This is a genomic window from Janthinobacterium foliorum (assembly GCF_978021625.1).
Genome location: NZ_CDXDQE010000004.1, coordinates 112,599 through 168,741, shown reverse-complemented (window position 1 = coordinate 168,741; position 56,143 = coordinate 112,599). Strand labels below are relative to the sequence as shown.

The window sequence follows — 56,143 nt, the reverse complement described above, 5'->3', positions numbered from 1 at the left end:
CGAGTGGTATCTGCTGTTCGATGACGCCAGCACGGCGTGGCTGGGCGATTCGTCCGGCCTGTACACCCTGACGCGCGAGCGCAAGACCCAGGATGCCCTGCCCGCCTTTGGCGAACTGGCGCCAGGCCGGCGCTACACGATCTGCGGCGAGCCCTACACGGCGGCCGAGATCCGCAACGCCGAATGCATCGCCGGCCAGGGCGAACTGCCGTTCAAGGTGGGCGCCGGCTGGCGCATCCAGGTGGCGGACTTGCGCAACTACGCCAGCTTCGTCACGCTCGACTACACGGACGGGCCCCAGCCCGTCGTCTACCAGGGCGTGGCCGTCACCCTGGACGGCTTGCAGTGCCAGCTGCTGCGCGATGACGACGCCATCGCCAGGAGCGCCGGCAAATACCGCGGCAAGCTCGATGCGCTCGACTGCCCCTCCTGCGGCAGCGGCATCGAGTACGTGCCTGGCGCCGCGGCGCAGCTGGTGTGCCCCGCCTGCCACGCACAGCTCGACGCCAGCGGCCCGGAAGCGCAGGTGCTGGCCATCGGCAAGCAGGTGCACGAGAACGCCGACATCACGCTGGAGCTGGGCGCCAGCGCGAAGATCAACAATGTCGACTTCACCGTCATCGGCATGATGCGCCGCGCCGATGACGAGGGCAGCGAGTGGAACGAATACCTGCTGTACAACGCGCGCGCCGGCTTCTTCTGGCTGGTGGAAACGGACGATGGCTGGTCGCGCGCCAACGTGCTGCCGAACTGGCCCACCTGGGCCTCGCTGGACGCGGAGCGCTGCACGCTCGATGGCGCCACCTACACCAAACTGTATGGCTACGGTTCGCAAGTCGTGTATGCGGCGGGCGCGTTCAACTGGAAGGTGGCCGTGGGCGACACCACGCAGGTGGTGGAATTCGCGCAGGGACAGACCAAGCTGGCGGCGGAGCTCACCGGCGAGGAAATGACCTGGTCGCGCTCCGTGCCCGTCGCCCATGACCAGATGGCCGCCTGGTTCGGCGCCGCCTTCCATGGCGCCGTCAAGACGACGGATATCCGCCTGAGCCACCGTGGCGTCGCCAAGATCTTCATCGTCATCGTGCTGGTGTTGAATGCGATCCCCATGTTCGTCTCGTTTTCCAGCACCCTGATGTGGAGTCTGCTGGGCTGCCTGGCGCTGTTCCTGCCGGCCGCCTTCCTCGACAAGAATGAAAAGAATCCGCCATGAGTAAGTATGTGATTTATGCCTTGATGGTGACGTTTTCCGTCACGGCCGCCAACTGGGTGCGCATGTTCAAGGTGGCCGGCAGCGGCGGCGGCAGCAGCTGGAGTTCGCGCACGGGCAGCGGCGGCGGCAGCTATGGCGGCGGCTCCAGCGGCGGCAGCCACAAGTAAGCATGCCAGCCACACCGCATCTGCCCCTGGGCACGCATCTGCTGGCTGACCTGTCGGGCATCGCCGCACCACGCCTGCGCGACAGCGCCGCGCTCGAACGGCTGCTGCGCACGGCGGCCAGCACGGCAGGCGCGCAAGTGCTGCACAGCCATTTCCACAGCTTCGGCGCCGGCATGGGCGTCACGGGCGTGGTGCTGCTGGCCGAATCGCACATCTCCATCCATACGTGGCCGGAATGCGGCTTTGCCGCCGTCGACATCTTCATGTGCGGCGCCGCCCGGCCGCAGCTGGCGCTCGATGCCATCCAGGATGCGCTGCAGGCGCCGCATTGCCAGCTGCAATCCGTGCGGCGCGCGCCACCCGAGCATTCCTAGCGTCGCTGGTGGATCGCGTGGCGATCGCTTACACTGTCGTCTCCTACTCCTATCGTGACTTCCATGCGCCGTTCCGCCCTCCTTGCCCTGCCCCTGCTGCTGCTGGTTTCCGCCTGCGATGACTACACGGCGCCCAGCCTGTACCAGGCCACCACGCCCGAGTGCAAGACGTGGACGGAAGGTTCGCGCTTCGAACTGCCGCGCGGGATCAGCGTGTATGCCACGCCGCCCGTCACCCTGAAGGATGGCGGCACGGAACTGGCGCTGATCTTTACCCTGCCCGTGGGCACGCAGGCCAGCTTCACGCGCCTGTCGTTCCTGCTGGAAGAACCGCACCAGCCGCCGTTCGCCGAAGCCAAGGTGCTGACCATCTACCAGCGCGGCATGAACCAGAAAGCGGAGATCGTCGACGTCATCGAGCAGCTGCCCATCATGTTTGCCGCCGTCGGCAACAGCAAGGAAACCCAGTGGCGCCTGCGGCTGCAGCTGCCGCGCCAGCTGCCGCAGCGCTTCGACCTGTCCATGCCCGACATGCTGGTCGCCGGCAAGCGCTATCCGGTGCGCACATTCACCTACCGTTATTTCCCCGAGCGCCAGGCCTACGGCATGTGCAGCTGAACCACGCCATCCATTGACGGCGGCGCATGCCGCTGGCACACTGGCGTTTTCCATCACACCACAGGAGTAGACAACATGCGCCATTCGGATACTGCCGTGCTGTCGGCTGCCTGATCACTGTACTGCCCCCGCCAAGCCACGCTTGGCCCGCTGTTTTGCCATACGCGTGATCGCGTAGCCGACTTCCCTTTCTTTCGTGCCAGTCATGCCGACTGGCGGTGCCTGCACGCGCAGGCGATATGTCCGCACGCGGACGACAGAATACGGAATCACGCTACCATGATCGCATTCGATTTTGCGCAACTACGCCCCATCGGACTGCAGCAGGCCACCGCCAGCGCAGCCGCCCAACTCGACCTCCCTTCTTCCACCGCACAGCTGATGCGCGTGAGCGCCGTGCACCGCGACAGCATTCGCGTGCACGACGGCAGCCAGGAACACCCGGCGCTAATCATGCCGCGCCTGCTGCACGAGCTGCAAACGCAGCACACCACGCTTGCCGTCGGCGACTGGATCGCCGCCGAAGCCGATGCGCGCGGCGCGCTGTGGATAACGGCGCACTTATCCCCGATGACCCAGATCGCCCGGCGCGGCAATGACGGCCGGCGCCAGGTACTCGCGAACAACGTCGATACGGCCCTGCTGGTGATGGGACTGGACGCCGACTTCAATCCGCGCCGGCTGGAGCGCTATCTGGCCATCGTGCTGGCCGCGCGCGTGACGCCCGTGGTGGTGCTGAGCAAGGCCGACGTGGCAGGGGACGTGGCGGGCAAGCTGGCGCAGCTGAAACACCGCCTGCCATCCCACGTGCCCCTGTTTGCCATCGATACGCGCCATGCGTACGACGTGGCCATCCTGGAACCCTGGCTGGACGCGGGCCAGACCCTGGTGCTGCTCGGTTCTTCGGGCGCCGGCAAGTCCAGCCTGACCAATACCCTGTGCGCGGCGGAGCAATCGACGCAGGGCGTGCGCCACGGCGATGGCCGCGGCCGTCATACGACGACGGCCCGTTCGCTGCACCTGTGTCCGGGCGGCGCCTGCATCATCGACACGCCGGGCCTGCGCAGCTGGCAGGCCGACGCCGACGCGCAGGCCCTGGCCGCCACCTTCGACGACATCGCCGCGCTCGCCATGACGTGCCAGTTCCGCGATTGCCGGCACGCCAGCGAACCCGGTTGCGCCGTGCGCGGCGCCGTCGATACGGATCGCCTGCGCAATTATCACAAGCTGCTGCGCGACGCCCGGCGCGGCGAGGCCACGCCGCTCGAACGCATCAGCGCGCGCGCCAGGTGGAAGACGATATTGAAGGCGGGACAGGAAAGGAGCAGGCAGAAGCGCCAGGAATAGGCGTCAAAAAAAGGCATAAAAAAAGGCAGCCCGAAGGCTGCCTTTCTTGTGCGGCGCAAAGAATTAAATCTTGCGCAGCTTCTGGATCGCTGCCAGCTGCGCAATCGCGCTGGCCAGCTCGGCTTGCGCTTGCGCGTAGTCGATGCCCGAATCCTTGTTGTGGATATTTTCTTCCGCCAACTTCTTCGCTTCCAGCGCTTTCGCTTCATCCAGGTCGTGACCGCGGATCGCGGTATCGGCCAGGACGGTCACGGTATCCGGTTGCACTTCCAGCAGGCCGCCGGCGACGAAGACGAACTCTTCTTCAGCCTGGCCGACTACCTTGATGCGGACCGCGCCCGGACGGATGCGGGTAATCAAAGGCGTGTGGCGTGGGTAGATACCCAGCTCGCCCTGTTCACCCGGCAACGCGACGAATTCTGCTTCGCCTGAAAAAATCAGTTCTTCAGCGGAAACCACGTCAACGTGAATTGTGTGTGCCATGTGTGTCCTATCGGGTTGAAGAACCCCGCCGTGTGACGGGCGGGGTTAGGCCCAGACTTAACTTAGTTAAGTTTCTTGGCTTTTTCGATTGCTTCTTCGATCGTGCCGACCATGTAGAACGCTTGTTCCGGCAGGTGATCGAGTTCGCCCGAAGCGATCATTTTGAAGCCCTTGATCGTGTCTTTGAGCGAAACGTATTTACCAGGCGCGCCGGTAAAGACTTCAGCGACGTGGAAAGGCTGCGACAGGAAACGCTGCATCTTACGTGCGCGGGCAACCAGCAGTTTGTCTTCCGGTGCCAGCTCGTCCATACCCAGAATCGCGATAATGTCGCGCAATTCCTTGTAGCGTTGCAGGGTCGTTTGCACGGCACGCGCGGTGTCATAGTGCTCTTGACCGACGATCAACGGATCGAGCTGACGCGAGGTCGAATCCAGCGGGTCCACGGCTGGGTAGATACCCAGGGAAGCGATGTCACGCGACAGCGCAACGGTCGAATCCAAGTGAGCAAACGTGGTAGCAGGCGACGGATCGGTGTAATCATCGGCTGGAACGTAGACGGCCTGGATCGAGGTGATCGAACCGGTCTTGGTCGACGTGATACGCTCTTGCAGACGGCCCATTTCTTCCGCCAGGGTCGGTTGGTAACCCACGGCCGACGGCATACGGCCCAGCAGTGCCGACACTTCGGTACCGGCCAGCGTGAAGCGGTAGATGTTGTCGACGAAGAACAGAACGTCCTTGCCTTCATCACGGAACGATTCAGCGATCGTCAGGCCGGTCAGCGCGACGCGCAGACGGTTACCTGGCGGTTCATTCATCTGACCGTAGACCATCGCTACTTTGGAGTTCTCTGGATTTTCCAGATCGACCACTTTCGCGTCAGCCATCTCGTGGTAGAAGTCGTTACCTTCACGGGTACGCTCACCCACGCCGGCGAACACGGACACGCCGCTGTGCGCCTTGGCGATGTTGTTAATCAGTTCCATCATGTTCACGGTCTTGCCTACGCCAGCGCCGCCGAACAGACCAACTTTACCGCCTTTTGCAAACGGGCACACCAGGTCGATCACCTTGATGCCGGTTTCCAGCAGTTCTTGCGAAGGCGACAGTTCGTCGTATGCAGGAGCGGTGCGGTGGATCGACGCGATCTGCTCGTGCGACACGGGGCCGCATTCGTCGATCGGGTTGCCCAGCACGTCCATGATGCGACCCAGGGTTGCTTTACCGACTGGCACCATGATAGGTTTGCCGGTGTTCTGGATCATCATGCCGCGACGCAGGCCATCGGACGAGCCGAGTGCAATGGTACGGACAATGCCGTCGCCCAACTGCTGTTGTACTTCCAGGGTCAGTTCCGAGCCTGCCATCTTCAAGGCATCAAATACCTTAGGCATCGCGTTGCGGGGAAACTCAACGTCCACCACAGCGCCGATACACTGAACGATTTTGCCATCAGCCATGTTCGTTCCTTCAATATAGTTAAATTCGTTTAAACCGCAGCCGCACCGGCGACGATTTCGGAGAGTTCTTTGGTAATCGCAGCTTGGCGGGTCTTGTTGTAGATCAGCTTCAATTCGCCGATCACACTACCCGCGTTGTCGCTTGCAGCTTTCATCGCGACCATCCGTGCCGATTGCTCGGACGCCAGATTCTCCGCGACTGCCTGGTACACCAGCGCTTCTACATAGCGCTCCAGCAATTCGTCGATGATGCTTTGTGCATCCGGCTCGTAGATGTAATCCCACGAGTGTGCGCTCTTGTCGGCGACCATCTTGTCGGCCGTCAACGGCAGCAACTGTTCGACCACTGGTTCCTGCTTCATCGTGTTGATGAATTTGGTGTAGCACAGGTACACTGCGTCGAGCTTGCCAGCCTGGAACTCTTCGAGCATGACCTTGACAGGTCCGATCAATTTATCCAGGTGGGGCGTATCACCAGTTTGAATGGCAGAAGCGACGATCTTGACGCCGATGCGATTCAAAAAACCCAAACCCTTGTTACCGATGGCAACTGCTTCAACCCGGTTGCCAGCTGCTTCCAGCTCGCGCGACTTCGACGTCACCTGGCGCAGGATGTTGGTATTCATGCCGCCGCACAGACCCTTGTCGGTCGTGACAACGATGAAACCCACTGCCTTCGCTTGCGTACCCTGGGCAGCTGCCAGGAACGGGTGCGTGTATTCCGGATTGGCGGTCGCCAGATTGGCGGCGATATTCCGAATCTTGTCACTGTAGGGACGGGCGGCCCGCATCCGGTCTTGCGCCTTGCGCATTTTGGACGCGGCGACCATTTCCATCGCCTTGGTGATCTTCTTCGTATTCTCTACGCTCTTGATCTTGCCTCGTATCTCTTTGCTTGATGCCATGAGTCCTTACTCCTTCTGCGCGTAGGGCGGCGCCTCACTCAAAGGTGGGCGCCGCCTGGCCGCTTAATATGCGCCGGATTTCTTGAAATCAGCAATGGCCGCCGACAGAGTTGCTTCGCTGTCTTTGTCGAGTTGCTTGGTTTCTTCGATCTTGGCCAGCAGAGCAGCTTGCTTGGTCTTCATGTAAGCGTGGACACCAGCTTCGAACGACAGCACTTGCTTGACTGGCACGTCGTCCATGAAGCCTTTGTTCACCGAGAACAGCGATACGGCCATCAGCGAGATCGACAGTGGCGAGTACTGGGCTTGCTTCAGCAATTCCGTTACGCGGGCACCACGGTCCAGCTGCTTGCGGGTCGATTCATCCAGGTCCGAAGCGAACTGCGCAAACGCGGCCAGTTCACGGTACTGCGCCAAGTCGGTACGGATACCGCCGGACAGGTTTTTGATGACCTTGGTCTGGGCGGCGCCACCGACGCGCGATACGGAAATACCGGCGTTAATGGCAGGACGGATACCGGCGTTGAACAGCGAGGTTTCCAGGAAGATCTGACCGTCGGTAATCGAAATCACGTTGGTTGGAACGAATGCGGACACGTCGCCAGCTTGCGTTTCAATGATCGGCAGGGCCGTCAGGGAACCGGTCTTGCCTTTGACGGCGCCGTCGGTGAACTTCTCGACGTAGTCGGCGTTCACGCGTGCTGCGCGTTCCAGCAGGCGGCTGTGCAGGTAGAACACGTCGCCTGGGTACGCTTCGCGACCTGGTGGACGGCGCAGCAGCAGCGAGATTTGACGGTATGCAACAGCTTGTTTGGACAGATCATCGTAGACGATCAGTGCATCTTCACCGCGGTCACGGAAGTATTCGCCCATGGCGCAACCGGAGTACGGCGAGATGTATTGCATGGCGGCCGATTCCGACGCGGAAGCGGCGACAACGATGGTGTATTCCATCGCGCCGTGCTGTTCCAGCGAGCGCACGATGTTCTTGATCGACGAGGCTTTTTGGCCAATCGCGACGTAGATACACTTCATGCCCTGGCCTTTTTGATTGATGATCGCATCAATCGCCACGGCCGACTTGCCGGTTTGACGGTCGCCGATGATCAGTTCGCGCTGGCCGCGGCCAACTGGAACCATCGCATCGATCGACTTCAGGCCGGTTTGCATCGGTTGCGACACGGATTCACGGGCGATCACGCCCGGGGCGATTTTTTCAATCGCGGCCGTCAGTTTGGTGTCGATGGCGCCTTTGCCGTCGATCGGCTGGCCCAGCGCGTTGACAACGCGGCCGAGCAGCTCAGGACCGACTGGCACTTCCAGAATGCGGCCGGTGCATTTCACCGTGTCGCCTTCGGAGATGTGCTCGTAGGCACCCAGAATGACGGAACCGACGGAGTCGCGTTCCAGATTCATTGCCAGGCCAAACGTGTTGCCTGGGAATTCCAGCATCTCGCCTTGCATCACGTCCGACAAACCGTGGATGCGGCAGATACCGTCGGCAACGGAGATAACCGTGCCTTGATTACGCACTTCAGCGCCGCCGTCAAGACCTTGGATCCGGCTCTTGATCAACTCGCTGATTTCAGATGGGTTGAGTTGCATACTAACTCCTAAAAGTGTTTCTCTCAGCTTGCGCGAGGGGTAAGGGTCTGTCTAAGCTGGCCTGCCGAAGCGCGTGTCTTACGACACCAGTGCAGCGTGCAGTTGCTGCAGCTTGGCGCGCACCGAGGTGTCGAGCACTTGGTCGCCAACAACCACGCGCACGCCGCCGAGCAGCGATGGATCCACTGTGACGGCAGGGTTGAGCTTACGACTGAATTTCTTTTCCAGCGTTGCGACCAGCTCGGCCGTTTGGCCTTCGCTCAGATCGAAAGCGCTCGTGATCTCGGCGTCAGCCGCACCTTCCAGGCCATTTTTCAAGGCATGGAATTGCGCGCCGATTTCCGGCAGCAGGCTGATGCGGCCATTTTCGATCAACATGGTGACGAAGTTTTTCACTTCCTCATTGAGCGGCGATTTCAACAACGACAGGATGGTGGCGGCGACGTCGCTTTCCGAAACTTTCGGATTGCGCGCGTACGCCTGTACCTCGGGGTGGCTACCGATCTGTGCCAGTTCGGACACCAGTTCGGACCACGCCGCGAGGTTGCTTGACTCCTTACCAGCTTGGGCTACGCGGAACAAAGCTTCCGCGTAGGGACGGGCGACGGTTGCGAGTTCTGCCATGATTACAGCTCGACAGCAAGACGCTGCAACATTTCGGCGTGAGCCGTTGGGTTTACTTCACGCTTCAAGATCTGCTCGGCACCCTTGACAGCCAGGTCAGCCACCTGAGCGCGCAATTGTTCGCGTGCTTTCGACAGTTGCTGTTCGGCGTCCGACTGGGCTTGCGCAATGATACGCGCAGCTTCAGCTTGAGCATTTTGCTTGATCTCTTCAGCAACCAGCTGCGCGCGCTTTTCAGCGTCCGCAACGCGTTGCGAAGCTTCTTCACGTGCACTGTTCAATGCCTCTTGCGCACGCTTTTCAGCGACAGCCATCGAAGCTTGACCTTGATCGGCCGCAGCCAATCCATCCGCGATTCGTTTGGCACGCTCATCCAGCGCATTGTTCAACGCTGGAAATACGAACTTCATCGAGAACCAGACCAACACCGCGAAGGTGATCATCTGGCCGATGAGCGACATATTGATGTCCATACCTTTGCTCCTAACTAAAAGTTTCTCCTAGGGTTGGAGCGAATTACTGAGCAACAGCCGTCAGAGCGGACAGGAACGGGTTAGCGAACGTGTACAGCAGAGCAACACCAACGCCGATCATCGAGATAGCATCCAGCAGACCAGCGATAACGAACAGTTTGGTTTGCAGTTGTGGCATCAGTTCTGGTTGACGTGCCGACGCTTCCAGGAATTTGCCACCCAAGATAGCGAAGCCCAGAGCGGTGCCGATTGCGGCCAGGCCGATGATGATTGCTGCTGCCAGAACGGTCATGCTTTGTACTTGTGCGATCAGAGCTTGCATAAAATTCTCCTAAATTTAAAAACGAAAGATACTAAAAAAACAAAATATAAAGTTAATGATTAATGTTTCTCAACCGCGAGGCTCAGATACACAACCGTCAACGCCATAAACACAAAAGCTTGCAAAGTTACAATCAAGATATGGAAAATTGCCCATGGACCACCCAACGCCCACTGTGCCCACCAAGGCAACAACGCGATCAAGATGAAAATCAGTTCGCCGGCATACATATTGCCGAACAGTCGCAGCGACAGGGAGATCAGTTTCGCAACCAACTCAACCATTTGCAGCAGGAAATTGACAGGTGCCAGGGCGATCGTGCCGATCAGGCCGCTCGCATGGAACGGTGCCGTAAACAGTTCCTTGATCCAGCCGCCCAGGCCCTTGGCCTTGATCGAGAAGGCGATCACGCACAGCACGACCGACAGCGACATGGCGAAGGTGTGGTTGACGTCGGCGGTCGGCACGGCACGCAGTTTATGCACGCCAAACCAGCTCAAAATCTTCGGCAACAGGTCAACCGGCAGGAAGTCCATCGCGTTCAGCAACCAGACCCACACAAAAATAGTGATGGCCAGCGGCGCGATGACCTTGCTTTTCGCGTGGAAGGCCCCATTAATAGTGTCATTGACGATTTCCATGACCATTTCGACGAAGTTTTGCAACTTGCCAGGCACGCCGGCAGTGGCACGACGCGAAGCCATGTAGAAAACACCCAGGAAAACAAAGCCCAGAATGGCCGAAATCCAGAACGTGTCCAGATTGATGGTACCTTCGGCATTGCGTAGGTGAGCCAGATGGTGGCTGATGTATTCTGTGGCGTTGGCCGGGGCAGCATGGCCCGCTTCAATAGCGTGTTCTGTGGTCATAATGAATTTAGATTTGTCGTTTCAGAGCACAACAGGCCCCAAAACCAATGATTAAACAGCGAGCAATGAAAACCAGTATGCTAAGGTTGCCACCGCGAAACCCAAGATCAGCCATAACCAGGCGGCCGACTGAAACAACACCAGTGCCAAGATAAAGAGCACCGCTGTGATAAATATTTTCACCACTTCTGCGCGCAAATGCGCCCGGAATGCCTTGTTGGCGTCGCTAGAACCGCGAACCACCAACATGGCATACACCAGGCTACCGATGACTGCGATAGCGCCGCCGTATGCGGCGGACCAGCCTCTCACACTGCCACCGAAAAACAGGGTGACCGTGGCAAAACTGATAGCGATTGCTAGCTGCAAAGCAACTACTTTGTAGACTGGTTTGGCAATATTTTGTTGTAAATCACTCAATTGCCAGGTTCCCAGAAAAATCTACACACGCAAAGACACGGGATTATAGTTGGCTTTGATCTATAGAGTCAAACGTTGCTGCACCGCAGCAGGGCAATTGCTGCGCGAAACTGACGCTTTACCGACTATTCGCCGCCATTTGCACCACTATATGGCAAAGTCGCTTGCCGGGCCGCTTCCAGCCGTGTTATCAAGGAATTATGCACTGCGCCCGGAAAGCGTTGGCAGCTTGTCCACGGCAGTGGGCAGTCGCGTTGTCCGTGCCGTTTCCCGCGACTTTGCCAACTTGCTATTTAACCACGCAAGCGCGTCAACAATCCATCGAGCACGTCAAGATCGGCAAAATCGATCACCAATTGGCCGCGGCCTTTATTGCCCATCTTGAAAACCACCGGCGTGGCCAGGGCGTCGGACAGCTCTTCTTCCAGGCGCGCGATATCGCCCGATTTTTCCTTGTGCCGCGGTTCGACCGGATTGGCCGCTTCCTCGACGGTGCGCGTCACCAGCTTTTCCGTCTCGCGCACGGACAGGCGCTTGGCCACCACCTGGTTCGCCAGGGTGATCTGGCTGGCCGCGTCGACGGCCAGCAGCGCGCGCGCGTGCCCCATGTCGATATCGCCGGCCATCAGCATGGTCTGCACGGGACTGGCCAGGTTCATCAGGCGCAACAGGTTGGAGACAGCGCTGCGCGAGCGTCCCAGCGCAGTGGCCGCTTGCTCATGCGTAAAACTGAAGTCGGCGATCAGGCGGTGGATGCCCTGCGCCTCTTCCAGGGGATTGAGGTCTTCGCGCTGGATGTTCTCGATCAGCGCCATGGCGGCGGCGGCCAGGTCATCCACGTCGCGCACCAGCACCGGCACTTCCGTCAGGCCCGCCAGTTGCGAGGCGCGGAAACGGCGCTCGCCGGCGATGATTTCATATTTGACAAGTCCGCTCAAGGTGTCCTGCCCGATCGGGCGCACCAGGATCGGCTGCATCAGCCCCTGCGCCTTGATCGATGCGGCCAGTTCGTTCAGGGCTCCCTCGTCCATGCGCGTGCGCGGCTGGTATTTGCCGGCTTGCATTTGTGACACGGGCAAGTTCGACGGTTGATGCGTTTCCGGACTGGCGAAGTCGCTGCCGCCGCCCAGGAGGGCATCGAGTCCGCGACCCAGTCCTTTTAATTTTTTCGTAGCCATGCTGTCCTAATAATCTTATCTATATTGCTATTTGCCTTGAAGCCAACGGCAAGTGCTGGGGGCGGACCCGGCGGGTCTGACCCCGGGCTTGTTTACATATGCTTGATGCGCTCGACCATCTCGGCGCCGAAGGCGATGTAGGCCTGGGCCCCTTTCGAGCTGGGGTCGAAGGTCACGCCGGGCAGGCCGTACGATGGCGCTTCGGCCAGGCGCACGTTGCGCGGGATGATGGTATTGAACACCTTGTCGCCGAAGTGCTGCTCCAGCTGCGCCGACACTTGTTGCGATAATGTCATGCGTGGATCGAACATCACGCGCAACAGGCCGATGATCTTCAAATCCGGGTTCAGGTTGGCATGCACCTTCTTGATGGTGTTGACCAGGTCGGACAAGCCTTCCAGGGCGTAGTACTCGCACTGCATCGGGATGATCACGCCATGCGCGGCGCACAGGCCGTTCAGGGTCAGCATCGATAATGCCGGTGGGCAATCCACGAGGATGAAGTCATATTCGGCATCGACTTCGGCCAGCGCATCCTTCAGGCGGCGTTCGCGGTTATCCAGTTCGACCATCTCCACTTCCGCGCCGGCCAGCTCGCGGTTCGACGGCAGGACATCGAAGCGCCCCGCCTCCGAACGCTGGCGTGCCGTTTTGACATCGGACTCGCCCAGCATCACTTCATAGGTCGACGCCTTCAGGCCGGCCTTGTTGATGCCGGCGCCCATGGTCGCATTGCCCTGCGGGTCGAGGTCGACCAGCAGCACGCGCTGGTTCAACTTGGCCAGACCGGCGGAGAGGTTGACGCTTGTTGTGGTTTTACCAACACCACCCTTTTGATTTGCTACACAAAAAATTTTGGCCATGTATCTTCTAGTTGTAAATAGGTGCAAACTTCGTCGTGCGCCCCGGCATCCCGCCGAAACGATTTATACTGTTTATTTCATTTATACGATATAAATCGTTTATACGGTTTATATGATTTATACCGTATAAACCATTTATATGATTTATATCGTTTAATTTCCAGGCGTTTAAACTCTTGCTATAAAGACCAGATGACGCTCTGCATTTAGCCCTGGCACCGCGATTGCGCGTAGCTCCGTAACTCGCCATTCCGCTGGCAGTCGCTCGCGCTCGTCTGGCGGCGCCACGCCCTTCAAGGCGATGAATTGACCGCCCTCTTCCAGCACGTGGCCCGACCAGTTGACGAAGTCGGACAGGTCGGCGAAGGCGCGCGAGGTGATCACGTCGAATTTCTGCTGCACTTCCAGCTGTTCCACCCGTTTCGTGTACACGGTGACGTTGCTCAAACCCAGCTCGGCCTTCACCTGCGTCAGGAATGCCGTCTTCTTATGCACCGTGTCGATCATCGACACCTTCACATCGGGCCGCGCGATGGCCAGAACCATGCCCGGCAAGCCGCCGCCGGCCCCCACGTCGAGCACGTTTTTCGCCTCAGCGAAGGCCGGCACGGCCGCCAGTGAATCGAGCACATGCAGGGTCAGCATCTGCAGGGGATCGCGCACCGACGTCAGGTTGTACACGCTATTCCATTTGGCCAGCAAGGCCAGGTAATCGAGCAGTTTTTCCGTCTGATCCGCGCTCAGCTCAAGCTCCAGCGCGGCAATGCCTTCATTCAAAGTCTGGGCAAGTAGCGCCCGGTCAAACTGCTTCATTCAACAACCTCATCCTTTAAAGTGGTGGTCTGCGCGGCACCGAAGCCGCGCTTTTTCAGGTGGACCAGCAGCAGCGAAATCGCCGCCGGCGTCACGCCGGAAATGCGCGATGCCTGGCCCAGGGTTTGCGGACGCTGCTTGTCGAGTTTTTGCCGCACTTCGACCGACAGCGCACCGATGTCCAGATAATTGAAACCTTCCGGCAAGCCCAGGTTTTCATAGTGTTCATGGCGTTCGATTTCCTTGCTCTGGCGCTCGATGTAGCCTGCGTATTTGAGCTGGATTTCCACCTGTTCGCGCACGGCCGCGTCTTCCACGCCGGGGCCGGCCAGGGCCTGGCCTTCCATGCCCGTCATGCTCATCAGGGTGTCATACGCAACATTCGGACGACGCAGCAAGTCCGCCAGCGAGTATTCGCGCTCGATGGCCTGGCCAACGATGCGTTCCGACTCGGCGGCCGCCAGGATGCGCGGATTGACCCACGTGGAACGCAGGCGCTCCAGTTCCAGCGCCACCGCTTCGCGCTTGGTCTCGAAGGCTTGCCACTGGGCGTCGCCCACGCAGCCCAGGGCGCGGCCGATTTCCGTCAGGCGCATGTCGGCGTTGTCTTCGCGCAGGCTCAAACGGTACTCGGCGCGGCTGGTAAACATGCGGTACGGCTCCTGCACGCCCTGCGTGATCAGATCGTCGACCAGCACGCCCAGGTAGGCCTCGGAGCGGCCCGGTACCCAGGCGTCCTTGTCCTGCGTCAGCAAGGCCGCATTCAGGCCCGCCAGCATGCCTTGCGCGGCCGCTTCCTCGTAGCCCGTGGTGCCGTTGATCTGGCCGGCAAAGAACAGGCCCGCCACGGCCTTCGTTTCCAGCGAGGCTTTCAAGCCGCGCGGGTCGAAATAGTCGTATTCGATGGCATAGCCGGGGCGCAGGATGTGGGCGTTTTCCATGCCCTTCATCGACTGCACCAGGGCGATCTGCACGTCGAACGGCAGGCTGGTGGAGATGCCGTTCGGATAGAATTCGTGCGTCGTCAAGCCTTCCGGCTCAAGGAAGATCTGGTGCGATTCCTTGCCCGAGAAGCGGTGGATCTTGTCTTCGATCGAGGGGCAATAGCGGGGGCCGACGCCTTCGATCACGCCCGTGTACATGGGGCTGCGGTCCAGGCCGGCGCGGATGATGTCGTGCGTCTGCGCGTTCGTGTGCGTGACCCAGCATGGCACCTGGCGCGGGTGCATGGCCGTGTTGCCCATGACGGAAAACACGGGCACGGGATCGAGGTCGCCCGGCTGTTCCTGCATCACGGAAAAGTCGATCGTGCGGCCATCGATGCGCGGCGGCGTGCCCGTTTTCAGGCGGCCCTGCGGCAGTTTCAGCTCTTTCAGGCGGGCCGACAGGGAGATCGCGGGCGGGTCGCCGGCGCGGCCGGCAGAGTAGTTGTTCAGGCCCACGTGGATCTTGCCGTCAAGGAAGGTTCCGGCCGTCAACACCACGGCGCGTGCCAGGAACTTCAGGCCGATCTGCGTCACGGCGCCAACGACGCGGTCGCCTTCGACAATCAAGTCATCGACGGCTTGCTGGAACAGCCACAGGTTCGGCTGGTTTTCCAGGCGCGTGCGGATGGCGGCTTTATACAGGATGCGGTCGGCCTGGGCGCGCGTGGCCCGCACTGCCGGGCCTTTCGAGGAATTCAGGATGCGAAACTGGATGCCGGACTCGTCGGTGGCAATCGCCATCGCGCCGCCCATGGCATCGACTTCCTTGACCAGGTGGCCCTTGCCGATGCCACCGATGGAAGGATTGCACGACATCTGGCCCAGTGTCTCAATATTATGCGTGAGCAAAAGCGTCTTCTGCCCCATGCGGGCGGAAGCGAGGGCCGCCTCGGTACCGGCGTGACCACCACCGACAACGATGACGTCGAATTCTGTAGGAAATAACATGATAAATAGGTAACAGTGCAAGTAAAAATGCGGGAAGAGAGCTCCGATTATAGAGTCTTTTTGCGGGCGCAACCTTCCGCAGGCCATTTTTTGCTTAATTTTTACTCAGCAAGGGCATGGTGGCCACCGTTTCTGTTTCACGTGGAACACGCAACGCGGCATGCAGAGGGCTACGGCAGCGTGAAATGTTTGCTACAATTGCCGCATCGTCCGCATCCGTGGCCACGCCAGTGGCCGTCGGGACGACCATCCAGGAGGACGGCCTCCCCCATCATGGGAACACACCGGGACGGCCCGCTCTGTATAAGGAGCCGCCATGGCCTGGATACTGTTACTCATTGCCGGCATGCTTGAAGTCGTGTGGGCATACTCGATGAAACTCTCCGAGGGTTTCACCCGCCTCACCCCCTCCGTCGTCACCGTGGTCATGATGATCGCCAGTTTCGGCTTGCTGTCGCTGGCCATGCGCACCCTGCCCCTGGGCACGGCGTACACCATCTGGACGGGCATCGGTGCCGTCGGCGCCTTCATCGTCGGCGTCGTCTTTCTGGGCGAACAGCTTAATGCCCTGCGCGTGTGCGCCGCCGTCCTCATCGTCAGTGGCATCGTGCTGATGAAACTGTCGTCCAGCCACTGAGGGGGATCGCCATGTTCCTCGACAACTATTTTCCCGTGCTGCTGTTCATCCTCATCGGCATCCTGGTTGGCATCGTGCCCATGCTGCTGGGGCGCGTGCTGGGTCCGCACAAACCCGACCCGCAGAAACTGTCGCAGTACGAATGCGGCTTCCAAGCGTTTGGCGATGCGCGCATGCAGTTCGACATCCGTTTCTACCTGGTGGCCATCCTCTTCATCCTGTTCGACATCGAGGTCATCTTCCTGATGCCGTGGGCGGCCAACGTCAATGCGCTGGGACTGGTCGGCTTCTGGGCCGTCATGGGTTTCCTGGGCGTACTGGCCATCGGCCTGGTCTATGAATGGAAACGCGGCGCGCTGGAGTGGGAATGAGCAAGCTGCTGTTGCTCAACCTGCTGATGGGTGCCGGACTGGCCTATGCGGCCGTGCGCGAGCATCGGCAAGATGCGCGCACGTTCCGCGTGCTGGCGACCGTCTCCAGCCTGTCGCTGCTCGTGAGCCTGGGGTTGGCAAGCCAGCTGCAAGACTAAACGGTTCCACGTGAAACAGGCGCGGCGCGGGAAAGCGGAGTAAGCTTGGCTTCTGTCCTTGCCGCCAGGAGTCTGCATGCCCGCCTTCCAGTTCCGCACCGTGCCGCATCTGATCGTCGAAGCGGGCGCCGCCGCCCAGCTGGGCGCGCACATCGCCCATCACTTCCCCACCGTCCGCCGCGCCCTGCTCGTCACTGACGCAGGGTTTCTGCGCACGGGACTGGCCGATGCCCCTCTGCACAGCTTGCGCACGGCGGGCATCGACACCCATGTTTTTTCTGACGTGCAAGCCGATCCGCCCGACGCCATCGTGCTGGCCGGCGTGGCGATGGCGCAAATGTTTCACGTGGAACTGGTGATCGGCCTCGGTGGCGGCAGCTCGCTGGACGTGGCCAAGCTGATTGCCGTGCTGGCACCCGGCCACCAGGAACTGGCGCAGCTGTATGGCATCGGCAATGTCCACGGCCAGCGCCTGCCGCTGGTGCAATTGCCGACCACGGCGGGCACGGGCTCGGAAGTCACGCAGATCGCCATCGTCACGACGGGCGCCACCACCAAGATGGGCGTGGTGGCACCGCAGCTGTATGCGGACCTGGTCATCCTCGACGCCAGCCTGACCCTGGGTTTGCCGCCGGCCGTCACGGCTGCCACCGGCATCGACGCCATGGTGCACGCGATCGAGGCGTACACCAGCCGCCTGCAAAAGAATCCGCTGTCGGACATGCTGGCCAGCCAGGCGTTGACGCTGCTGTCCGCCAACCTCGTCACCGCCTGCCACGATGGACAGGACCTGGCCGCGCGCCAGGCCATGCTGCTGGGCGCCATGCTGGCTGGCCAGGCCTTTGCCAACGCACCCGTGGCGGCCGTGCATGCCCTCGCCTATCCCATCGGCGGCCTGTTCCACGTGCCACATGGCTTGTCGAATGCGCTGGTGCTGCCGCACGTGCTGCGGTTCAATGTGTCCCACGCGGCGCCCCTGTACGCGCAACTGGCCGCCATCCTCCGCCCCGGCATCACGGGCAGCGAGGAAGCGCGGGCTAACGCCCTCATCGATGCCATGCAGGACATCGCGGCCGCCACCGGCATCGCCCGCACGCTGCGCGAGGTGGGTATCGCGGCCAGCGACCTGGACCGGCTGGCCGACGAAGCCATGCTGCAAACGCGCTTGCTGGGGAACAATCCACGGCCTGTGACGCGCGACGATGCGCGCGCCATCTATGCGGCGGCACTGTGAGCCAGCAAACGGAATGAGCCAAGCCCACCTGCTACACTGCCGCCATGACGCCTCCCGATATTCCCATCCATCCTGACAGCACGCGCTTTCCGCACGGCGCCTGCGCCGGCTGCCACGACAGCGCACCGCTGGCCTTTGCCTTCGAGTATGCGTATCAGCCCATCGTCGATCTGGCTACGCGCAGCATCTACGCGCATGAGGCACTGGTGCGCGGCCCGCGTGGCGAAAGCGCCGCCAGCGTGCTGGCGCAAGTCAACGACGAGAACCGCTACCGCTTCGACCAAGCGTGCCGGGTCAAGGCCGTGGCCGGTGCCGCCAGGCTGGGCATGCAGGGCTATCTGTCGATCAACTTCCTGCCCAACGCCGTCTATCGTCCCGAAGTGTGCATCCGCAGCACCCTGGAAGCGGCCACGCGGCACAGCTTCCCCACCGATAAAATCATCTTTGAAGTAACGGAAGGCGAACGGGTGCAGGACCGCCCCCACCTGGTGGATATTTTCCGCGCCTACCGCCGCTTCGGCTTCCAGACGGCCATCGACGATTTCGGCGCCGGCTATGCGGGCTTGAACCTGCTGGCCGAATACCAGCCCGACATCGTCAAGATCGACATGGACCTGGTGCGCAATATCGATCATTCTCCGGCGCGCCAGACCATCGTGCGCGCCGTCACCGGCATGTGCAAGGAACTGGGCATCCGCGTGCTGGCCGAAGGCATCGAGACGCGCGCCGAGCGCGACTTCCTTGCCAGCTGCGGCATATCCCTGATGCAGGGCTACTGGTTTTCCCCGCCCGTGTTCCAGGGCCTGGGGCAAATCCCCGAAGCCGCCTGGGCATAAAAAACGGCCACGTGAAACGTGGCCGCGTGTTCCACAGGCCATGCTGCCTAGTTGGGAATGTCCACCACCGTGCCCGTCACATTGATGGCATTGCCAGCAGCCGGCGCCGCCGCGATCGGCGGCACGTTGAGATTCGTGATCAGGGTCGTGGCGTCGGGGCGCGTGAGCGTGCGCACCACCTGCGATGGGGGCAGCGCCTGCTTGGCGTTCAGATGCGCATACATGGCATCGAGCGCCCGGTTCAGGTACACGTGCAGCGGCACGATTAACGTCGGCAAGGCGCTGCTGAAGGAATCGAAGTGATTGGCGTTCGTCACCTCGATATAGCGCAGCTTGCTGTTCGCCCCCTCCACCGATGCATTCAAGCCCACATACGCGCGCGAGGCGTGATTCACGGGAATCAGGGTGTCGCTGCGGCCATGCACAAGGATGGCTGGCTTGCCGTTCAGCTTGGCCGTCGCCTGTACCTCGGCCACGCCAGCGCGCACGCGCGCGCTTTGCGTGGCCAGGGTGCCGCGCAGGACGGCGCCGGTGACGGCATCCTGCCCCGTCGCCAGGCTGCGCAGGCACAGGAAACCATCGAGCGACTGGTCCGCCAGACTGGTCGACGGCGACACCCCCGCCGTGTACGCCTTGGCGCCACCCACGCTGTCTTCATACACGACATTGCCAAGGATGCCGTTTTGCGCGGCAAAGCTGGCCGCCTTTTGCGCCGGCGTAAACGCAATCGGATTGGCGGCCACGTCCGTCTGTGCAAAGGTAAAACCGCAGACCTTGTCCGTCACGGAAAATTTGCCGTAGGCATACGCATACGTGACGGCCACCAAGATGTTGGTGCCCGCGTGCGCCGCCTGCAGGGGATCGGAATCGGGCAGCCAGCCATACGCCTGCAAGCGCCGCTTCGCGTCCGCCTGCTGCGACGCCAGGTCGGCGCCGTTCAACAAGCCTTTGGCAGCCAGCGCCGTGCAGCGTCCCGCATTGCCGGCCACGGAGGCGATGCACGGCTGGTACAGGGCCGCATAGGTGGCGTAGTCGAACAGCGCGCGCCCCGGCGCATTCACCACCACCCCGCCCTGGCGCACGCTGTAGGCTGTCGATGGCGCCGGCTGCGCCTGCGGCTCGCTGGCGGCCACGCCGCTGATCAAGCCCTTCGCATCCTGCTCCGCCGCCAGCAGGGCCGAGCCGGCGCCGTTGGAAATGCTCGAAGCGATCGTGATGGTGTTCTGCGGCGTCAAACGCACGATGTGCGAACTGCCGTCGCGGGCCAGCACGCCATAGCGTTCGTTCAAGACATAATATGCCATCTCGATGGCTTGCAAGGTGACCTTGCCCCAATCCTTCTCCGGATTCTGCTGCGAATGCGCATGCTTGAAAGCGAGACGGTTCGGGTAGGCGGCGGCGAAGGCCAGCCGATCCGCGTCGCCCAGGTCCGGCGCGAAGAGCGCGTTCTTGCCGGCGGCGACCCTGCCTGCCCGCACGCCATTTTGCAGGTTGACGCTGTCGTCCTCGAACACATACAGGCCCGTGCCCGAGCCCTTGTCCGCATACGCCACGGCGCAGCCTTTCTTCAGGCCCCACTCGCCCGAGCTGCCGATGGCGCCGTAGATACCGCGCGAACCGCTCGACGTGCCCGTGACGATGCAGGCGCGGTCCGGGTCGAAGCTGGCCGGCACCTGCACCATCAAGGTGACGTTTTTCCTGCCCGTGCCATCGTCCGCATAGGCGATGTATTCGCTGCCGGCGATCAAGCCCTCGCCCGCGCCCACATTGCCATTGGCATCCACGTTCGGTCCGTACAGGGTGCCGTAGCCGCTGTTGGCGGCAATGTCGAGCACGGCGCGGTAATTGGCGTGGATGGCATTGCGGCGCAGTTCGGCAGGCGTCGGCTGCTCCCCGTTGGCATACGCGGGGGTGGCCCCCGCCAGGCCCGTCTTGCCCAGCCCGGCCGTCAGCAAGTCATTGCTCTTGCCATCGTAGTCGGCGCGCGTGATGGCGCCCAGGTAGGCAGGCAGCTGGTTCAGTTCTTCCGGCGCATGGTTGCTGCCGCAGGCCGTCAATGCCAGCAAGGTGCACAGGCTCGCGCCGGCGCGCGTGATCGTCGTTTGCATGGTGGTTCTCTCCGTTGAGGACACAGTGGACGCACAATGAAAAACGCCGGACGTGCAGTCCGGCGTTGCTACAACATCAGACAGCGGCCTTGGCCGCCCTGCCGCCGAAACGGGCGAGCGCTTCACCGACGATGCCGCGCCGGAACATCAGCACGCAGATGACGAAGATGATGCCGGTGACGATGCCCACCGATTCGCCCAACGTCCCGAACCACTCGACGCCCGTGTGCGCGGCCAGGTAAGTACCAAAATCGCCCAGCTTGTTTTCCAGCGCAATGATCAGCACGGCGCCGATGATGGGACCGGCCAGGGTCCCCATGCCGCCCACCAGAGTCATCAGCACGACCAGGCCCGACATGCCCCAGTACACGTCCGTCAGGGTTTCAAAGCCCAGCACCAGGGTCTTGGTGGCGCCGGCCAGCGCGGCCAGCGACGCCGACAGCACGATGGCCATCAGCTTGTACTTGTTGACGTCGTAGCCGAGCGAGATGGCGCGCGGTTCATTTTCCTTGATGGCCTTGAGCACCTGGCCGAACGGCGAATGGATGGTGCGCACGATCAGGGCAAAGCCTGCGACAAAAATGGCCAGCACGACGTAATACAGCACCGTGTCATTGGCCAGGTCGACCATGCCCAGCAAGGTTCCACGTGGAACACCCTGCAAGCCATCCTCGCCGCCCGTGAACGGCAGCCGCAAGGCGAGGAAGTACACCATCTGCGCCAGCGCCAGGGTGATCATCGTAAAGTAAATGCCCTGGCGGCGAATGGCCAGGCCGCCCATCACCAGGCCCAACAGGGCACCGGTGGCGACGCCGGCCAGCAAGCCCAGTTCCGTCGGCCAGCCCCAGGTGCGCAGCGCGTAGCCGGTGACATAGCCGGCGCCGCCAAAAAACGCCGCATGACCGAAGGACAGCAGGCCCGTATAGCCGATCAGTAAATTGAAGGCGCAGGCAAACAGGGCAAAGCACAGCAACTTCATCAGGAAGACGGGATAGCCGTAAAACGGGGCGGCCAGTGCCAGCAGCAAGGCAATGGCGTAGCCTACATTCTTATTCATCGTGGTAGCTCCAATACATGACTGATGAGGATTACTTTTCTTTGCCGAACAGGCCGGCGGGACGCAGCAGCAGCACGATGACCATCACCACGAACACCACGGTGGCCGAGCCTTCCGGGTAGAACACGCGGGTTAGGCCCTCGATCACGCCCAGCGCCAGGCCCGTCAGGATGGAGCCCATGATGGACCCCATGCCGCCGATCACCACCACGGCGAAGACGACGATGATCAGGTTCGAACCCATCAGCGGCGAGACCTGGATGATGGGCGCGGCCAGCACGCCGGCGAAGCCGGCCAGCGCCACGCCGAAGCCGAAGGTCAGGGTCACCATCAGCGGCACGTTGATGCCGAACGCCTCCACCAGTTTCGGATTTTCCGTGCCGGCCCGCAGGTAGGCGCCCAGCTTGGTTTTCTCGATGACGAACCAGGTTGCCAGGCAGACGGACAGCGAGGCGATGACGACCCAGGCGCGGTAGTTCGGCAGGATCATGAAGCCCAGGTCGGTGGCGCCGGCCAGTGCTTCGGGCACGGCGTACGGCTGGCCCGAGACGCCATAGAAGGAACGGAACACGCCTTCCATGATCAGGGTGATGCCAAAAGTCAGCAGCAAGCCATACAGGTGGTCAAGCTTGTACAACCAGCGCAGCATGGTCTTTTCAATGAGGATGCCGACCAGGCCCACGAGGATGGGGGCAATGACCAGCATGGCCCAGTAATTGATGTCGAAATAGCTGAGGCCCATCCAGGCCAGGAAGGCGCCCATCATGTACATGGCGCCGTGCGAGAAATTAATGACGTTGAGCAAGCCGAAGATGACGGCCAGACCGAGGGACAACATGGCATAGAACGAGCCGTTGACGAGACCCAGCAGCAGCTGGCTCATCATCGCTTGTAATGGAACGCCGAAAATTTCCATGGCATCACAGTATAAAAAGCACCGCCAGGCGACGGTGTGGTATCAAGGGAAACACGCCGCCGCAACCGGGTGCGGCGGCGCAAGGCGAACCCTGCGAGCGAAGCGTGCAGGACAGAGTGCCCGCGCCGCGGCGGGCCATCTGAAGATGTTGCTACAGCGTTACTTCCACAGCGAACACTTCGATTCAGCCTTGGTCACGTACGCTTGCGCGCCCGGCACGGTGGCCACCACCTTGTAGTAATCCCATGGGTATTTCGACTCGGACGGTTTTTTCACTTCCATCAGGTACATGTCGTGCACCATGCGCCCATCGGGACGCACTTCGCCATTCTTGGTGAACATGTCGTTGATCTTGGTCTTCTTCAGATACGCCATGACTTTCTCCGTATCATCCGTGCCCAGCGCCTTGACGGCTTTCAGGTAGTTCGCCGCCGCCGAATAGTCGGCCGCCTGCAGCATCGACGGTTCCTTCTTCATCTTGTCAAAGTAACGCTTCGACCAGGCCCGCGTTTCCGGATTCAAGTCCCAGTACCAGCCGTCCGTCAGGTACATGCCCTGCGTCAGGTTCAGGCCCAGCGAATGGATGTCATTGATGAAGATCAGCAAGCCAGCCAGCTTCATGGATTTCGTCAGGCCGAATTCATTGGCCGCCTTGATGCTGTTGATGGCGTCGCCACCGGCATTGGCCAGGCCCAGGATTTGCGGTTTTGCCGCTTGCGCCTGCAGCAGGAAAGAGGAAAAGTCCGAGGCGCCCAGCGGATGCTTGACACTGCCCAGCACCTTGCCGCCCGCCGCCTTGACGACTTCGGCCGTGTCTTTTTCCAGCGAGTGGCCGAACGCGTAGTCGGCCGTCATGAAATACCAGTTCTTGCCGCCCTGCTTGACGATGGTGCCGCCCGTGCCGCGCGCCAGCGCCACCGTGTCATAGGCGTAATGCACGGTGTACGGCGTGCACTCTTCATTTGTCAGGCGCGAAGAACCGGCGCCGATGGCAATGAAGATCTTTTTCTTTTCCGCCGCCACCTTGGCCATGGCCAGGCTGGCGCCGGAATTGGTGCCGCCGATCAGCATGTCGACGCCCTGCTGGTCGAACCATTCGCGCGCTTTCGAGGCGGCGATGTCGGCCTTGTTCTGGTGGTCGGCGGAAATGAATTCCACCTTCTTGCCGGCAATGACCACGCCGGCATCGGCGATCGCCATCTTGATGGCTTCCGCGCCCCCCAGGCCGTCGACGTCGGAATACACGCCGGACATGTCGGAAATAAAGCCAATCTTGATGGTGTCGCCCGAAACCTGGGCGTGCGCGGCAGCGGAAAAGCCCAGTGCGCAGAGGGTGGCGGTGGCAATGGCGATAGCGTTACGTTTCATAGAGTCTCCGTTGGGATTATTGTTTGCTATTTAAACGATTGCTCGACGACGATACGGAACTACATGGGCATTACACGCCAAGCAGCTCGGTCAATACCGGCATCTTGGCTTCCAGTTCGGATGCAGCAAAAGTCTCGACGATCTGACCATGCTCCATCACGTAAAACCGGTCCGCCAGCGGCGCAGCAAACCGGAAATTCTGTTCCACCATGACGATGGTGTAGCCCTTTGCCTTCAGGGTGGTGATCATGCGCGCCAGGCCCTGCACGATGACGGGCGCCAGGCCCTCGGAAATTTCATCGAGCAACAGCAGGCGCGCGCCCGTGCGCAGGATGCGCGCCACGGCCAGCATCTGCTGCTCGCCGCCGGACAGCCGCGTGCCCTGGCTGTGGCGGCGCTCCTGCAGGTTGGGGAACATGGCGTAGATTTCCTCCACCGTCATGCCCTTCTCGCCGCTGGCCAGGGTGGGCGGCAGCATCAGGTTTTCCTCCGTCGACAGCGAGGAAAAAATGCCGCGCTCTTCAGGACAGTAACCGATGCCCAGGTGGGCGATTTTGTGCGTGGCCAAACCGATCGCTTCGACGCCATTGACCTTGATGGAGCCCGTGCGCGCACCCGTCAAGCCCATGATGGCGCGCAAGGTCGTCGTGCGGCCGGCGCCGTTACGGCCCAGCAAAGTCACCACTTCACCCTGCTCCACTGTCAAATTGACGTCATGCAGGATGTGCGATTCGCCATACCAGGTATGTAACTGTGCAATCTCCAGCGCCGGTGCCTTGGTGGTAGAAGTCATCAATGCGCCCCTTCCAGCTCGGCGTGGGTGGTGCCCATGTACGCTTCCATCACCTGCGGATTGCGCGACACTTCCGCGTAGCTGCCTTCGGCCAGCATGGCGCCGCGCTGCAGCACGGAAATCTTGTCGCAGATGCCAGAAACCACGTTCATATTGTGTTCCACCATCAGGATGGTGCGGCCGGCCGAGACCTTCTTGATCAGTTCCGTCACCCGGTGCACGTCTTCGTGGCCCATGCCCTGGGTCGGTTCGTCAAGCAGCATCATTTCCGGTTCCATCGCCAAAGTGGTGGCAATTTCCAGCGCCCGCTTGCGCCCGTACGGCATGTCGACCGTGATGGTGTCGGCAAACTCCGTCAGGTCCACTTCGGCCAGCAAGGCCATGGCACGCTCGTTGAGCCGGTTCAAGGAACGTTCGCTTTGCCAGAAATGGAACGAGGTACCCAGCTGGCGCTGCAAGCCGATGCGCACGTTTTGCAGCACGGACAAATGGGGGAAAACGGCGGAAATCTGGAACGAGCGGATCACGCCCATGCGGGCGATCTGGGCCGGCTTGGCGGCCGTGATGTCTTTCCCATTGAACAGGATCTGTCCGGATGTGGGGACCAGGAATTTGGTGAGCAGGTTGAAACACGTGGTCTTGCCGGCGCCGTTCGGACCGATCAAGGCGTGGATATGGCCCCGCTCTACCTTCAAGTTGACGTCACTGACTGCCGTGAAACCCTTGAATTCCTTGGTCAAATTTCTTGTTTCCAAGATTACGTTTGACATCGTGTCTCCTAGTTGTACTTTTTGTACTACTTAGTCATTTTTATAATACACAACTTAAATTTAACGCACAATACAGTATAACTACGGGGATTTTTGGCCAGCCCGAATGGCGCAAACGCGCGCTTTTAGCCCGTCATTTCCAGGCCGCGTGTATCATTTGCGCCGCTTTTTCCGCGATCATCACGGTGGGCGAGTTGGTATTGCCCGACGTGATGTAGGGCATGATGGAGGCATCGACCACGCGCAGTCCGGCCACGCCGAGCACGCGCAGCTGGCTGTCGACGACGCTCAAGGGATCGCTGGCCAGGCCCATGCGGCACGTGCCCACGGGGTGAAAAATCGTCGTGCCGATCTGGCTGGCCGCCTGCGCCAGCTCTTCCTCGGTCTGGAATTGCACGCCTGGCTTGTATTCCTGCGGCGCAAAGCGCTTGAGCGCCGGCGCGGCGGCGATGCTCCGCGTCAGGCGCAGGGCATCGGCCGCCACCTTGCGGTCCTGCCCGGTACTCAGGTAATTGGGCACGATCTTCGGCGCCGCGTAGCTGTCGGCCGAAGCGATATCGACCCGTCCGCGCGAGGTGGGACGCAGGTTACAGACGCTGGCCGTAAACGCGGGAAACGCATGCAGCGGCTCGCCAAACTTATCCAGCGACAACGGTTGCACATGGTATTGCAGGTTCGGCGTGGCTTGCTGCGGGTCCGACTTGGCGAACGCCCCCAGCTGCGACGGCGCCATCGACATGGGTCCGCTCTGGAACAGCGCATATTGCAAGCCGATCTGCATCTTGCCGAAGACATTGCTGGCCATCACATTCAAGGTCTTGACGCCCTGCACTTTGAAAACCATGCGCAGCTGCAGATGGTCTTGCAGATTGCCGCCCACGCCGGCAGAGTCCAGCACGGGGACGATGCCATGCTGCTGCAGCAAGGCGGCCGGGCCGATGCCGGACAATTGCAGCAATTGCGGCGAACCGATGGCGCCCGCCGTCAGCAACGTTTCGCGCCGGGCCATCGCCTGCCATTGCGTGCCGCCGCCCGTAAACACGATGCCCGTGCAACGGGGTCCGGATGGCGTCGTTTCCATTAATAACCGTTCCACGTGGCAACCGGTCATGATGGTCAGATTCGGCCGCCGCGCAGCCGGTTTCAAAAAGGCTTTCGAGGTATTCCAGCGGATGCCGCGGCGCTGGTTGACGTCGAAATACGCGCTGCCGCTATTGTCTCCGCCATTGAAATCGCTGGTTTTCGGGATGCCGACTTGCTGCGCCGCATCGCGAAACGCGTTCAGGATATCCCACGACAGGCGCTGTTTTTCCACGCGCCACTCGCCCCCCGTGCCATGGTTTTCCGAGGCGCCGCCGTAATAATCCTCGCTTTGTTTAAAGAGCGGCAGGACCTTGTCCCAACGCCACGAAGCGTCGTCCGTCAGGTCCGCCCAGTGGTCGTAATCGCCGGCCTGGCCCCGCATGTAGATCATGCCGTTGATGGACGAGCTGCCGCCCAAGACTTTTCCGCGTGGATAAATCAGGCTGCGCCCGCCCAAACCCGCATCCGCCTGCGTGGAATACAGCCAGTCCGTGCGGGGATTGCCGATGCAATGCAGGTAGCCGACGGGGATATGGATCCACACGTAGTCATCCCTGCCGCCCGCTTCCACCAGCAAGACGCTGGCATCCTTGTCGCGCGTGAGCCGGTTGGCCAGCACGCAGCCAGCCGTGCCCCCGCCCACGATGATGTAGTCGTATTCGCCTGCCGATTCCAATGAAGCTCCTTTAGGTATGCCATCAAGCTGTCGCGCGGCGTGTCTCCCCGCCGCGTCCCGTTACCAGAGTCTGTATTCGTTCCCGCATGCACGGCTGCATGTAGCTTGCAAGCCGCAAGCCAGAGTACCACCAGTGCCGTGACTAGGCGACATTAATCATCCGGCGACCCGTTCGACATCAAAAAAAGCGTGGCCTGCGCAGCAAAACAGGAGCTGGCAGCTGTGGATAAGCATATGGATATCCACAGGGACACTATGTGCGTAAACGAAAATTTTTTTTCGATGCATTTTTTTGTCCAGAAACCATCCTATGGGCATACAACGCTTACTCAGCGTTTATCCGTGCGCCAAGCGATTGTTTACAAGGATAAATCCGTAGTTATCCACAGAAGGAGTGCACGTTAACTACTATTACTATGTTTGTATACAAGCTTGTTAAGGTAAACCCGACAACGCTGCGCTTTGCCCGGCTGCACGCGACGGCATGCCGCCAATGCACCGTCAGCAAAAAAAAAGCTGCTTGCTTGGAAAAAAAAACGGCGCCAACAACTGAGCGACGAAAACCGGCACGGCCAACGACACGCGCACAGCACTGCCAAACCGTTTGGCAGACAAGCCGACGCAAGCGGGCCTTGCCAGGCATGTGGCCAACAAAGACAGCAACGTAAAAAGAGGGAAATTTGAGACGATTGTGGATAACTCACTTGATATCCACAGGATGACTTGTGCGTAAACCCGAAGTTATGCGCAGGCGCGTATTTTATACAATTTTGCTCCTCGCCTGATACAGCGATTATGCACGCTTTATTTTTCACGTAAACGTTTGATCCTGTTGAAAAAAAGAGACTTATCCACAGAAAAAAACGCGTTTACTATTACTACTATTTTTATATATAGATCTATTGTAAACCGACAAAAAAAGCGCAAGTCCGGGGATATTTTTAAAAAGCAGGCAAAAAACGTCAAAAAAAAGTGCCAACGACAACGCCGCGAGCCACTGCCAAACCGTCTTCCAGGAATCACCTGGATGCCAGCGTTCGTGAAGGAACCATGCCGACGCCGATGCAGCGTGGATGGACTGCGTTGAACGGCAGCGATGAACAGCGTCAAATCGATCACTGCAGCCTGAAAAACCACGATTTTTGCTGGCCGGTGTGGATAAGTGCCTGCATATCCACAGGATGAGATGTGGGAAAAGTCGATCTTTGTCCACAAGCGAACTTTTATCCCAAACAAGTCCTTGCTCGATACAATGCTTATGCGCGTACTTTTTTATGCGCCAAGTTGATGATTTTTATACGGTATACCGACTTATCCACAAAAAAATGGCCGTTTACTATCACTACTATTTTTATGTATACATCTTTATTTAAAACACAGAGACAAACGCGAACGGTGGAAAAGTCGCCAAAACGGCTGTTAACCCCGTGTTTGATGTTTTTCAACCTGAAAGCCCTGTAAAAACAGCATGAATTCAAGTAAAAAAATGCGTTTAGGCATCATCAGTGCCTTGCACGAAGAACAGCAGGGGCTGGTGGAAGCCATGCAAGGCCCCCAGAGGCATTCGCACGGCATGCGCGACTACACCCTGGGGACCCTGTGGAATATCGACGCTGTGTGCGTCCTGTCGCGTCTGGGCAAGGTTGCCGCTGCCATGACAGCTTCCATCCTTGTGGAAAAGTACGGAGTTACCCACATCGTCTTCACGGGCGTGGCCGGCAGTGGGGATAAGCAGGTGAAAGTCGGCGATATCGTGGTGGCGGAAGCGCTGCTGCAGCACGACATGGATGCCCGTCCCCTGTTTCCCCGTTTTGAAGTGCCGTTGACGGGACTGCAGCGCTTTGCGACGGACCTGGAACTGAGCACCCGGCTGGCCGGCGCCGCGGAAGATTTCCTGCGTGATGACGCTTCCAGCGTGCTGCAAGCTGCGGATATCGCGCAATTCGGCCTGCAGCACGCGAAAGTACACCGCGGCATGATCGCCAGCGGCGACCAGTTCATCCGCAGCGCCGCGCACATTCGCCAGTTGAAGCACGACTTGCCCGATTTGCTGGCCGTCGAAATGGAAGGCGCCGCCGTGGCGCAAGTGTGCTTTGAACTGGGCGTGCCGTTTACGGTCATGCGCACCATTTCCGACAACGCCAACGAAGAGGCGGCCGTCGACTTCATGCGTTTCGTGCAGAGCGTCGCCTCGCCGTATGCATTTGCGGTCATTCAGCAGCTGTGCCAGCGCCTGGCTGGCTGAATGTATGCGAGCGTGCATAAAAAAGGGCAGAACCACTGGTTCCGCCCTTCTAATTTCAAAAGCAAAGGAAGCTGAACAACGTTCAGGGCCACGCGCCTTGCCGCTGGCCGTATGAACGTACGGCCAGGCAAGGCAACAACGCCATGGACTTTTTGTCAGCTTGCTTTAAACACTGAGCATCATCAAGCTCGCATTGCCACCGGCCGCCGTCGTATTCACGCACAGGGCCCGCTCAGCGACCAGACGCCACAGGGGGATGACACCCTCCTCCGTCGTCTCGATGGTGCCCACCAGGGCGCCTTCCCGGGCCGCCAGCAGCGGTTTGAGCTGGCTGTCGAGCACGGGTTCGATCATGGCGATCTGGAAATCATGTTTGACGGACTCGAGGCTCGTGACGGTGTGGATGCGGTCCTTCAGCGCCGCCGGCAGGTCGCCGGGAATCAGCGCCGGCGATTGCGCCAGCACCAGCGCCTGGTTGCCCGTCGCCAGCACGGCCGCCAGCTGATTCATCAGCACCCCCGTGTTCGCCGCCGCGCACAAAATCGTGCCCCGTGCGGCAAAGCTCAGGGTATTGCGTTCGCCCGTCGGGCCCGGCAAGACGGTAGTGCTGCCCAGCAACGTCGTGCGCGCGTATTCCTGCGCCAGCTGCTGTACCTTGTCGTGGCCGTGCATCTTCGCCCAGACGATCAGCGCGTCAAGCGCCGGCGCCGCCTGGCGCTGGTGCTGCGCGCCGGCCGGCGCATTGCGCTGCAGGCGTTTCAGGTACAGGGGGCCGCCCGCCTTGGGTCCCGTGCCGGACTTGCCTTCGCCGCCGAACGGTTGCACGCCCACCACGGCGCCGACGATGTTGCGGTTGACGTAGATATTGCCCACGTGCGCGCGCTTGGTGATGAAGTCGATGGTTTCATCGATGCGCGTGTGGATGCCCAGGGTCAGGCCATAGCCGCTGTCGTTGATCGATTGCACCAGTTGCGGCAGTTCGGCGCGCTTGTAGCGGATCACGTGCAGCACGGGGCCGAAGACTTCGTGCGTCAATTGCTCCAGCGACTTGATTTCCAGCACGGTCGGCGCGACGAACGTCCCTTTCACGGTGGGCAAGTCGAGTGAATAATGGTCGAGGGCCACGGTTTTCATCTTGTTGATGTGCGCCAGCAAATTGCCCTGCGCTTCCGCATCGATGACGGGGCCGATATCCGTTGCCAGGCGGTCGGGATTACCGACTCGCAATTCCTGCATGGCGCCTTTCAGCATGTGGATGGTCTTGTCGGCGATTTCCGCCTGCAGGAACAGCACGCGCAGGGCCGAGCAGCGCTGGCCGGCACTGTCGAACGCGGATGACATCACGTCCTGCACCACCTGTTCCGGCAAGGCGGACGAATCGACGATCAGCGCGTTCTGCCCGCCCGTTTCGGCGATCAGGGGAATGTCGATGCTTTCCGCCACGGCGCGCGCGGCCAGGTTGCGGTTGATCAATTGTGCCACTTCCGTCGAGCCCGTGAAAATCACGCCTTTCACGCGCGCGTCATTGCACAGGCCGGCGCCAACCACTTCGCCGCTGCCGGGCAGGAATTGCAGGGCGCCGCGCGGCACGCCCGCTTCATGCAGCAATTGCACGGCGCGGTGGGCGATCAACGGCGTCTGCTCGGCAGGCTTGGCCAGCACCACGTTGCCTGCGGCCAGGGCGGCGGCCAGCTGGCCCGTAAAGATGGCCAACGGGAAATTCCACGGGCTGATGCAGGTAACGGGACCCAGCGCCAGGCTGTTCGGCGCGTGTTCCACTTGCGCCGCGTAGTAGCGCAGGAAGTCGACGGCTTCGCGAATTTCCGCGATGGCGTTCGGCAGCGACTTGCCCGCCTCGCGCACGGCCAGGGCCATCAGCTCGATATGGTGTTCCTCGAACAGGTCGGCGGCGCGCTGCAAGGCTTGCGCGCGCAGCAAGGGTTCTGTCGTTTGCCAATCCATGGCATAGGCGCTGGCGCTGGCCAGGGCCGTTTCCACGTCGGCCTGGCCCGCTTCCATGACCTTGCCGACGACATCGTCGTGCTGCGCCGGATTATGGATGACCTGCATGGGGGTATTCAGGCTGACGGCGCCATCGATCAGCGGTCCCGCTTGCCATTGCTGCTGCTGCGCCAGGCCGGCGGCCAGGGTGCGCAAGGTGTCTTCGTTCGACAGGTCCAGGCCTGCCGAGTTCTTGCGCTCGCTGCCAAACATGTCCAGCGGCAGCGGAATCGACGGGTGCGGCAAGCCGCCCTGCAGGCGTGCCTGTTCCAGGGGATCGCGGATCAGGCTATCGATGGCCACGCTCTCGTCGACGATCTGGTTGACGAACGACGAGTTGGCGCCGTTTTCCAGCAGGCGGCGCACCAGGTAGGCCAGCAGGGTTTCGTGCGAGCCGACGGGGGCGTAGATGCGGCAGGGCTTGTCCAGGTTGGCCGGACCGACGACCTGGTCGTACAGGGTCTCGCCCATGCCGTGCAGGCACTGGAATTCGTAGTCAGTGATGCCGTCGCGTTTCGCCCAGGTAAAGATGGTCGACAGGGTTTGCGCGTTGTGCGTGGCAAATTGCGGGTAGATCAAGCTGCTGGCGGCCAGCAGTTTTTGCGCGCACACGAGGTAGGACACGTCCGTGTAAACCTTGCGCGTATAGACGGGATAGCCTTCCTGGCCATCGACTTGCGCGCGTTTGATTTCCGCATCCCAATATGCGCCTTTGACCAGGCGCACCATGAACTTGCGGCCGCTGCGGCGGGCCAGGTCGATCAGGTAATCGATGGCGAACGGGCAGCGCTTCTGATACGCCTGCACCACGTAGCCGATGCCCTCGAAGCCGGCCAGCTCCGGATCAAACGCCAGCGCTTCCATCAGGTCGAGCGACAGTTCCAGGCGGTCCGTTTCTTCCGCATCGATATTGAAGCCGATGTTGTACTGTTTTGCCAGCAACAGCAAAGCTTTGACGCGCGGCAGCAACTCCGTCATGACGCGGGCGCGCTGGGCGCGGCTGTAGCGCGCGTGCAGGGCCGACAGTTTCACGGAAATACCGGGCCCGTTCTTGATGCCGCGGCCGTTCGAGGCCTTGCCGATGGCGTGGATCGCCGTTTCGTATGACGCGTAGTAGTTGGCGGCGTCCGTTTCCGTCAGCGCCGCTTCGCCCAGCATGTCGTACGAGTAGCGGTAGCCGCGTGTTTCGTTGTCGCGGCTGTTTTTCAGCGCTTCCTCGATGGTTTGTCCCGTCACGAACTGGTTGCCCAGCATGCGCATGGCCAGGTCGACGCCCTTGCGGATCAGCGGCTCGCCGCCCTTGGCGATGAGTTTGGTCATGGCCGAACCGAGGCCGGACTCGCTGCTGGTACTGACCAATTTGCCCGTGATCAGCAAGCCCCAGGTGGCCGCATTGACGAACAGGGACGGCGATTCGCCCAGATGCTTGCGCCAGTCGCCTTTGCTGATTTTGTCGGCGATCAGGCGATCGGCCGTTTGACTGTCGGGTATACGCAACAGCGCTTCAGCCAAACACATCAGTGCAACGCCCTCTTCCGACGACAGCGAGAACTCATGCATCAGTGCATCCACCCCGGAGGCGCGTGTGCGTTTTTGGCGCACGTTCGAGACCAGGCGGTGCGCCAGGGCCTGGCCTTCGGCCGTCGTTTCGGTGCTGCTGGCGCGTACTTGTTGCAGCAGCCACTGCACAGCGGAAACCTCGTCGCGCCTATAGGCGGCCGTGATGGCAGCGCGTTGTGGCGTCGCTTCGGGCAGGATTTCCGCCTGGAGCGCAGCAAAGGGAATCGGGGTAAAAGCCGAAGGGCCAGCAGGGTGCATAGGAGCTCTTTACAAGGAAAAAGGAGTCGACACTTGCGCTAATTTTTGCTCCATTTTGGTGCAAAAAAATACAGAAAGTCGAACGTTAAGATGATTCGATTGTAAAGGGGATTCTTATGGATTAATTCTGGTAATACAGAGGACTAGCAATAGATAGTTTTTGATGCGACAATTTAACCAAATAATATTTATATGGGGGTGATTCGCATGCTGGACAAGATCAGTAAGAAAATCTTGATGGAATTGCAGAGCGACGGGCGCATCAGCAACGTGGAACTGGCGGCGCGGGTAAACCTGTCGCCGGCCGCTTGCCTGGAGCGCGTGCGCAAGCTGCATGAATCGGGTTACATCATGGGCTACACGGCCCAGTTGAACCCGCAGTTGCTCGACGTTTCGCTGCTGGTCTTCATCGAAGTGGTGCTCGATCGCACGACACCGGAAGTGTTCGACGCCTTCAAGCATAGCGTACAAATCATTCCAGAGGTACTGGAATGTCATATGGTCGCCGGCGGTTTCGATTACCTGGTCAAGGCGCGCGTCAAGGATATGGCCGCTTACCGTGAATTCCTCGGCAAGACCCTGCTGCAAAAAGGTGTGCGGGAAACCCACACGTATGCCGTCATGGAAGAAGTCAAGAACACGACCAAATTGCCGATTAAGTGACCCCGGTGTAGCGCTGCCGCTTTTCTGATTGAGCTATCGGAACAAATGTTGTAGGGTAGAACTACTATTCTGCAATCCGGTAGCCGCCTGAAACGACGCGCAGACGCCAGTTCAGGGTGCAAGGCAGGCAATCGTGCCTCCCCGCATACGGTTACAGCACGTCTCCGGCGGGGGCGTGACGGTTTCGCGCAGCGGGGGGACAAATGAAGCAATTGCAGCATCAGCTGGTGCGTTTCTTTGTATGCACAATCCTGGCCATGGCCGTGGCCTGTTGCCTGGCTTACCTGCTGCTGCTGGCGCTGGGCGGCGGCGAGCATCCTTATCTGATAGCCTGCGTGGCGGCCGCTGCCGGCGCCGCGCTGCTGGCATTCGCCGGCCGTCCGCGCGGCGAACCTGGTCTGCACCAGTTCGCCGATACGGTAGGCAAGGCCATCGATGCCATCATGATCGGCGCGGCGGAAACCTCGTACTTTGTCGATTCCGTCAAACAGAAAGTGGAACTGGACGTGCAGACGGCCAGCGACATTGCCGACAGTTCGGAACAGAACGCGGCGATGACGGAAAAGATCGCCGCCAACGCGGAGCGGGCCGCCAAGGTGGCTGCCGGCGTGCGCGTGGAAAGCGTGGCGGCGCGGGCGGAAGTGGACCAGGGGCTGCGGCGCATCAACAGCGCCCGCGAGGAAGCGCAAGGCGCCTCCAGCACCATGCTCAGCCTGCAGGAAAAATCCAGGCGCATCACGGGGTTCACGGAAGCCATTTCCGATATTTCCGCGCGCACCAATCTGCTGGCGCTGAACGCCGCCATCGAGGCGGCGCGGGCGGGCGAACACGGTCGCGGCTTTGCCGTGGTGGCGGGGGAAGTGCGGCAATTGGCGCAGCGCACCAAGGAAGCGTCCGATGAAATCAGCGTGATGGTGCGCGAAATCAATGAGCAGTCGGAAAAGGCCGCGCGCGGCATGAGTTCGCTGGCGGCCGGCGTGACGGAGGCGGCGCGCAATGTGCAAAGCGTGCACGCTTCGCTCAGCCACATCGAGGAATCGTCGGGCGTGTCGGAGGACGAGATCGGGCAGATCGCCCGCGCCTCGCGCGAACACGTCGATACGACGCAGGTGATCGCCGACGCCATCCTGCAAATCCGCGACAGCATGCTGTCGACCAACGCCGCATTGCCGCGCGCCACGCAATCGGCCATGGCCCTGGCCGAGCGGGCCGAAGTGATCGCCGGCGCCCTCGGTGAATCGAGCGTGGCCACGCCGCATGACGAAATCCGCGAAGCTGCCCAGCGCGCCGCGCGCGAGGTGGGCAAATTGTTCGAGCAAGCCATCGCCTCGGGCCGCATCACGCGCGAAGCCCTGTTCGACCGCCACTACCGCCCCATCCCGAACACCAATCCGCCGAAGCACAACACGCAGTTCGACGGGTTTACGGACAAGGTGCTGCCGGCGGTGCAGGAAGGCGTGCTGGCCGCCCTGCCCCATTTGGCCTACGCGGGCGCCGTCGATAACAATGGATACTTTCCAACGCATAACAAGAAGTTTTCGCAGCCGCTGACGGGCGACTACGACCACGATATTGTGCACAACCGTACCAAGCGCATCTTCAGCGACCGCACGGGCGCGCGTTGCGGCAGCAACACGAAACCGTTCCTGCTGCAGACCTATAAACGCGACACGGGCGAGGTCATGCACGACTTGTCCGTGCCGATCCACGTCGATGGCAAGCACTGGGGCGGGTTCCGGATCGGTTACCGCTCCAGCAGCCACGCATGATGCACATCTGAGGAACTCGATTGCGCGTCGTCATTGGCGGCCTGCGATGCGCACTGTGCTTGAGCACCGTTCCGCTTCTCGGGCCAACGGCGGCGCCGAGCCTGACTTCCGCTCGCCGCGATTTTCTCAGACGTTCGTGGCGCGACTGTTTTTCACTCGACGTGCGGCTTGGGCGCCACGCCGCCGCCGGCCGCCGTGGCCGTGCGCAAGGTGGGCGTGTTCATGCTTTCCAGGTGATTGCGCAGCCATTTGTGGGCGGGGCTGCGCGCATCGCGCTCGTGCCACAGCATGTCCAGGTGGACGGCCGGCAGGGTCAGCGGCAAATCCTTGTACAGCAGCGATTCCGTCATGCCTGTCGAGGCGATCAAATGGCGCGGCAAGACGGTGATCAGGTCGGAATTGGCGACCACTCTTCCCGCCGTGAAGAACTGGTTCACCGTCAACAAGATGCGCCGTTCGCGGTGGATCTGCGACAGCGCCTCGTCAATCAAGCCGTGCGCGCGGCCGGAAAAGCTCACCAACAGATGATTCGCCGCGCAATAGTTATCCAGGGTCAGTTCCTGATTGGCCAGCGGATGGCCACGGCGCATCACGCACACATACTTGCCGGAATACAGGCGCTCGTGGCGGATGGGCGAGCCCGTTTCGCTCGACAGTTGTGCCGCCACGCCGGGAAAGAAGCCCACGGCCAGGTCGATGTCGCCGCGCAGCAGCATCGGACGCGGCTCGCGCGTGGTCAGCGGCATCATGCGCACGTTGACGCCCGGCGCTTCGCGTTCGATCGAGCGCATCAGGGAAGGCAGCCAGAACGCGGCCGTGGCGTCGGCCATGGCCATGCGGAACGTCGCGTGGGTCTTCGACACATCAAAGGTTTCCGGCGTCACGGCCGCTTCCAGGCTGGCCAGGGCCGAGCGCACGGACGGCCACAGCGCTTCGGCGCGCGGCGTGGGTTTCACGCCATAGGCCGTGCGGATCAGCAATTCGTCACCAAGGCTCTCGCGCAGGCGTTTGATGGCGTTCGATACCGCCGGCTGCGTCATCGCCAGGTGGCCGGCTGCGCGCGTCAGGTTTTGTTCCGTCATGACGGCGTCGAAAACACGCAGCAAGTTCAGATCCAGCGTCAGAAAACTCATGGAAAGCCCAAGATAAAAGTTGAAGTCAGATAATTGATTATTAATGAGTGTAAACCGCGCTGGGCAGGAATATTTTCACTCGTAAAAAAATATTACACTTTTCCATTCACGATTCATATAATTGGTATCAAGAAATGGAATTAGATTTATATGTTGCACTGCACTATAGTACTGGCAAATTCTATAATGCACTGGAACAGTATGTCTACCTTCGCCTCCGCCCTGTACGCAGTATCCGCACCCGTGCTGGAGATGTCGCTGCTGAACACCCTGCAAATCGCCCTCGTGATCGTGGCCGTGGGGGCTTTCGCCCTGCTGTTCAAGCCTTTGCTGGTGGGTATCGCGCGCGCCATGGTGCTGGTGGTGCGTCCCAAGCTGAGCCGCGAAGAACGCCTGGCGCGCCAGCAAGTGCGCGAAGCGCAGGCGCTCAAGCGCACCCTGGGCAAGATGGATGGCGTGTCGCCCAGCAATGCCGCCGAACTGCGCGCCCTGTCGACACGCGCATAAGTTCGCTGTTACGGAAAGATGAGCCGGTGTGCGCACCGGCTTTTTTTACGCCCGCGTTTTCCTTACGCCACGTCGCCCAGCAAATGCGCCCGCAACTGGGTATCGGCCGGATGGGCGCCGATCCAGATTTTCAGCAGGGCATTGTAGAAGGCCAGCTCCGGCACCTTGTCGCCCACCTGCTTGCCGTTCAGCTTGCACAAGGTGCCTTCGTCCGGCAGCCAGTCCACCGTCAGGATATCGCCCTTCTTCAGGCCCGGCACCATTTCGAACATGGCGCCGAACTGCATCGTCTGGCTCAGCAGGCGCGTGCGGTCGGCCTGGTCGGAACTGCGGTTCAAGCCCTGCATGAAGGCTTGGCCCAGCTCGTCGGAAGTAATGTCGCGCAGCATGACGATCTCCAGACGGCGCGGCCCGGGCAGTGCCAGGATGTCGGCCAGCTGGGTTTTCTTTTCCGGCAGGTACAGGGCGATCGTATAGACCTTGAAGATGACCTTGTAGCGCACGCCGGCGCCGTTGAGCTTTAATTCGCGGTTGGCCAGCTGCACCGTCTCGTCCAGCTTGACGCCGCCCACGTCGACGGCCAGCGCCGGCTGCGCCAGGAAGCCGCACAGGCAGGCGGCGCCCAGCGCGCGGATCAAACGGGATGTGCTTATTTGCATCTTCTACCTCCGTGGATAACCATTTGCTGCGGAACAGCCAGCACACAGTGTAGAACAGTTGGCAGAAGCTGGCGCCACGCAGAAGTGGCGCGGAAGAAAGTTTAGGCCTTGGCGGCCGGCAGCTCGGCCTGCAGGCGCTCGTACTTGGCCATCAGCTGTTCCGGCGTCTCGCGCCAGGCGGGATTGAAGGGGATGCAGCTGACGGGGCACACTTGCTGGCATTGCGGCTCGTCAAAGTGGCCCACGCATTCGGTACACTTGTTGGGATCGATTTCGTAGATTTCCGCGCCCATGTAGATGGCGTCATTCGGGCACTCGGGCTCGCAAATGTCGCAATTGATGCATTCGTCGGTGATCAGTAATGCCATGATTTCACTCTTACTTATTGCGATGAGGCAGCGTTGGCGGCAATCTTGTTTTGCAGCCAGCGGTTCACCGAGGGGAAGACAAACTTGGAGACGTCGCCGCCCAGCGCCGCGATTTCGCGCACGATGGTGCCTGAAATAAACTGGTACTGGTCGGACGGCGTCAGGAACATGGTTTCGACATCGGGCAGCAGGTAGCGGTTCATGCCCGCCATCTGGAATTCGTATTCGAAGTCGGAGACGGCGCGCAAGCCGCGCACGATGACGCGCGCTTCATGCTTGCGCACGAAATCCTTGAGCAAGCCGGAAAAGCTTTCCACCTGCACATTCGGGTAGTGACCGAGCACTTCGTTGGCGATTTCCAGGCGTTCGTCGAGCGAGAAAAACGGTTGCTTGTTCTTGCTGTCGGCCACACCGACGATCAGCTTGTCAAACAGACCCGATGCGCGGCGCACCAAATCTTCATGACCGCGCGTGAGCGGATCGAATGTTCCTGGATAAACGGCTACAACCATTGCGGCTCCCTGACGATGCACCAATATAGACGCGCATTATGCCTGAAATTGGTGCTTCGCCTTGGGCCAGCGGCCGCTTTTGCCCGCTTTTTGCCTGTTTTATAGGCAGATTCAGGCCGTTGCCGGCACTTTGTTGTAAGTTAGCAAATGATAGTAGACGGTGCCCGCTTTGTCTGCGCGGATGACTTCCCACGGCGCCATCCATTCCGGTTTTTCCAGTTCGCTCTGCGCATCGAAGACCAGCGGCAAGCCCGATTCCGCATAGATCATGCCGCCTTCCTTGAGCAGATTGGGGCACAGCGGCAATACTTTGGCGAGGAAATCCTGCTGGTACGGCGGGTCGAGGAAGATCAGGTCGAAGCGCTGGCCCCGTGCCGCCAGGCCTTGCGCCGTCAGCAGCGCGTCGCCGCGCAGCAGCTGCACATTGTCCGCGCGCAATTTGGCCTTGTTCTCTTCCAGCTGGCGGATCACGGGCGTGTGCGTATCGACCATGGTGACGGACGCGGCGCCGCGGCTGGCCGCTTCGAAGCCCAGCGCGCCGCTGCCGGCGAACAGGTCCAGCACCTGGGCGCTGGACCAGTCGCCGTCGCGCAAGTGGTTGATCCAGTTGAACACGGTTTCGCGCACCCTGTCTGGCGTGGGGCGCAAGCCCAGTGCCTGCAAAACAGGCAGCACGGAACGCTTCCACTGGCCGCCGATGATGCGCACCTGGTTCGGTGGCGGCGCGTGATGGACGGGGACTTTGGCAGGTTTTTTAATCTTCTTTTGCATGGGGATTTCTTCAATTCGATGGCGGCCACTATAGCATATGGCCCCCTCGCCCAGCGCCGGCCCCCCGGCTGGCGCTGGCGTCCCGTTCGCCTTATTTGGGCTGGCTGGCGAGGGAATTGAAATCGTCGATCCAGCCCTGCATGCGCTTGACGGCATGGGCCTTTTGCGCCGGCGTGGCGATCTTGATCACCGTCAAGACCATCTGCGCCGTGCTGGCTTCGTAGGCGTCAAAGAAAGCCTTGCGTTCGGAATGCTCGAGGCGCTCGAAACTGTCCTTGATCAGGGTATTGATCAAGGCAACGGTAGCTTCCTTGCCCAGCTTTTCCTGCTGCACTTTCTTGACCAAGTTCAATACATTCTGCTGGCGCCGCATGCGTTCGTCGAGCCAGATCTCGTTATTCAGCGGACGCGCGTCCGACGCCTTGCGGATCTGCTCTTCCTGTTCGCGGCTGAAACTGCCGAACCACAGTTCGAATTGCTCCATGGCTTTCTTGTAGCGCAGCTGCTGGCGCTTTTCCTGGTCGCCGCTCAGGTATTTCTTGCGGTAGTCGTCATTGTTCGACTTGAATTTTTTTTCCATCTGCGCGATCTGCTCGGGCTTGAGCGAGCGCGCCAGGTCGGCCAGCTCGGGCGCCGCCTTCAGCAGCAGCGCCTGGGTGCGCTGCTTGATGTCGCTGTAGTCCGCCATCAGGTCGGCTTGCGTGATATTGCCTTGCAACTGCTTCTGGCCCGTGCGCAGGATTTCCACGTAATCGCGCAACTGCGTCTTGCGGTGCCAGTCGAACAGCTTGTCGATGTCCTCGCGTACCCAGCCCTTCTGGTCGCGGTCCAGGTCGACATAGGCGTTCAGCCACCAGTACAGCACCGTATCGCCATTGTTATAGGCCAGGCGCAAGCCGCTGCAGCCCGCCATGATGACCAGCAGCAAGGCCAGCACGGCATAAGTAAAGCGGCTGAAGGGCGTGGAATACGGGGCCTGCGTGTTAAACTTTTTCATATTCTTAACTTATAAAAATTACGGTCTATGAACGTTGTCATTCTCGCCGCCGGTATGGGAAAACGCATGCAGTCGGCACTGCCAAAAGTACTGCACCCGCTGGCTGGCAAGCCGCTGCTGTCGCATGTGATCGATACGGCGCGCAGTCTGGCGCCGTCCCGATTATGCGTGATTTACGGGCACGGGGGCGCAGCGGTGCTGAAGTTGCTCGACGGCTACAAGGTGAACCATGCCGTGCAGATCGACGCGGCTGAGCAGGCGCAGCAGCTGGGCACGGGCCATGCCGTGCAGCAATCGCTGTCCTTGCTCGATGACACGGTGCCGACCCTGATCCTGTACGGCGACGTGCCGCTGACCAGCGCCGCTTCCTTGCAGCAACTCGTGCAGGCGGCCGGCAAGGACAAGCTGGCCATCCTCACCGTCGAGCAGGATGATCCGTTCGGCCTGGGCCGCATCGTGCGCGACAACGGCGCCATCGTCCGCATCGTCGAGGAAAAGGATGCCACGCCGGAAGAGCGCGCCATCCGCGAAATCAACAGCGGCATCATGGTCGCGCCCACCGTGCAGCTCAAGCAATGGCTGTCGGCCTTGTCGAACGACAATGCTCAAGGGGAATACTATCTGACGGACATCGTGGCCCAGGCCGTTGCCGACGGCGTGCCCGTCACCTCCGCGCATCCCGCTGCCGTGTGGGAAGTGGCCGGCGTCAACAGCAAGGTGCAACTGGCCCAGCTGGAACGCATTCACCAGAACAATATCGCGCAAGCCTTGCTGGAGCGTGGCGTGACCCTGCTCGACCCGGCCCGCCTTGACGTGCGCGGCGAACTCATCTGCGGCCGCGATGTCACCATCGACGTGGGCTGCGTGTTTGAAGGCAGGGTGGAACTGGGCGATGGCGTGCGCGTGGGCGCCAACAACGTGCTCATCAATGCTACGGTCGCGGCCGGCGCGCACATCAAGCCGTTCTGCCATATCGAAGATGCCGTCGTCGGCGCCGCCTCGCTCATCGGCCCGTATGCGCGCTTGCGTCCGGGTACCGTGCTGGCGGAAGACGTGCATATCGGTAACTTCGTCGAAGTGAAAAACAGCCAGGTCGCCGCGCACAGCAAGGCCAATCACCTGGCCTACATTGGCGACGCCACCATCGGTTCCAAGGTCAATATCGGCGCCGGCACCATCACGTGCAACTACGATGGCGTCAATAAATTCCGCACCGTGATCGAAGACGACGCTTTTATTGGCAGCGACAGCCAGCTGATCGCGCCTGTTACCGTCGGCAAGGGCGCCACCCTGGGCGCCGGCACGACGCTGTCGAAAGATGCGCCGGCAGGCAAGCTGACCGTCTCGCGCGCCCGGCAAGTGACTATCGACGGCTGGACCCGCCCCGTGAAAATTCCCAAGTAAGCAGTCCCGTCTGCAGCACGCATGACGCCGCCAGCCTGTCCGGGCTGGCGGCGTTTTTTTATGCTTGTGGATAATGCTGTGGACAGGTGGCTGACAACCCGGGATAACTGGGGCGTGTTACTGCAACGTGCTTTTCCCCTGTGTGTTGGCATGTGGATAAACATGTGAACAAGCATGCTGAAAAGTTATGAATAAGCCCGGTATAAGCTGCGCATAAGCGGTGGAAAAGGCAGGATAAGTGGCGTCGGCCATTTTCAAATTTCACCTTGACGAGCTGATGATGCGAGCCTGGAATGTCATCCAGTTTCTTGCTTCATCGAGTTGTGGATAAGCCTGTGCGCAATCTGCGGACAAGCGATGAATAACTTTTAAGTCATTGTATTCATAGGCTATTCAGACGATGCCGCCAGATTCATGCTGTGGGTAAAGCTGTGCAGAAGTATGTTGCTAACCAGTGGGCAAGCTGAGGACAAGCGTGGATAAGTCGCTGGCAGCCAGTGATGCTCCTTTTTGTGCTGCCATCATGCTGCCGTCGATTTCGTTCATGTGGAAATCTGTGATTTTCAGGCTGTGGACAACAGTGTGCATAAGCAGGCTGAAAGGCAAGGATAAGCCGGGATAACTTTCTCCTCAGCCCGGCTCAGCCTGGCTCAGACCGCAATGCGTGTTTCGAATTTGCTGCGGAACGTGGAAAAATAGCTTTTCACGTTGCGCACATTGGCGTGCGCGGCAAACAGGCGGTGTGCCAGCGCATGGTAGGCAGGCATGTCGGGCACTTGCACCATCAGCACGAAATCGGGGCCGGGCGAGACGCGGTAGCACTGCAGCACGGCCGCTTCGCCCGCCACCAGCTGCTCGAACTCCGCCATGCGCTCCGCCGCCTGCACGTCGAGCGTGATTTCCACGATGGCCGTCAGGCGCGCGCCCACCAGCTGCGGCGCGACGATGGCCACTTGCCGCTCGATCACGCCGCTCTGTATCAGCTGTTTGACGCGCCGCAAACATGTGGGCGCCGACACGTGCACGGCCTGCGCCAGCTCGCTGTTGGTTTGCGACGCATCAACTTGCAGGGCGTTCAGGATGCGACGATCGATCTCGTCGAGAGTAATGTTGTGTTCGCTCATGGCTATAGTGAATTGGAAAATAAATTCATTTTAAATGAAATAATATTTCATCGTTAAATCAGCATGAAATATTCAGTCAAAAATGCATGGATTTAGAAAGCTTATTTCAATCACTCTGCATTAGCATGCGTGCATTGATTAAATTTTAGACAGAGGTTTCCATGTGCGGCATCGTCGGCGCGGTAGCGCAACGTAATATCACTCCCATCCTGCTCGAAGGCTTGAAGCGCCTGGAATACCGCGGCTACGATTCCTGCGGCATCGCCCTGCACGCGGATGGCCGCTTGCAGCGTTCGCGCTCCACCTCGCGCGTGGCGGAGCTGGAAAAGCAGATCGCCGAAGAAGGCTTGAGTGGTTTCACGGGCATCGCCCACACGCGCTGGGCCACGCATGGCGCGCCCGTGAACTTCAATGCCCACCCGCACTTTTCTCCAACGGAAGAGAATGCCCGCGTGGCGCTGGTGCATAACGGCATCATTGAAAACCACGACGAACTGCGCGCCGAACTGACTGCCCTCGGCTATGTCTTCCAGAGCCAGACGGATACGGAAGTGATCGCCCACCTGGTCGAGCACATGTACAACGGCGACCTGTTTGAAACCGTGCAGCAGGCCGTGAAACGCCTCGACGGCGCGTATGCGATCGCCGTGTTCTGCCGCGACGAGCCGCACCGCGTGGTGGCCGCGCGCCAGGGTTCGCCCCTCATCGTCGGCCTGGGCAATGGTGAAAACTTTGTCGCTTCCGACGCCATGGCCCTGGCCGGCACGACCGACCAGATCATCTACCTGGAAGAGGGCGACGTGGTCGACCTGCAACTGTCGCGCTGCTGGATCGTCGACGTCGATGGCAAGCCCGTCGAGCGCGAAGTGAAAACCGTGCATGCGCACACGGGCGCGGCCGAGCTGGGCCCGTATCGCCACTACATGCAGAAGGAAATCTTCGAACAGCCGCGCGCCATCGGCGACACCCTGGAAGGCGTGACGGCGATCATGCCGGAACTGTTCGGCGACGGCGCCTATAAAATCTTTCAACAGATCGACCGCGTGCTGATCCTCGCCTGCGGCACCAGCTCGTATGCGGGCATGACGGCCAAATACTGGATCGAATCGATCGCCAAGGTGCCCGTCAGCGTGGAAGTGGCCAGCGAATACCGCTACCGCGACAGCGTGCCGCATCCAAACACCCTGGTGGTGACGATCTCGCAAAGCGGCGAGACGGCCGACACCCTGGCCGCCCTGAAACATGCGCGCAGCCTGGGCATGCAGCACACCTTGACCATCTGCAACGTGGCCACCAGCGCCATGGTGCGCGAATGCGCGCTGGCCTACATCACGCGCGCCGGCGTGGAAGTGGGCGTGGCCTCGACCAAGGCTTTCACGACGCAGCTGGCAGGCCTGTTCCTGCTGACCCTGTGCCTGGCGCAAGTCAATGGCCGCCTGACGGAAGAGCAGGAAGCGGCGCACCTGAAAGCCATGCGCCACCTGCCCGTCGCCATCGCCGCCGTGCTGGCGCTGGAGCCGCAAATCATCGCCTGGTCGGAAGAATTCGCGCGCAAGGAAAACGCCCTCTTCCTGGGCCGCGGCATGCACTACCCGATCGCCCTGGAAGGCGCGCTGAAACTCAAGGAAATCTCGTACATCCACGCCGAAGCGTATCCGGCCGGTGAACTGAAGCACGGCCCGCTGGCCCTGGTGACGAATGAAATGCCCGTCGTCACCATCGCGCCGAACGACGCCCTGATCGAAAAGCTGAAGTCGAACATGCAGGAAGTGCGCGCCCGCGGCGGCCAATTGTATGTCTTCGCCGACGTCGATTCGCGCATCAGCTCCGCCGAAGGCTTGCACGTCATCCGCCTGCCCGAGCACTACGGCGATCTGTCGCCGATCCTGCACGTGGTGGCGCTGCAATTGCTGGCCTACCACACGGCGCTGGCGCGTGGCACGGATGTGGACAAGCCACGCAATCTGGCCAAGTCGGTGACGGTGGAATAAACAGGCTGGAAGCAACCTTTCGCTGGCGGCACGCTGCCGCCGGCGAGGCGGCCGTCCTCAACGGGCAGGAACGGCGCGGGAACGGTACTGTTCTAGCCAGTGCACGGACTGTGCGATGCCGCCAAATGGAAAGAAATGCAGGCTGACCTCGCCATGCGCCGCGGTCAGGCCGCTGGCCAGGCGCTCGACAAACCGGTCCGGCCCCGCCGTGCCGAACAGCTTGCCGATGGACACCCCGTACTTGGACCACACCGCTGCGCAGGCGCCCACGCCGCACAGGGCGGCATAGCGGGCCAGCACGGCGACGCTGGCGGGGCCCGGCACGCCCACGCGCACGGGATGGTCCATGCCACGCGCGCGCAGCGCTGTCAGCCACGTCAACACGATGTCGGCATCAAAGGCAAACTGCGTGACGATCATGGGCGCCATGCCGCGCTGTTCGATGCTGCGGCACTTGCGTTCGAGTACCTCCCACTGTTCGGCCGCGCGCATGACCGGATGGCCTTCCGGGTGGCCGCCCACGCCGATCACCCGCATGCCCGCGCGCTCGAAAATGCCGGTGTCGATCAGCGAGGCACTGTCGGAAAACGGCCCCATCGGGCTGGAGGGATCGCCCGCGATGACGAAGCAGCGCTCGACGCCCGCTTCGGCGACGGCGCGCCGGACGAACGACTCCAGCTTGGCCAACGACGAGATGCGGCGCGCAGACAAGTGCGGCATGGGCTCGAAGCCAAGCCCGCGCACGGTGCGCACGGCGGCCAGCCGCGCGTCGTCGTCCTCGCGTGGCAGGTAGGGAATGGCGATGGTCGACCCTGGCGCTATCCGCGGCGCCGCTGCGCGCAAGGCCGCCATGTCCTTCGCGCCCGCTTCCAGGGAATAGGCGTGCGTGATGTTGCCAGCGGGCTTGGGCTGATCGGGATGCGTCAAGGTTTTTGCCTTAGCTCCCTTGCGCCGTGGCGATGGCCGGCTGGCGCGCCAGCGCGATGAAGGCCCGCACGTAGTCGATGGCGGTGTCCGTCTCGCGTGCGCCCAGGAAGATCTGCTTGGCGACGCCGCGCGCGCCCAGCCGCACGGGCACCACGTCCATCTTGACCGCATATTCCTCGACCAGCCAGCGCGGCAGGGCGGCCACCCCGCGGCCGCTGGCCACCATCTGCAGCATGATGTCGGTGGTTTCGATGGCCTTGTGGCGCTTGGGCGTGACACCGGCCGGAAGCAGGAACTGGTTATAGATGTCCAGGCGCTCGATGTCCACGGGGTAGCTGATGAGCACTTCCTGTGTCAGTTGCTGGGGTTCCACATATGCGGCCGACGCCAGGGCATGGCCCTTGGCCACGACGAGCACCTGCTCGTAGTCGAACACGGGTTCGAAGGTCAGCCCCGGTTTGAACAGGGGGTCGGGCGTGACCAGCAGGTCGATCTCGTAGCCGAACAGCGCGCCGATCCCGCCGAACTGGAATTTTTGCTTGACGTCCACATCCACGTCGGGCCATGCGCTCAGATAGGGCGACACCACCTTGAGCAGCCACTGGTAGCAGGGGTGGCATTCCATGCCGATGCGCAGCGCACCACGCTCGCCCTGCGCGAACTGGCCCAGGCGCTCTTCGGCCAGGTCCAGCTGCGGCAGCACCCGGTTCGCCACTGCCAGCAAATACTGGCCGGCCTGCGTCAGGCGCAGGCTGCGCCCTTCGCGCAGCCAGACGTCGGTGCCCAGTTGCTGCTCCAGCTTCTTCATGCTGTGGCTCAGGGCCGACTGGGTCAGGTGCAGCACGCTAGCGGCGGCCGTCAATGACCCTTGTTTTTCGACCTGCTGGACGATGCTGAGGTGGATGCGTTCAAGCATGTAGATGAGCCATGTTCATGGATATATGAAATAAGACCATTATACTTCATCGATTCCCACCGCTATCATTCGTTTCCCTGGTGTTGGCATTTTCCGGCCCGCGCGCAGCCATCTCTCCATACGAAAGCAAACATGACACGTCCACTCCGTTTAGTCGCGGTTTCCGGCGGGCTGCAACGCCCGTCCAAGGCTGCCGCCCTGGCAGGGCACCTGATGGACTTGATCGCCGGTGAAGTCGCGTGCGAACAACGCCTGGTCGAACTGGGCCAGCTCGCGCCGCAGCTCGCCGGCGCGGTCTGGCGATCGCAGCTGCCCGAGACGGTGGAGCGGGAACTTGCCGCCGTGGAGCAGGCCGACATTCTGGTGGTGGCAAGCCCGGTCTTCCGCGGCTCGTACACGGGACTGTTCAAGCACTTCTTCGACTTCATCGACCAGGATGCCTTGATCGACAAGCCAGTCTTGCTGGCTGCCACCGGCGGCAGCGAGCGCCATGCGCTGATGATCGACCACCAGCTGCGGCCGCTGTTCAGCTTTTTCCAGACACGCACGTTGCCGCTGGGCGTCTACGCCACCGACAAGGATTTCCTCGATTACCGTCTGCAGAACGCGGCCCTGATCCAGCGGGCCGCACTGGCGGTCCAGCGGGCACTGCCGCTGATCGGATTGACGGGCCATGCGGGATTTGCCACCGCTAAGGAGTTGCTCGCGGCCTAGGCATCAACGCGTCAAGGCATCGCGGCACGCATGATAAAGACCGTCGACCGTGAAGCGCAGCAAAGCACATTTTCCAGCACTGGGCAGGCAATAAGCCTGTGCAGCTCTTTCGCAGAAATCAGGACAGCAGATCACCATGAGCAAAGATTTTTCATTCAGCATCAAGAGTATTTCGTTTGATGAAAACTATCATCCATCCGACGCTACGCGCCTGACGACCAACTTTGCCAATCTGGCCAGAGGACAGAGTCGCCAGGAGAACTTGCGCAATACCCTGCGGATGATCAGCAACCGTTTCAACAGCCTGGCGCATTGGGACAACCCGAACGGCGATCGTTATTCTGTCGAGCTTGAAATCATTTCCGTCGAGTTGAATATTGATGTCAACGGCAGCAATATCCCGCTGATCGAGATATTGAAGCCGAATATCCTGGACAGCAAAACCAACGAACGCATTGACGGCATCGCGGGAAATAACTTCTCTTCCTACGTGCGCGATTACGACTTCAGCGTGCTGCTGCCAGAGCACAACAATAATAAATCCACCTTCGGCACGCCGGACAATTTCGGCGATTTTCATGGAAAGCTGTTCAAGCACTTTCTCAAATCAAACGCTTACCAGGAGCGCTTCAGCAAGCCGCCCGTCATCTGCATCAGTGCCTCGAGCAGCAAGACCTATCATCGGACCGGTAATCAGCACCCCGTGCTGGGCGTCGAGTATCAGCAAAATGAATTCTCGTCGACGGATCAATATTTTGAAAAAATGGGCATGCAAGTCCGTTATTTCATGCCGCCCGATAGTTCCGCGCCCTTGGCTTTCTATTTTGTCGGCGACCTGCTGGGTGACTACAGCAATCTTGAACTGATCGGCACCATCAGCACGATGGAGACATTTCAAAAAATTTACCGGCCCGAAATCTACAACGCCAATTCCGCGGCGGGAAAATGCTATCAGCCCAGCCTGCAGAACCAGGATTATTCGCTGACGCAGATTGTCTATGACCGGGAAGAGCGCAGCCAGCTGGCCGTCAAGCAGGGCAAATATACCGAGGAGCATTTCATCAAGCCCTACAAGAATATTCTTGAACAATGGACTGCCACCACGCTCTCTCATTAACCCCAATACACGACACCATTGAACATGAAAAAATTATTGCCTACTTCAACTGCCGGCAGCTTGCCGAAACCTTCCTGGCTTGCCCAGCCGGAAAAGCTCTGGTCGCCCTGGAAATTACAGGACGCGGAATTAATCGAGGGTAAACAGGATGCCTTGCTGTTGTCGCTGCAGGAACAGCAGCAGGCAGGCATCGATATCGTCAGTGATGGCGAGCAGACCCGCCAGCATTTTGTCACCACGTTTATCGAGCATCTCGATGGCGTCGATTTTGACAAGCGCGAGACCGTCAGGATTCGTGACCGCTACGATGCGAGTGTGCCGACCGTCGTCGGCGCGGTGAGCCGTCCGAAGCCGGTATTTGTCGATGACGCCAGGTTCTTGCGCCAGCAAACCACGCAGCCCATTAAATGGGCCTTGCCAGGTCCGATGACGATGATCGATACGCTGTATGACAGCCATTACAAGAGCCGCGAAAAACTGGCCTGGGAGTTTGCCAAGATCCTGAATCAGGAAGCGCGGGAACTGGAAGCGGCCGGCGTCGACATCATCCAGTTTGACGAACCGGCATTCAATGTTTTCTTCGATGAGGTAAATGATTGGGGAATTGCCACCCTGGAAAGGGCGATTGAAGGGCTCAAGTGCGAAACGGCCGTGCATATCTGCTACGGTTACGGCATCAAGGCCAATACGGACTGGAAAAATACGCTGGGGTCCGAGTGGCGTCAATATGAGGAATCCTTCCCCAAGCTGCAGAAGTCGACTATCGACATCATCTCGCTGGAATGCCACAACTCGCATGTGCCCATCGACTTGATTGAACTCATCCGTGGCAAGAAGGTGATGGTAGGGGCCATCGACGTGGCAAGCAATACCATTGAAACGCCGGAGGAAGTCGCCAACACCCTGCGCAAAGCGCTGCAGTTTGTCGATGCCGACAAGCTTTATCCGAGCACCAACTGTGGCATGGCGCCCCTGGCCCGCCGCGTGGCCAGAGGCAAACTGCATGCGCTCAGTGCCGGCGCGGAAATCATCCGCCGAGAACTCTCCTGACCGGCCGCCCCCGGCATCAACAGGCGTCGATGCCGGGGCCAGGCGTCAGCTGGACTGGGCCGCCGCCTTGGCTCGCGCCACGTGCAATTTCTTGTAGCTGTCGATCAGGCGCGCGTGGCGTTCGAGGCCTTCCAGCTTCATGCTCGTCGGCGTCAGGCCATGGAAGCGCACGCTGCCGTCAACGGAGCCCAGCACGGCGTCCATGCGTTCGTTGCCGAACATGCGGCGGAAGTTGACGACGTAGTCGTCCAGCGCCAGTTCGTCGTCCAGCTGCACTTCCAGCACCACGTTCATGGCTTGATAGAACAGCTTGCGTTCGACCGTGTTGTCGTTGTACTGCAGGAAGGTTTCCACCAGTTCCTTGGCTTCCTCGAATTGTTGCAAGGCCAGCTGGATCAGCAGCTTCAATTCCAGCGTGGTGAGCTGGCCCCACACCGTATTTTCATCAAATTCGATGCCGATCAGGGTGGCGATGTCGCCGTACTCGTCCAGCTCGCTGTTTTCCAGGCGGTCGAGCAAGTCTTCCAGGCTGGCCTCGTCCAGGCGGTGCAAGTTCAGGATGTCGGCGCGGAACAGCAGGGCCTTGTTGGTGTTATCCCAAATCAGGTCTTCCACCGGATACACTTCCGAATAGCCGGGCACGAGAATGCGGCAGGCGGTGGCGCCCAGCTGGTCATATACGGCCGTGTACACTTCCTTGCCCATGTCGGCGAGGATGCCGAACAGGGTTGCCGCTTCCTCGGCATTCGAGTCGTCGCCGTGGCCGGAGAAATCCCACTCGACAAAATCGTAATCGGCCTTGGCGCTGAAAAAGCGCCACGAGACGATGCCGCTGGAATCGATGAAGTGCTCGACGAAGTTGTTCGGCTCGGTGACGGCTTCGCTGGCAAAGGTCGGCTGCGGCAAGTCGTTCAAGCCTTCGAAGCTGCGGCCCTGCAGCAGTTCCGTCAGGCTGCGCTCCAGCGCCACTTCCAGGCTCGGGTGCGCGCCGAACGAGGCGAACACGCCGCCCGTGCGCGGGTTCATCAGGGTGACGCACATCACCGGATACGTGCCGCCCAGCGATGCATCTTTCACCAGCACGGGGAAGCCCTGCTCTTCCAGGCCGGCGATGCCGGCCAGGATGCCCGGGTATTTCGCCAGCACCTCTTGCGGCACGTCCGGCAAGGCGATTTCTCCTTCGAGGATTTCGCGTTTCACGGCCCGTTCGAAAATTTCCGACAGACATTGCACCTGTGCTTCGGCCAGGGTATTGCCGGCGCTCATGCCATTGCTGACATACAGGTTCTCGATCAAGTTCGATGGGAAATACACGGTCTCGCCATCGGACTGGCGCACGTAGGGCAGCGAGCAGATGCCGCGTTCGGCATTGCCGGAGTTGGTGTCGATCAGGTGCGAGCCGCGCAGCTCGCCATCGGGATCGTAGACGTCCAGGCAGTACGCATCGAGGATCTCCTTCGGCAGCGCATCCTTGCGGCCCGGCTGGAACCAGCGCTCGTTCGGATAGTGGACGAATGGCGCATTGGCGATGTCTTCGCCCCAGAACGCACCGGCATAGAAATGGTTGTTGCTGAGGCGCTCGATATACTCGCCCAGCGCCGACGCCAGCGCGCTTTCCTTGGTCGATCCCTTGCCATTCGTAAAGCACATGGGCGAGTGCGCGTCGCGGATATGCAGCGACCACACGTTCGGAATGATGTTGCGCCAGGACGCGATTTCAATCTTGATGCCCAGTCCGGCCAGCAGGCCCGACATGTTGGCGATGGTTTGTTCCAGCGGCAAGTCTTTGCCGGCAATAAAAGTGCTCGCGCCCGGTGCCGGATTCAAGGTCAGCAAGGCTTGCGCATCGGCGTCGAGGTTTTCCACTTCCTCGATGACGAATTCGGGTCCCGTCTGCACTACTTTTTTCACCGTGCAACGGTCGATGGAGCGCAAGATGCCCTGGCGGTCCTTGGCCGAGATATCCGCCGGCAATTCGACCTGGATCTTGAAAATCTGCTGGTAGCGGTTTTCCGGGTCAACGATATTATTTTGCGACAGGCGGATGTTTTCCGTTGGAATATTGCGAGTCTCGCAATACAACTTCACGAAATACGCCGCGCACAAGGCCGAGGAAGCCAGGAAATAATCGAACGGCCCCGGCGCCGAGCCATCGCCCTTGTAGCGGATGGGCTGGTCGGCGATGACCGTGAAATCATCGAACTTGGCTTCAAGACGTAGCTTATCGAGAAAGTTGACCTTAATTTCCATGAGAGTATTCCAGACTGGTGCGTAAAATGAATTAGCCGCCATTATCCGTTCTTTTCGCCGCCAGCGGTTATTGCGCGGCCGCGCGCCTGGCGGTGCTCCCGCCCGCCCCGCCTCTTGCGTTGCCGCACGAAAATTTCCTCCCCCGATCGCAGGAGTGCGCTAGTCTGTCGCTGTTTGCCGTACAGTTAAGCAACTCCCGTATTACCCATCGCCCCCGGCCGTATGCTGGCATGTCACCGCTGCGCACGCCGGCGCGATGCCGTCTTGACTCCACCCGTATTGACTTGGCCGCTAGGACTGCATGATTTCTTTCCGTACCCCCCACTCCCTTTCCACGCGCCTGCCCTGGCGCGGCTGGCTGCTGCCGCTGTTGCTGAGCCTGCTATTCGCCTGCTCGCTGGCGCCCTCCGCCGCCTGGTCGCAGCCCGTCGACGATGCGGCCACGGCCGACCAGCGCCTCGACGGCTTGCGCAAGCAAATTACCACCATCCAGAAGGCGCTCGATGGCGATGCCGACCTCGATGACGCGACCCTGTCGCAAATGAAGGCCGATGCGCTGGCGGCCAGCGTCGAGGCGGACAAGGTGGCAGAATCGCTCGTGCCGACGCTGTCCAGCGTGCAGGCGCGGCTGGCGGAACTGGGCAAGCCGGCCGCGGGCACCAAGGAAGCGCCCGACGTGGCGGCGCAGCGCAGCCAGCTGGACCGTACGAGCAGCGCGCTCGATGCACAGGTGAAACTGGCGCGCCTGCTGGCGGTGGAAGCGACACAGGCGTCCGAGCAAGTGTCCACCGCGCGCCGCGCACAGCTGCAGGCGCGCCTGGGCGAGCGCACGGCGTCGATCCTCGCCGGCTCGTTCTGGAAACAGCTGCATGGCGAATTGCCGCAGAATTTGCAGCGCTTGCGGGCGCTGGAGCTGGAATTGGCGAACGCGGCGCGCGCCACGCCCTGGTCGGCCTGGGGCGGTTTGCTGGCCGGCATCGTGGCCGTGATCGCGGCCAGCATCTGGGCCTCGCGCTACTTGCTGGTGGTCACGGCCACGCGCGTGCCGCACGGCCGTCTGCGCCGCTCGCTGCATGCGCTGGCCGTCATCGTGCTGGCGCTGGCCACGCCGGGGCTGGTGGCGGAATTGCTGGCCATGGGCTTGCGCTGGGATGGCGGCCTGTCCGAGAAGACCTCGACTTTCCTCAGCAGCTTGATCGGCATCATCTGTTTCGCCGGTTTTACGGCAGGGCTGGGCCACGCGCTGCTGTCGCCGCGCCGCGTCTCGTGGCGCCTGCTGCCCTTGCCCGACGCGCTGGCGCACCGCATGCGCAATTTTCCGTCGATGTTTGCCTTGATCGTCGTGCTGGTCTGGGCGACGGAGCGCGTCACCATCGTCATCAATGCGGGCCTGTCCACGGCCGTGGCCGTCAATTGCATCGTGGCCCTGGTGATGAGCACGACGATCGCCTACGGCCTGATGCGCGCCGAACGCTGCTGGCGCCAGCTGCGTGAGGCGGACCCCGCCAATCTCGTCACGCCATTGTGGCTGCGCTGCGTCACGGTGCTGCTGTGGCTGGCGCTGGCATCCAGCGTCATCAGCTTGCTGATCGGCTATGTGGCGTTCGGCAGTTTTGTCGCCAAGCAAATTGCCTGGGTCATCGTGGTGGTCTGCAGCACCTATCTGCTGACGGTGCTGGTCGACGATATCTGCATGCTGCTGGCGTCCACGCCGCCGCCGGCGGATGCCGTCAATCCCGTGCTGGCCACGCCGAAGGCGCGCGACCAGGCGGCCGTGCTGCTGTCGGGCATAGGCCGCGCCATCGTCGTGCTGCTGGCCCTGATGCTGTTGCTGGCGCCGTTCGGCGAAGGGCCGGGCGAGCTGTTCCAGCGTGTCGGCAAGCTGCAGGATGGCCTGGCGATCGGCGAAGTGGCGATCCGCCCGGCCGCGCTGATCCAGGCGCTGCTGGTGCTGGTGGTGGGCTTTATCGCGCTGGGCCTGTTCAAGCGCTGGCTGCAAAACAGCTATTTGCCGACCACCAACCTCGACACGGGCATGCAGGTGTCGTTCATTACCCTGTTTGGCTACATCGGCGGCGTGCTGGCCGTGGCGCTGGCCCTGTCGGCGGCCGGCATCGGCCTGGAACGCATCGCGTGGGTGGCGTCGGCCCTGTCGGTGGGGATCGGTTTTGGCTTGCAGGCGGTGGTGCAGAACTTCGTGTCCGGCCTGATCCTGCTGGCCGAGCGTCCCGTCAAGGTGGGCGACTGGGTGTCATTGGGCGGCGTGGAAGGCGACATTCGCCGCATCAATGTGCGCGCCACGGAAATTCAGCTGGGTGACCGCTCGACGGTGATCGTGCCGAACTCGGAATTCATTACCAAGACGGTGCGCAACGTGACCCTGGCCAACCCGCTGGGCCTGGTGCAAGTGAAGCTGCCGTTGCCGCTGGGCACGGATGCGCAGGCGGCGCGCGCACTGATCCTGGCCGCCTTTGTCGACAATCCCGACGTGCTCGACACGCCGGCGCCCAGCGTGCAGCTCGATGGCATCGACAATGGCTTTCTGCTGTTCAACGCCACCGGCTTTGCCTCGTCGCCGCGCCTGACGTCGGGCATTCGCAGCGCCCTGCTGTTCGAGCTGCTCAAGCGCCTGGATGCGGCGCACATCTCGATCGCCAAGCCCAGCACGATGGTGCTGAGCACCGTGCCGGCGCAGCCCGAGGCGCCGGCCATGTCGGCCGTGGCGCCGGCACCGGCAGCGTCACCGGCTCCCGTGCCGCCGCTGACGAGCTAGCCGGCACAAGTCAGCGTACCGTCGACCACAGCAGCGCCGCCAGGTACAGGCCGATGCCGAACGCCAGGTGCGCCATCAGGCTGCGCAGGCGGGCCGCGTGCGGGTGCGGCGTCCGGCTGGCGGCGAAGCCGGCGCCCATGCCCGGCTGCAAGATGCAAAACGGCGCGGCCACGCTGACGAGGCCCGCCAGCAGGGCCGGCGCCAGGGTCGGCCCCTGCACCCACTCCTGCCCCACCAGCGCCAGCAGCATGGCCGCAAACAGCACGCCGATCGCGTAGTGGGCCGTCCAGCCCAGCACGGCTTCATCGCGCACGGGCGCCGCCTGGGCGATGTTGGCGTGGCTGAGCGTGCCGCGCGGCAGATGGCCCAGCCAGCGCCCCACCATCGCAAAGTTCAGCGACGGGATGCACCAGAAGCGCTTTAACGCCACGGCCCACGCATCCATCACCGCCGTCGCGCCCACGCCGATGGCCAGCGCATCGATCCAGAGTATCTGCATTGTCTCTCCCGTTAAACATTCAAGTAATTGCTTGAATGTTATAAGGGTGCTAGCATCGTGTCAATGAACAATGCAGAAATCGATCTCCTCACCAGTCCCGCCGAGTTTGCCCATATTTTAGGCAGCGCGCCCCGTTTGCGCCTGCTCGAACAGATCGCGCGCGGCGAACATGCGGTGGAGCAGCTGGTGGAGTTGACGGGCCTGTCCGTGGCCAATACTTCGCAGCATTTGCAGCAGTTGCGGCGCGCCGGTTTTGT

General features: G+C 61.0%; 53 protein-coding genes (2 of these 53 only partly in view). 21 read left to right on the top strand and 32 right to left on the bottom strand.

All coding sequences use genetic code 11. The annotated features are described in order from the left end of the window. The 5 genes from ACZ92H_RS11025 to rsgA form a co-directional block, all read left to right on the top strand. Positions 1–1,213, top strand: the 3' portion of a protein-coding gene (locus ACZ92H_RS11025) for a DUF4178 domain-containing protein (RefSeq protein ID WP_465049364.1). The gene continues 251 nt to the left of window position 1, outside the view; 1,213 of the gene's 1,464 nt are visible here — the last part of the coding sequence; the start codon falls outside the window, past its left edge; it ends in the stop codon at positions 1,211–1,213. Beyond that, positions 1,210–1,380: a hypothetical protein gene (locus ACZ92H_RS11020; RefSeq protein WP_171898927.1), complete on the top strand. Its 171-nt coding sequence runs from the start codon at positions 1,210–1,212 to the stop codon at positions 1,378–1,380. The genes ACZ92H_RS11025 and ACZ92H_RS11020 overlap by 4 nt, the downstream gene beginning before the upstream one ends. Before the next feature lie 2 nt (positions 1,381–1,382). After that, the gene (gene speD, locus ACZ92H_RS11015) at positions 1,383–1,754 is read left to right on the top strand and encodes an adenosylmethionine decarboxylase (RefSeq protein WP_465049363.1); all 372 of its coding nucleotides are present in this window, start codon (positions 1,383–1,385) and stop codon (positions 1,752–1,754) included. A gap of 63 nt (positions 1,755–1,817) precedes the next feature. Then, positions 1,818–2,372, top strand: a complete 555-nt coding sequence (locus tag ACZ92H_RS11010; protein ID WP_465049362.1) for a hypothetical protein — start codon at positions 1,818–1,820, stop codon at positions 2,370–2,372. 279 nt (positions 2,373–2,651) lie between these two features. Next, complete coding sequence (rsgA, locus tag ACZ92H_RS11005; protein ID WP_465049361.1) at positions 2,652–3,719, top strand: ribosome small subunit-dependent GTPase A; 1,068 nt, start codon at positions 2,652–2,654, stop codon at positions 3,717–3,719. Positions 3,720–3,782: 63 nt separating this feature from the next. Here rsgA and ACZ92H_RS11000 read toward each other — a convergent pair whose 3' ends face one another. From ACZ92H_RS11000 to mnmG, 13 genes are all read right to left on the bottom strand, one after another. Beyond that, positions 3,783–4,202: a F0F1 ATP synthase subunit epsilon gene (locus tag ACZ92H_RS11000; protein ID WP_058050961.1), complete on the bottom strand. Its 420-nt coding sequence runs from the start codon at positions 4,200–4,202 to the stop codon at positions 3,783–3,785. Positions 4,203–4,264: 62 nt separating this feature from the next. Continuing rightward, a complete protein-coding gene (gene atpD / locus ACZ92H_RS10995) occupies positions 4,265–5,665 on the bottom strand; it encodes a F0F1 ATP synthase subunit beta (protein ID WP_034752705.1) in 1,401 nt (466 codons plus the stop codon). A gap of 29 nt (positions 5,666–5,694) precedes the next feature. Then, positions 5,695–6,570, bottom strand: a complete 876-nt coding sequence (atpG, locus tag ACZ92H_RS10990) for a F0F1 ATP synthase subunit gamma (protein ID WP_071325905.1) — start codon at positions 6,568–6,570, stop codon at positions 5,695–5,697. A gap of 63 nt (positions 6,571–6,633) precedes the next feature. Beyond that, a complete protein-coding gene (gene atpA / locus ACZ92H_RS10985) occupies positions 6,634–8,175 on the bottom strand; it encodes a F0F1 ATP synthase subunit alpha (RefSeq protein ID WP_077398373.1) in 1,542 nt (513 codons plus the stop codon). 78 nt (positions 8,176–8,253) lie between these two features. Then, a complete protein-coding gene (locus ACZ92H_RS10980; RefSeq protein WP_034752699.1) occupies positions 8,254–8,799 on the bottom strand; it encodes a F0F1 ATP synthase subunit delta in 546 nt (181 codons plus the stop codon). Positions 8,800–8,801: 2 nt separating this feature from the next. Continuing rightward, entirely contained in the window at positions 8,802–9,272 is a 471-nt protein-coding gene (locus ACZ92H_RS10975) for a F0F1 ATP synthase subunit B (protein ID WP_071325906.1), read from the bottom strand. A gap of 43 nt (positions 9,273–9,315) precedes the next feature. After that, positions 9,316–9,594, bottom strand: coding sequence for a F0F1 ATP synthase subunit C (gene atpE / locus ACZ92H_RS10970; protein WP_034752695.1), 279 nt, complete (start codon positions 9,592–9,594; stop codon positions 9,316–9,318). Positions 9,595–9,653: 59 nt separating this feature from the next. Further along, on the bottom strand, positions 9,654–10,463 hold the full coding sequence (gene atpB / locus ACZ92H_RS10965) for a F0F1 ATP synthase subunit A (protein WP_071325907.1): 810 nt from the start codon (positions 10,461–10,463) through the stop codon (positions 9,654–9,656). A gap of 51 nt (positions 10,464–10,514) precedes the next feature. Continuing rightward, a complete protein-coding gene (locus ACZ92H_RS10960) occupies positions 10,515–10,883 on the bottom strand; it encodes an ATP synthase subunit I (RefSeq protein ID WP_131374820.1) in 369 nt (122 codons plus the stop codon). 293 nt (positions 10,884–11,176) lie between these two features. Next, positions 11,177–12,061, bottom strand: coding sequence for a ParB/RepB/Spo0J family partition protein (locus ACZ92H_RS10955; RefSeq protein ID WP_465049359.1), 885 nt, complete (start codon positions 12,059–12,061; stop codon positions 11,177–11,179). A gap of 92 nt (positions 12,062–12,153) precedes the next feature. Beyond that, positions 12,154–12,924: a ParA family protein gene (locus ACZ92H_RS10950; protein WP_131374824.1), complete on the bottom strand. Its 771-nt coding sequence runs from the start codon at positions 12,922–12,924 to the stop codon at positions 12,154–12,156. A 168-nt stretch (positions 12,925–13,092) separates the two neighbouring features. Continuing rightward, positions 13,093–13,737: a 16S rRNA (guanine(527)-N(7))-methyltransferase RsmG gene (rsmG, locus tag ACZ92H_RS10945; protein WP_131374826.1), complete on the bottom strand. Its 645-nt coding sequence runs from the start codon at positions 13,735–13,737 to the stop codon at positions 13,093–13,095. Then, positions 13,734–15,671: a tRNA uridine-5-carboxymethylaminomethyl(34) synthesis enzyme MnmG gene (gene mnmG, locus ACZ92H_RS10940; RefSeq protein WP_465049358.1), complete on the bottom strand. Its 1,938-nt coding sequence runs from the start codon at positions 15,669–15,671 to the stop codon at positions 13,734–13,736. The genes rsmG and mnmG overlap by 4 nt, the downstream gene beginning before the upstream one ends. A gap of 316 nt (positions 15,672–15,987) precedes the next feature. On the opposite strand from mnmG, the gene ACZ92H_RS10935 reads away from it, so the two are divergent. The 5 genes from ACZ92H_RS10935 (at position 15,988) to ACZ92H_RS10915 (ending at position 18,907) form a co-directional block, all read left to right on the top strand. Continuing rightward, on the top strand, positions 15,988–16,308 hold the full coding sequence (locus ACZ92H_RS10935) for a DMT family transporter (RefSeq protein ID WP_465049357.1): 321 nt from the start codon (positions 15,988–15,990) through the stop codon (positions 16,306–16,308). An 11-nt stretch (positions 16,309–16,319) separates the two neighbouring features. Next, positions 16,320–16,679 carry an NADH-quinone oxidoreductase subunit A gene (locus ACZ92H_RS10930; RefSeq protein WP_465049356.1) on the top strand — a complete coding sequence of 120 codons (360 nt, stop codon included), beginning with the start codon at positions 16,320–16,322 and terminating at the stop codon, positions 16,677–16,679. Next, on the top strand, positions 16,676–16,837 hold the full coding sequence (locus tag ACZ92H_RS10925; protein ID WP_465049355.1) for a hypothetical protein: 162 nt from the start codon (positions 16,676–16,678) through the stop codon (positions 16,835–16,837). Before ACZ92H_RS10930 ends, ACZ92H_RS10925 begins: the two co-directional genes overlap by 4 nt. A 76-nt stretch (positions 16,838–16,913) precedes the next feature. Then, entirely contained in the window at positions 16,914–18,071 is a 1,158-nt protein-coding gene (locus ACZ92H_RS10920; RefSeq protein WP_465049354.1) for an iron-containing alcohol dehydrogenase, read from the top strand. A gap of 44 nt (positions 18,072–18,115) precedes the next feature. Next, positions 18,116–18,907 (top strand): EAL domain-containing protein, encoded by a 792-nt coding sequence (locus ACZ92H_RS10915; protein ID WP_131374835.1) that lies wholly within the window; start codon positions 18,116–18,118, stop codon positions 18,905–18,907. Between the two features lie 47 nt (positions 18,908–18,954). Here ACZ92H_RS10915 and ACZ92H_RS10910 read toward each other — a convergent pair whose 3' ends face one another. From ACZ92H_RS10910 to ACZ92H_RS10880, 7 genes are all read right to left on the bottom strand, one after another. Beyond that, positions 18,955–21,015, bottom strand: a complete 2,061-nt coding sequence (locus tag ACZ92H_RS10910; protein WP_465049352.1) for a 3-hydroxybutyrate oligomer hydrolase family protein — start codon at positions 21,013–21,015, stop codon at positions 18,955–18,957. Positions 21,016–21,091: 76 nt separating this feature from the next. After that, a complete protein-coding gene (locus ACZ92H_RS10905) occupies positions 21,092–22,072 on the bottom strand; it encodes a branched-chain amino acid ABC transporter permease (RefSeq protein ID WP_465049351.1) in 981 nt (326 codons plus the stop codon). A gap of 31 nt (positions 22,073–22,103) precedes the next feature. Further along, complete coding sequence (locus tag ACZ92H_RS10900; protein WP_092798935.1) at positions 22,104–22,988, bottom strand: branched-chain amino acid ABC transporter permease; 885 nt, start codon at positions 22,986–22,988, stop codon at positions 22,104–22,106. 159 nt (positions 22,989–23,147) lie between these two features. Then, the gene (locus ACZ92H_RS10895; RefSeq protein ID WP_131374841.1) at positions 23,148–24,356 is read right to left on the bottom strand and encodes an ABC transporter substrate-binding protein; all 1,209 of its coding nucleotides are present in this window, start codon (positions 24,354–24,356) and stop codon (positions 23,148–23,150) included. A 70-nt stretch (positions 24,357–24,426) separates the two neighbouring features. Next, a complete protein-coding gene (locus ACZ92H_RS10890; protein ID WP_465049350.1) occupies positions 24,427–25,149 on the bottom strand; it encodes an ABC transporter ATP-binding protein in 723 nt (240 codons plus the stop codon). Continuing rightward, a complete protein-coding gene (locus ACZ92H_RS10885; protein ID WP_465049349.1) occupies positions 25,149–25,919 on the bottom strand; it encodes an ABC transporter ATP-binding protein in 771 nt (256 codons plus the stop codon). Before ACZ92H_RS10885 ends, ACZ92H_RS10890 begins: the two co-directional genes overlap by 1 nt. Positions 25,920–26,052: 133 nt before the next feature. Further along, a complete protein-coding gene (locus tag ACZ92H_RS10880; RefSeq protein ID WP_465049347.1) occupies positions 26,053–27,678 on the bottom strand; it encodes a GMC family oxidoreductase in 1,626 nt (541 codons plus the stop codon). 1,486 nt (positions 27,679–29,164) lie between these two features. Between ACZ92H_RS10880 and ACZ92H_RS10875 the strand changes: the two genes are divergently transcribed. After that, positions 29,165–29,923 (top strand): 5'-methylthioadenosine/adenosylhomocysteine nucleosidase, encoded by a 759-nt coding sequence (locus ACZ92H_RS10875; protein ID WP_465049346.1) that lies wholly within the window; start codon positions 29,165–29,167, stop codon positions 29,921–29,923. A 165-nt stretch (positions 29,924–30,088) separates the two neighbouring features. Here ACZ92H_RS10875 and putA read toward each other — a convergent pair whose 3' ends face one another. Continuing rightward, positions 30,089–33,742 carry a trifunctional transcriptional regulator/proline dehydrogenase/L-glutamate gamma-semialdehyde dehydrogenase gene (putA, locus tag ACZ92H_RS10870; RefSeq protein WP_465049345.1) on the bottom strand — a complete coding sequence of 1,218 codons (3,654 nt, stop codon included), beginning with the start codon at positions 33,740–33,742 and terminating at the stop codon, positions 30,089–30,091. A 207-nt stretch (positions 33,743–33,949) separates the two neighbouring features. Here putA and ACZ92H_RS10865 point away from each other — a divergent pair, with 207 nt between their 5' ends. Continuing rightward, positions 33,950–34,405, top strand: coding sequence for an Lrp/AsnC ligand binding domain-containing protein (locus ACZ92H_RS10865; RefSeq protein ID WP_010393827.1), 456 nt, complete (start codon positions 33,950–33,952; stop codon positions 34,403–34,405). A gap of 203 nt (positions 34,406–34,608) precedes the next feature. Next, positions 34,609–36,174, top strand: coding sequence for a methyl-accepting chemotaxis protein (locus ACZ92H_RS10860; RefSeq protein ID WP_465049343.1), 1,566 nt, complete (start codon positions 34,609–34,611; stop codon positions 36,172–36,174). 152 nt (positions 36,175–36,326) lie between these two features. On the opposite strand, the gene ACZ92H_RS10855 is transcribed toward ACZ92H_RS10860, so the two are convergent. After that, complete coding sequence (locus ACZ92H_RS10855; RefSeq protein WP_092798951.1) at positions 36,327–37,307, bottom strand: LysR family transcriptional regulator; 981 nt, start codon at positions 37,305–37,307, stop codon at positions 36,327–36,329. Positions 37,308–37,508: 201 nt separating this feature from the next. Between ACZ92H_RS10855 and ACZ92H_RS10850 the strand changes: the two genes are divergently transcribed. Further along, the gene (locus ACZ92H_RS10850) at positions 37,509–37,814 is read left to right on the top strand and encodes a hypothetical protein (protein ID WP_465049342.1); all 306 of its coding nucleotides are present in this window, start codon (positions 37,509–37,511) and stop codon (positions 37,812–37,814) included. Between the two features lie 62 nt (positions 37,815–37,876). Here the strand turns inward: ACZ92H_RS10850 and ACZ92H_RS10845 are convergent, their stop codons facing one another. From ACZ92H_RS10845 to ACZ92H_RS10825, 5 genes are all read right to left on the bottom strand, one after another. Next, positions 37,877–38,473 carry a chalcone isomerase family protein gene (locus ACZ92H_RS10845; protein WP_131374856.1) on the bottom strand — a complete coding sequence of 199 codons (597 nt, stop codon included), beginning with the start codon at positions 38,471–38,473 and terminating at the stop codon, positions 37,877–37,879. A 101-nt stretch (positions 38,474–38,574) separates the two neighbouring features. Further along, a complete protein-coding gene (locus ACZ92H_RS10840) occupies positions 38,575–38,841 on the bottom strand; it encodes a YfhL family 4Fe-4S dicluster ferredoxin (RefSeq protein ID WP_131374858.1) in 267 nt (88 codons plus the stop codon). 14 nt (positions 38,842–38,855) lie between these two features. After that, complete coding sequence (coaD, locus tag ACZ92H_RS10835; RefSeq protein ID WP_034752633.1) at positions 38,856–39,353, bottom strand: pantetheine-phosphate adenylyltransferase; 498 nt, start codon at positions 39,351–39,353, stop codon at positions 38,856–38,858. Between the two features lie 111 nt (positions 39,354–39,464). After that, on the bottom strand, positions 39,465–40,124 hold the full coding sequence (gene rsmD, locus ACZ92H_RS10830; protein ID WP_131374860.1) for a 16S rRNA (guanine(966)-N(2))-methyltransferase RsmD: 660 nt from the start codon (positions 40,122–40,124) through the stop codon (positions 39,465–39,467). 91 nt (positions 40,125–40,215) lie between these two features. Then, positions 40,216–41,121: a DUF6279 family lipoprotein gene (locus ACZ92H_RS10825; protein ID WP_465049341.1), complete on the bottom strand. Its 906-nt coding sequence runs from the start codon at positions 41,119–41,121 to the stop codon at positions 40,216–40,218. A 27-nt stretch (positions 41,122–41,148) separates the two neighbouring features. Between ACZ92H_RS10825 and glmU the strand changes: the two genes are divergently transcribed. Further along, positions 41,149–42,525, top strand: a complete 1,377-nt coding sequence (gene glmU / locus ACZ92H_RS10820; RefSeq protein ID WP_465049340.1) for a bifunctional UDP-N-acetylglucosamine diphosphorylase/glucosamine-1-phosphate N-acetyltransferase GlmU — start codon at positions 41,149–41,151, stop codon at positions 42,523–42,525. A 650-nt stretch (positions 42,526–43,175) separates the two neighbouring features. Here glmU and ACZ92H_RS10815 read toward each other — a convergent pair. Continuing rightward, positions 43,176–43,649: an Lrp/AsnC family transcriptional regulator gene (locus tag ACZ92H_RS10815; RefSeq protein WP_131374864.1), complete on the bottom strand. Its 474-nt coding sequence runs from the start codon at positions 43,647–43,649 to the stop codon at positions 43,176–43,178. A gap of 161 nt (positions 43,650–43,810) precedes the next feature. Between ACZ92H_RS10815 and glmS the strand changes: the two genes are divergently transcribed. After that, complete coding sequence (glmS, locus tag ACZ92H_RS10810; protein ID WP_131374866.1) at positions 43,811–45,640, top strand: glutamine--fructose-6-phosphate transaminase (isomerizing); 1,830 nt, start codon at positions 43,811–43,813, stop codon at positions 45,638–45,640. Between the two features lie 57 nt (positions 45,641–45,697). On the opposite strand, the gene ACZ92H_RS10805 is transcribed toward glmS, so the two are convergent. Together ACZ92H_RS10805 and ACZ92H_RS10800 are read right to left on the bottom strand one after the other, a co-directional pair. After that, positions 45,698–46,567 carry a methylenetetrahydrofolate reductase gene (locus ACZ92H_RS10805; protein WP_465049339.1) on the bottom strand — a complete coding sequence of 290 codons (870 nt, stop codon included), beginning with the start codon at positions 46,565–46,567 and terminating at the stop codon, positions 45,698–45,700. Between the two features lie 10 nt (positions 46,568–46,577). After that, a complete protein-coding gene (locus ACZ92H_RS10800) occupies positions 46,578–47,483 on the bottom strand; it encodes a LysR family transcriptional regulator (protein ID WP_131374868.1) in 906 nt (301 codons plus the stop codon). Between the two features lie 132 nt (positions 47,484–47,615). Here ACZ92H_RS10800 and msuE point away from each other — a divergent pair, with 132 nt between their 5' ends. The 3 genes from msuE to ACZ92H_RS10785 all read left to right on the top strand — a co-directional run bounded on the left by msuE (position 47,616) and on the right by ACZ92H_RS10785 (position 50,364). Then, positions 47,616–48,197 carry an FMN reductase gene (msuE, locus tag ACZ92H_RS10795; RefSeq protein WP_465049338.1) on the top strand — a complete coding sequence of 194 codons (582 nt, stop codon included), beginning with the start codon at positions 47,616–47,618 and terminating at the stop codon, positions 48,195–48,197. Between the two features lie 136 nt (positions 48,198–48,333). Further along, the gene (locus ACZ92H_RS10790) at positions 48,334–49,314 is read left to right on the top strand and encodes a DUF1852 domain-containing protein (protein ID WP_465049337.1); all 981 of its coding nucleotides are present in this window, start codon (positions 48,334–48,336) and stop codon (positions 49,312–49,314) included. 24 nt (positions 49,315–49,338) lie between these two features. Further along, positions 49,339–50,364 (top strand): methionine synthase, encoded by a 1,026-nt coding sequence (locus ACZ92H_RS10785; protein ID WP_131374874.1) that lies wholly within the window; start codon positions 49,339–49,341, stop codon positions 50,362–50,364. A gap of 45 nt (positions 50,365–50,409) precedes the next feature. Here the strand turns inward: ACZ92H_RS10785 and ACZ92H_RS10780 are convergent, their stop codons facing one another. Then, on the bottom strand, positions 50,410–52,614 hold the full coding sequence (locus tag ACZ92H_RS10780) for an OsmC domain/YcaO domain-containing protein (protein ID WP_465049336.1): 2,205 nt from the start codon (positions 52,612–52,614) through the stop codon (positions 50,410–50,412). Positions 52,615–52,915: 301 nt separating this feature from the next. Between ACZ92H_RS10780 and ACZ92H_RS10775 the strand changes: the two genes are divergently transcribed. Then, the gene (locus ACZ92H_RS10775) at positions 52,916–55,387 is read left to right on the top strand and encodes a DUF3772 domain-containing protein (protein WP_465049334.1); all 2,472 of its coding nucleotides are present in this window, start codon (positions 52,916–52,918) and stop codon (positions 55,385–55,387) included. Between the two features lie 10 nt (positions 55,388–55,397). On the opposite strand, the gene ACZ92H_RS10770 is transcribed toward ACZ92H_RS10775, so the two are convergent. After that, complete coding sequence (locus ACZ92H_RS10770) at positions 55,398–55,886, bottom strand: DUF2938 domain-containing protein (RefSeq protein ID WP_465049332.1); 489 nt, start codon at positions 55,884–55,886, stop codon at positions 55,398–55,400. Between the two features lie 63 nt (positions 55,887–55,949). Between ACZ92H_RS10770 and ACZ92H_RS10765 the strand changes: the two genes are divergently transcribed. Continuing rightward, positions 55,950–56,143, top strand: the start of a protein-coding gene (locus ACZ92H_RS10765; RefSeq protein ID WP_465049331.1) for an ArsR/SmtB family transcription factor. 451 nt of this gene lie beyond the right edge of the window; the window shows 194 of its 645 coding nt (coding positions 1–194); it begins with the start codon at positions 55,950–55,952; the stop codon falls past the right edge of the window.

Bases quoted from the DNA above. Each gene is read 5' to 3' on its own strand.
- ACZ92H_RS11020 (WP_171898927.1), top strand. From the start codon at position 1,210: ATGAGTAAGTATGTGATTTATGCCTTGATGGTGACGTTTTCCGTCACG.
- speD (WP_465049363.1), top strand. From the start codon at position 1,383: ATGCCAGCCACACCGCATCTGCCCCTGGGCACGCATCTGCTGGCTGAC.
- ACZ92H_RS11010 (WP_465049362.1), top strand. From the start codon at position 1,818: ATGCGCCGTTCCGCCCTCCTTGCCCTGCCCCTGCTGCTGCTGGTTTCC.
- rsgA (WP_465049361.1), top strand. From the start codon at position 2,652: ATGATCGCATTCGATTTTGCGCAACTACGCCCCATCGGACTGCAGCAG.
- ACZ92H_RS11000 (WP_058050961.1), bottom strand. From the start codon at position 4,202: ATGGCACACACAATTCACGTTGACGTGGTTTCCGCTGAAGAACTGATT.
- atpD (WP_034752705.1), bottom strand. From the start codon at position 5,665: ATGGCTGATGGCAAAATCGTTCAGTGTATCGGCGCTGTGGTGGACGTT.
- atpG (WP_071325905.1), bottom strand. From the start codon at position 6,570: ATGGCATCAAGCAAAGAGATACGAGGCAAGATCAAGAGCGTAGAGAAT.
- atpA (WP_077398373.1), bottom strand. From the start codon at position 8,175: ATGCAACTCAACCCATCTGAAATCAGCGAGTTGATCAAGAGCCGGATC.
- ACZ92H_RS10980 (WP_034752699.1), bottom strand. From the start codon at position 8,799: ATGGCAGAACTCGCAACCGTCGCCCGTCCCTACGCGGAAGCTTTGTTC.
- ACZ92H_RS10975 (WP_071325906.1), bottom strand. From the start codon at position 9,272: ATGGACATCAATATGTCGCTCATCGGCCAGATGATCACCTTCGCGGTG.
- atpE (WP_034752695.1), bottom strand. From the start codon at position 9,594: ATGCAAGCTCTGATCGCACAAGTACAAAGCATGACCGTTCTGGCAGCA.
- atpB (WP_071325907.1), bottom strand. From the start codon at position 10,463: ATGACCACAGAACACGCTATTGAAGCGGGCCATGCTGCCCCGGCCAAC.
- ACZ92H_RS10955 (WP_465049359.1), bottom strand. From the start codon at position 12,061: ATGGCTACGAAAAAATTAAAAGGACTGGGTCGCGGACTCGATGCCCTC.
- ACZ92H_RS10950 (WP_131374824.1), bottom strand. From the start codon at position 12,924: ATGGCCAAAATTTTTTGTGTAGCAAATCAAAAGGGTGGTGTTGGTAAA.
- rsmG (WP_131374826.1), bottom strand. From the start codon at position 13,737: ATGAAGCAGTTTGACCGGGCGCTACTTGCCCAGACTTTGAATGAAGGC.
- mnmG (WP_465049358.1), bottom strand. From the start codon at position 15,671: ATGTTATTTCCTACAGAATTCGACGTCATCGTTGTCGGTGGTGGTCAC.
- ACZ92H_RS10935 (WP_465049357.1), top strand. From the start codon at position 15,988: ATGGCCTGGATACTGTTACTCATTGCCGGCATGCTTGAAGTCGTGTGG.
- ACZ92H_RS10930 (WP_465049356.1), top strand. From the start codon at position 16,320: ATGTTCCTCGACAACTATTTTCCCGTGCTGCTGTTCATCCTCATCGGC.
- ACZ92H_RS10925 (WP_465049355.1), top strand. From the start codon at position 16,676: ATGAGCAAGCTGCTGTTGCTCAACCTGCTGATGGGTGCCGGACTGGCC.
- ACZ92H_RS10920 (WP_465049354.1), top strand. From the start codon at position 16,914: ATGCCCGCCTTCCAGTTCCGCACCGTGCCGCATCTGATCGTCGAAGCG.
- ACZ92H_RS10915 (WP_131374835.1), top strand. From the start codon at position 18,116: ATGACGCCTCCCGATATTCCCATCCATCCTGACAGCACGCGCTTTCCG.
- ACZ92H_RS10910 (WP_465049352.1), bottom strand. From the start codon at position 21,015: ATGCAAACGACGATCACGCGCGCCGGCGCGAGCCTGTGCACCTTGCTG.
- ACZ92H_RS10905 (WP_465049351.1), bottom strand. From the start codon at position 22,072: ATGAATAAGAATGTAGGCTACGCCATTGCCTTGCTGCTGGCACTGGCC.
- ACZ92H_RS10900 (WP_092798935.1), bottom strand. From the start codon at position 22,988: ATGGAAATTTTCGGCGTTCCATTACAAGCGATGATGAGCCAGCTGCTG.
- ACZ92H_RS10895 (WP_131374841.1), bottom strand. From the start codon at position 24,356: ATGAAACGTAACGCTATCGCCATTGCCACCGCCACCCTCTGCGCACTG.
- ACZ92H_RS10890 (WP_465049350.1), bottom strand. From the start codon at position 25,149: ATGACTTCTACCACCAAGGCACCGGCGCTGGAGATTGCACAGTTACAT.
- ACZ92H_RS10885 (WP_465049349.1), bottom strand. From the start codon at position 25,919: ATGTCAAACGTAATCTTGGAAACAAGAAATTTGACCAAGGAATTCAAG.
- ACZ92H_RS10875 (WP_465049346.1), top strand. From the start codon at position 29,165: ATGCGTTTAGGCATCATCAGTGCCTTGCACGAAGAACAGCAGGGGCTG.
- putA (WP_465049345.1), bottom strand. From the start codon at position 33,742: ATGCACCCTGCTGGCCCTTCGGCTTTTACCCCGATTCCCTTTGCTGCG.
- ACZ92H_RS10865 (WP_010393827.1), top strand. From the start codon at position 33,950: ATGCTGGACAAGATCAGTAAGAAAATCTTGATGGAATTGCAGAGCGAC.
- ACZ92H_RS10860 (WP_465049343.1), top strand. From the start codon at position 34,609: ATGAAGCAATTGCAGCATCAGCTGGTGCGTTTCTTTGTATGCACAATC.
- ACZ92H_RS10855 (WP_092798951.1), bottom strand. From the start codon at position 37,307: ATGAGTTTTCTGACGCTGGATCTGAACTTGCTGCGTGTTTTCGACGCC.
- ACZ92H_RS10850 (WP_465049342.1), top strand. From the start codon at position 37,509: ATGTCTACCTTCGCCTCCGCCCTGTACGCAGTATCCGCACCCGTGCTG.
- ACZ92H_RS10845 (WP_131374856.1), bottom strand. From the start codon at position 38,473: ATGCAAATAAGCACATCCCGTTTGATCCGCGCGCTGGGCGCCGCCTGC.
- ACZ92H_RS10840 (WP_131374858.1), bottom strand. From the start codon at position 38,841: ATGGCATTACTGATCACCGACGAATGCATCAATTGCGACATTTGCGAG.
- coaD (WP_034752633.1), bottom strand. From the start codon at position 39,353: ATGGTTGTAGCCGTTTATCCAGGAACATTCGATCCGCTCACGCGCGGT.
- rsmD (WP_131374860.1), bottom strand. From the start codon at position 40,124: ATGCAAAAGAAGATTAAAAAACCTGCCAAAGTCCCCGTCCATCACGCG.
- ACZ92H_RS10825 (WP_465049341.1), bottom strand. From the start codon at position 41,121: ATGAAAAAGTTTAACACGCAGGCCCCGTATTCCACGCCCTTCAGCCGC.
- glmU (WP_465049340.1), top strand. From the start codon at position 41,149: ATGAACGTTGTCATTCTCGCCGCCGGTATGGGAAAACGCATGCAGTCG.
- ACZ92H_RS10815 (WP_131374864.1), bottom strand. From the start codon at position 43,649: ATGAGCGAACACAACATTACTCTCGACGAGATCGATCGTCGCATCCTG.
- glmS (WP_131374866.1), top strand. From the start codon at position 43,811: ATGTGCGGCATCGTCGGCGCGGTAGCGCAACGTAATATCACTCCCATC.
- ACZ92H_RS10800 (WP_131374868.1), bottom strand. From the start codon at position 47,483: ATGCTTGAACGCATCCACCTCAGCATCGTCCAGCAGGTCGAAAAACAA.
- msuE (WP_465049338.1), top strand. From the start codon at position 47,616: ATGACACGTCCACTCCGTTTAGTCGCGGTTTCCGGCGGGCTGCAACGC.
- ACZ92H_RS10790 (WP_465049337.1), top strand. From the start codon at position 48,334: ATGAGCAAAGATTTTTCATTCAGCATCAAGAGTATTTCGTTTGATGAA.
- ACZ92H_RS10785 (WP_131374874.1), top strand. From the start codon at position 49,339: ATGAAAAAATTATTGCCTACTTCAACTGCCGGCAGCTTGCCGAAACCT.
- ACZ92H_RS10780 (WP_465049336.1), bottom strand. From the start codon at position 52,614: ATGGAAATTAAGGTCAACTTTCTCGATAAGCTACGTCTTGAAGCCAAG.
- ACZ92H_RS10775 (WP_465049334.1), top strand. From the start codon at position 52,916: ATGATTTCTTTCCGTACCCCCCACTCCCTTTCCACGCGCCTGCCCTGG.
- ACZ92H_RS10770 (WP_465049332.1), bottom strand. From the start codon at position 55,886: ATGCAGATACTCTGGATCGATGCGCTGGCCATCGGCGTGGGCGCGACG.